Source organism: Mycobacterium sp. SMC-15 (assembly GCF_045310925.1).
Taxonomy (GTDB): domain Bacteria; phylum Actinomycetota; class Actinomycetes; order Mycobacteriales; family Mycobacteriaceae; genus Mycobacterium.
Genome location: NZ_JBJIAJ010000005.1, coordinates 284,557 through 330,198 on the forward strand (window position 1 = coordinate 284,557; position 45,642 = coordinate 330,198).

49 protein-coding genes and 1 pseudogene (1 of these 50 only partly in view) are annotated in these 45,642 nt (G+C 66.3%); 25 read left to right on the forward strand and 25 right to left on the reverse strand.

The genetic code is table 11. From position 1 onward, the window contains the following. On the forward strand, positions 1–400 hold the 3' portion of the coding sequence (locus ACJH71_RS10125; protein ID WP_406757871.1) for a cytochrome P450. The gene continues 983 nt to the left of window position 1, outside the view; the window shows 400 of its 1,383 coding nt (coding positions 984–1,383); its start codon lies off the left edge, out of view; its stop codon occupies positions 398–400. Between the two features lie 119 nt (positions 401–519). On the opposite strand, the gene ACJH71_RS10130 is transcribed toward ACJH71_RS10125, so the two are convergent. Together ACJH71_RS10130 and ACJH71_RS10135 are read right to left on the reverse strand one after the other, a co-directional pair. After that, positions 520–1,695: an acyl-CoA dehydrogenase family protein gene (locus ACJH71_RS10130; protein WP_406757872.1), complete on the reverse strand. Its 1,176-nt coding sequence runs from the start codon at positions 1,693–1,695 to the stop codon at positions 520–522. Next, on the reverse strand, positions 1,679–2,707 hold the full coding sequence (locus ACJH71_RS10135) for an acyl-CoA dehydrogenase family protein (protein WP_406757932.1): 1,029 nt from the start codon (positions 2,705–2,707) through the stop codon (positions 1,679–1,681). The genes ACJH71_RS10130 and ACJH71_RS10135 overlap by 17 nt, the downstream gene beginning before the upstream one ends. A gap of 268 nt (positions 2,708–2,975) precedes the next feature. Here ACJH71_RS10135 and ACJH71_RS10140 point away from each other — a divergent pair, with 268 nt between their 5' ends. Genes ACJH71_RS10140 through ACJH71_RS10155 form a run of 4 tightly spaced genes read left to right on the forward strand, consistent with a single transcriptional unit; the run spans position 2,976 to position 6,520 of the window. After that, on the forward strand, positions 2,976–4,073 hold the full coding sequence (locus ACJH71_RS10140; RefSeq protein WP_406757873.1) for an amidohydrolase family protein: 1,098 nt from the start codon (positions 2,976–2,978) through the stop codon (positions 4,071–4,073). A 28-nt stretch (positions 4,074–4,101) separates the two neighbouring features. Continuing rightward, positions 4,102–5,244 carry an amidohydrolase family protein gene (locus tag ACJH71_RS10145; RefSeq protein ID WP_406757874.1) on the forward strand — a complete coding sequence of 381 codons (1,143 nt, stop codon included), beginning with the start codon at positions 4,102–4,104 and terminating at the stop codon, positions 5,242–5,244. Continuing rightward, positions 5,245–5,637: a Rieske (2Fe-2S) protein gene (locus ACJH71_RS10150; RefSeq protein ID WP_406757875.1), complete on the forward strand. Its 393-nt coding sequence runs from the start codon at positions 5,245–5,247 to the stop codon at positions 5,635–5,637. 16 nt (positions 5,638–5,653) lie between these two features. After that, positions 5,654–6,520 carry an alpha/beta fold hydrolase gene (locus ACJH71_RS10155; RefSeq protein ID WP_406757876.1) on the forward strand — a complete coding sequence of 289 codons (867 nt, stop codon included), beginning with the start codon at positions 5,654–5,656 and terminating at the stop codon, positions 6,518–6,520. Between the two features lie 5 nt (positions 6,521–6,525). Here ACJH71_RS10155 and ACJH71_RS10160 read toward each other — a convergent pair whose 3' ends face one another. Continuing rightward, entirely contained in the window at positions 6,526–6,996 is a 471-nt protein-coding gene (locus ACJH71_RS10160; RefSeq protein WP_406757877.1) for a hypothetical protein, read from the reverse strand. Positions 6,997–7,025: 29 nt separating this feature from the next. Here ACJH71_RS10160 and ACJH71_RS10165 point away from each other — a divergent pair, with 29 nt between their 5' ends. From ACJH71_RS10165 to ACJH71_RS10195, 7 genes and pseudogenes are all read left to right on the forward strand, one after another. Next, the gene (locus ACJH71_RS10165; RefSeq protein ID WP_406757878.1) at positions 7,026–8,327 is read left to right on the forward strand and encodes an NADH-ubiquinone oxidoreductase-F iron-sulfur binding region domain-containing protein; all 1,302 of its coding nucleotides are present in this window, start codon (positions 7,026–7,028) and stop codon (positions 8,325–8,327) included. Then, positions 8,324–8,518, forward strand: a pseudogene (locus tag ACJH71_RS10170) (ferredoxin); the annotation flags it as partial. The gene ACJH71_RS10165 and the pseudogene ACJH71_RS10170, both read left to right, overlap by 4 nt. 11 nt (positions 8,519–8,529) lie before the next feature. Next, positions 8,530–10,185 carry a thiolase C-terminal domain-containing protein gene (locus ACJH71_RS10175; protein WP_406757879.1) on the forward strand — a complete coding sequence of 552 codons (1,656 nt, stop codon included), beginning with the start codon at positions 8,530–8,532 and terminating at the stop codon, positions 10,183–10,185. Between the two features lie 10 nt (positions 10,186–10,195). After that, entirely contained in the window at positions 10,196–11,077 is an 882-nt protein-coding gene (locus tag ACJH71_RS10180; protein WP_406757880.1) for an alpha/beta hydrolase, read from the forward strand. Beyond that, complete coding sequence (locus ACJH71_RS10185; RefSeq protein ID WP_406757881.1) at positions 11,077–11,895, forward strand: NAD(P)-dependent oxidoreductase; 819 nt, start codon at positions 11,077–11,079, stop codon at positions 11,893–11,895. The genes ACJH71_RS10180 and ACJH71_RS10185 overlap by 1 nt, the downstream gene beginning before the upstream one ends. 113 nt (positions 11,896–12,008) lie before the next feature. Next, entirely contained in the window at positions 12,009–13,211 is a 1,203-nt protein-coding gene (locus ACJH71_RS10190; RefSeq protein WP_406757882.1) for a cytochrome P450, read from the forward strand. Positions 13,212–13,219: 8 nt separating this feature from the next. Beyond that, positions 13,220–13,429: a ferredoxin gene (locus tag ACJH71_RS10195; RefSeq protein WP_406757883.1), complete on the forward strand. Its 210-nt coding sequence runs from the start codon at positions 13,220–13,222 to the stop codon at positions 13,427–13,429. Positions 13,430–13,531: 102 nt separating this feature from the next. Here the strand turns inward: ACJH71_RS10195 and ACJH71_RS10200 are convergent, their stop codons facing one another. From ACJH71_RS10200 to ACJH71_RS10215, 4 genes are all read right to left on the reverse strand, one after another. Next, a complete protein-coding gene (locus tag ACJH71_RS10200) occupies positions 13,532–13,837 on the reverse strand; it encodes a DUF1330 domain-containing protein (protein ID WP_406757884.1) in 306 nt (101 codons plus the stop codon). Further along, positions 13,837–14,052 (reverse strand): ferredoxin, encoded by a 216-nt coding sequence (locus ACJH71_RS10205; protein WP_406757885.1) that lies wholly within the window; start codon positions 14,050–14,052, stop codon positions 13,837–13,839. Before ACJH71_RS10205 ends, ACJH71_RS10200 begins: the two co-directional genes overlap by 1 nt. Then, positions 14,049–15,347, reverse strand: coding sequence for a cytochrome P450 (locus ACJH71_RS10210; protein WP_406757886.1), 1,299 nt, complete (start codon positions 15,345–15,347; stop codon positions 14,049–14,051). Before ACJH71_RS10210 ends, ACJH71_RS10205 begins: the two co-directional genes overlap by 4 nt. A 109-nt stretch (positions 15,348–15,456) precedes the next feature. Further along, positions 15,457–16,737, reverse strand: coding sequence for an amidohydrolase family protein (locus ACJH71_RS10215; RefSeq protein ID WP_406757887.1), 1,281 nt, complete (start codon positions 16,735–16,737; stop codon positions 15,457–15,459). 258 nt (positions 16,738–16,995) lie between these two features. Between ACJH71_RS10215 and ACJH71_RS10220 the strand changes: the two genes are divergently transcribed. Genes ACJH71_RS10220 through ACJH71_RS10250 form a run of 7 tightly spaced genes read left to right on the forward strand, consistent with a single transcriptional unit; the run spans position 16,996 to position 22,692 of the window. Further along, entirely contained in the window at positions 16,996–17,541 is a 546-nt protein-coding gene (locus ACJH71_RS10220) for a carboxymuconolactone decarboxylase family protein (RefSeq protein WP_406757933.1), read from the forward strand. 4 nt (positions 17,542–17,545) lie between these two features. Next, positions 17,546–18,823 carry an SRPBCC family protein gene (locus ACJH71_RS10225; RefSeq protein ID WP_406757888.1) on the forward strand — a complete coding sequence of 426 codons (1,278 nt, stop codon included), beginning with the start codon at positions 17,546–17,548 and terminating at the stop codon, positions 18,821–18,823. Next, positions 18,807–19,130, forward strand: coding sequence for a hypothetical protein (locus ACJH71_RS10230; RefSeq protein WP_406757889.1), 324 nt, complete (start codon positions 18,807–18,809; stop codon positions 19,128–19,130). The genes ACJH71_RS10225 and ACJH71_RS10230 overlap by 17 nt, the downstream gene beginning before the upstream one ends. A 2-nt stretch (positions 19,131–19,132) precedes the next feature. Continuing rightward, on the forward strand, positions 19,133–20,362 hold the full coding sequence (locus tag ACJH71_RS10235; protein WP_406757890.1) for an amidohydrolase family protein: 1,230 nt from the start codon (positions 19,133–19,135) through the stop codon (positions 20,360–20,362). Further along, positions 20,346–20,768, forward strand: a complete 423-nt coding sequence (locus tag ACJH71_RS10240) for a nuclear transport factor 2 family protein (protein WP_406757891.1) — start codon at positions 20,346–20,348, stop codon at positions 20,766–20,768. Before ACJH71_RS10235 ends, ACJH71_RS10240 begins: the two co-directional genes overlap by 17 nt. After that, the gene (locus ACJH71_RS10245) at positions 20,765–21,886 is read left to right on the forward strand and encodes an acyl-CoA dehydrogenase family protein (protein ID WP_406757892.1); all 1,122 of its coding nucleotides are present in this window, start codon (positions 20,765–20,767) and stop codon (positions 21,884–21,886) included. The genes ACJH71_RS10240 and ACJH71_RS10245 overlap by 4 nt, the downstream gene beginning before the upstream one ends. Positions 21,887–21,888: 2 nt before the next feature. Then, positions 21,889–22,692, forward strand: a complete 804-nt coding sequence (locus ACJH71_RS10250) for an acyl-CoA dehydrogenase family protein (RefSeq protein WP_406757893.1) — start codon at positions 21,889–21,891, stop codon at positions 22,690–22,692. 84 nt (positions 22,693–22,776) lie between these two features. Here the strand turns inward: ACJH71_RS10250 and ACJH71_RS10255 are convergent, their stop codons facing one another. Next, positions 22,777–23,952: an acyl-CoA dehydrogenase family protein gene (locus tag ACJH71_RS10255; protein WP_406757894.1), complete on the reverse strand. Its 1,176-nt coding sequence runs from the start codon at positions 23,950–23,952 to the stop codon at positions 22,777–22,779. A gap of 222 nt (positions 23,953–24,174) precedes the next feature. On the opposite strand from ACJH71_RS10255, the gene ACJH71_RS10260 reads away from it, so the two are divergent. From ACJH71_RS10260 to ACJH71_RS10275, 4 genes are all read left to right on the forward strand, one after another. After that, a complete protein-coding gene (locus ACJH71_RS10260; protein WP_406757895.1) occupies positions 24,175–24,828 on the forward strand; it encodes a TetR/AcrR family transcriptional regulator in 654 nt (217 codons plus the stop codon). 63 nt (positions 24,829–24,891) lie between these two features. Then, complete coding sequence (locus ACJH71_RS10265) at positions 24,892–25,146, forward strand: hypothetical protein (RefSeq protein ID WP_406757896.1); 255 nt, start codon at positions 24,892–24,894, stop codon at positions 25,144–25,146. Between the two features lie 199 nt (positions 25,147–25,345). Continuing rightward, the gene (locus ACJH71_RS10270) at positions 25,346–26,803 is read left to right on the forward strand and encodes an aldehyde dehydrogenase family protein (RefSeq protein WP_406757897.1); all 1,458 of its coding nucleotides are present in this window, start codon (positions 25,346–25,348) and stop codon (positions 26,801–26,803) included. 20 nt (positions 26,804–26,823) lie between these two features. Next, positions 26,824–27,900, forward strand: a complete 1,077-nt coding sequence (locus ACJH71_RS10275; RefSeq protein WP_406757898.1) for a dihydrodipicolinate reductase — start codon at positions 26,824–26,826, stop codon at positions 27,898–27,900. On the opposite strand, the gene ACJH71_RS10280 is transcribed toward ACJH71_RS10275, so the two are convergent. The 11 genes from ACJH71_RS10280 to ACJH71_RS10330 form a co-directional block, all read right to left on the reverse strand. After that, entirely contained in the window at positions 27,888–28,187 is a 300-nt protein-coding gene (locus ACJH71_RS10280; RefSeq protein WP_406757899.1) for a cytochrome C oxidase subunit IV family protein, read from the reverse strand. The two genes, ACJH71_RS10275 and ACJH71_RS10280, sit on opposite strands and share 13 nt — an antisense overlap. A 6-nt stretch (positions 28,188–28,193) precedes the next feature. Further along, entirely contained in the window at positions 28,194–28,796 is a 603-nt protein-coding gene (locus ACJH71_RS10285) for a cytochrome c oxidase subunit 3 family protein (RefSeq protein WP_406757900.1), read from the reverse strand. 23 nt (positions 28,797–28,819) lie between these two features. After that, complete coding sequence (locus ACJH71_RS10290; RefSeq protein WP_406757934.1) at positions 28,820–29,569, reverse strand: hypothetical protein; 750 nt, start codon at positions 29,567–29,569, stop codon at positions 28,820–28,822. A 2-nt stretch (positions 29,570–29,571) separates the two neighbouring features. Further along, the gene (locus ACJH71_RS10295; protein WP_406757901.1) at positions 29,572–30,315 is read right to left on the reverse strand and encodes a hypothetical protein; all 744 of its coding nucleotides are present in this window, start codon (positions 30,313–30,315) and stop codon (positions 29,572–29,574) included. Positions 30,316–30,425: 110 nt separating this feature from the next. Continuing rightward, complete coding sequence (locus ACJH71_RS10300; RefSeq protein ID WP_406757902.1) at positions 30,426–31,013, reverse strand: TetR/AcrR family transcriptional regulator; 588 nt, start codon at positions 31,011–31,013, stop codon at positions 30,426–30,428. Between the two features lie 21 nt (positions 31,014–31,034). After that, positions 31,035–31,904, reverse strand: coding sequence for a methylmalonyl Co-A mutase-associated GTPase MeaB (gene meaB / locus ACJH71_RS10305; protein WP_406757903.1), 870 nt, complete (start codon positions 31,902–31,904; stop codon positions 31,035–31,037). An 8-nt stretch (positions 31,905–31,912) separates the two neighbouring features. Beyond that, positions 31,913–32,680, reverse strand: coding sequence for an enoyl-CoA hydratase/isomerase family protein (locus ACJH71_RS10310; RefSeq protein WP_406757904.1), 768 nt, complete (start codon positions 32,678–32,680; stop codon positions 31,913–31,915). A gap of 3 nt (positions 32,681–32,683) precedes the next feature. Continuing rightward, positions 32,684–32,851 (reverse strand): hypothetical protein, encoded by a 168-nt coding sequence (locus ACJH71_RS10315; RefSeq protein ID WP_406757905.1) that lies wholly within the window; start codon positions 32,849–32,851, stop codon positions 32,684–32,686. After that, the gene (locus tag ACJH71_RS10320) at positions 32,848–33,939 is read right to left on the reverse strand and encodes an acyl-CoA dehydrogenase family protein (protein WP_406757906.1); all 1,092 of its coding nucleotides are present in this window, start codon (positions 33,937–33,939) and stop codon (positions 32,848–32,850) included. The genes ACJH71_RS10315 and ACJH71_RS10320 overlap by 4 nt, the downstream gene beginning before the upstream one ends. Beyond that, positions 33,926–34,831 carry an acyl-CoA dehydrogenase family protein gene (locus ACJH71_RS10325; RefSeq protein WP_406757907.1) on the reverse strand — a complete coding sequence of 302 codons (906 nt, stop codon included), beginning with the start codon at positions 34,829–34,831 and terminating at the stop codon, positions 33,926–33,928. Before ACJH71_RS10325 ends, ACJH71_RS10320 begins: the two co-directional genes overlap by 14 nt. After that, positions 34,816–36,222 carry a class I adenylate-forming enzyme family protein gene (locus ACJH71_RS10330; RefSeq protein ID WP_406757908.1) on the reverse strand — a complete coding sequence of 469 codons (1,407 nt, stop codon included), beginning with the start codon at positions 36,220–36,222 and terminating at the stop codon, positions 34,816–34,818. The genes ACJH71_RS10325 and ACJH71_RS10330 overlap by 16 nt, the downstream gene beginning before the upstream one ends. A 71-nt stretch (positions 36,223–36,293) precedes the next feature. On the opposite strand from ACJH71_RS10330, the gene ACJH71_RS10335 reads away from it, so the two are divergent. Beyond that, positions 36,294–37,310 (forward strand): 2Fe-2S iron-sulfur cluster-binding protein, encoded by a 1,017-nt coding sequence (locus ACJH71_RS10335; protein WP_406757909.1) that lies wholly within the window; start codon positions 36,294–36,296, stop codon positions 37,308–37,310. 16 nt (positions 37,311–37,326) lie between these two features. On the opposite strand, the gene ACJH71_RS10340 is transcribed toward ACJH71_RS10335, so the two are convergent. Genes ACJH71_RS10340 through ACJH71_RS10365 form a run of 6 tightly spaced genes read right to left on the reverse strand, consistent with a single transcriptional unit; the run spans position 37,327 to position 44,652 of the window. Next, positions 37,327–38,754: an aldehyde dehydrogenase family protein gene (locus ACJH71_RS10340; protein WP_406757910.1), complete on the reverse strand. Its 1,428-nt coding sequence runs from the start codon at positions 38,752–38,754 to the stop codon at positions 37,327–37,329. Between the two features lie 16 nt (positions 38,755–38,770). Then, a complete protein-coding gene (locus ACJH71_RS10345; protein ID WP_406757911.1) occupies positions 38,771–39,715 on the reverse strand; it encodes an SDR family NAD(P)-dependent oxidoreductase in 945 nt (314 codons plus the stop codon). Continuing rightward, entirely contained in the window at positions 39,712–40,551 is an 840-nt protein-coding gene (locus ACJH71_RS10350) for a TauD/TfdA dioxygenase family protein (protein WP_406757912.1), read from the reverse strand. The genes ACJH71_RS10345 and ACJH71_RS10350 overlap by 4 nt, the downstream gene beginning before the upstream one ends. Further along, positions 40,548–42,392 (reverse strand): flavin-containing monooxygenase, encoded by a 1,845-nt coding sequence (locus ACJH71_RS10355; RefSeq protein ID WP_406757913.1) that lies wholly within the window; start codon positions 42,390–42,392, stop codon positions 40,548–40,550. Before ACJH71_RS10355 ends, ACJH71_RS10350 begins: the two co-directional genes overlap by 4 nt. Continuing rightward, complete coding sequence (locus ACJH71_RS10360) at positions 42,389–43,771, reverse strand: SRPBCC family protein (protein WP_406757914.1); 1,383 nt, start codon at positions 43,769–43,771, stop codon at positions 42,389–42,391. Before ACJH71_RS10360 ends, ACJH71_RS10355 begins: the two co-directional genes overlap by 4 nt. Continuing rightward, complete coding sequence (locus tag ACJH71_RS10365) at positions 43,771–44,652, reverse strand: SDR family NAD(P)-dependent oxidoreductase (protein WP_406757915.1); 882 nt, start codon at positions 44,650–44,652, stop codon at positions 43,771–43,773. Before ACJH71_RS10365 ends, ACJH71_RS10360 begins: the two co-directional genes overlap by 1 nt. Before the next feature lie 332 nt (positions 44,653–44,984). Here ACJH71_RS10365 and ACJH71_RS10370 point away from each other — a divergent pair, with 332 nt between their 5' ends. Continuing rightward, positions 44,985–45,569: a TetR/AcrR family transcriptional regulator gene (locus tag ACJH71_RS10370; RefSeq protein ID WP_406757916.1), complete on the forward strand. Its 585-nt coding sequence runs from the start codon at positions 44,985–44,987 to the stop codon at positions 45,567–45,569. The last annotated feature ends 73 nt before the right edge of the window (positions 45,570–45,642 follow it).

A 45,642-nucleotide genomic window follows, 5' to 3' on the forward strand; every position in this document is an offset into this window, starting at 1 on the left:
CGAGAGGCTGTGGCTGTCGTGGGCGATGGCCAACCGCGACCCGGCGGTCTTCGAGGATCCGAACCGGATCATCATGGACCGTAAAGGCAACCGGCACTTCAGTTTCGGCCTGGGAGTGCACCGCTGCATCGGGTCCAACGTGGCGCGCACGGTTTTCAAGTCGATGGTGACCGCGGTGCTCGACCGGATGCCCGACTACCAGTGCGACACCGAAGGTGCGGTGCACTACGACACCATCGGCGTCATCCAGGGCATGCGGAACCTGCCGGCCACTTTCACCCCGGGCAAACGGCTCGGGCCGGGGCTGGACGAGACCCTGGAGAAGCTGCAGCGGATCTGCGATGAGCAGGAGTGCGCGCGCCCGATCACCGAGCTCAAAGAACAGGTCGTCATCGACTGACGTTCCCCGCGCGAGCAGACCCAGAATCGCACCCGAGGTAATCGCTTCGTGCGATTCTGGGTCTGCTCGCGGGGTCTAGCCGGCCCGCGACGTCTAGCAAGCCTCGCGCGGGCCGCGCGTCAGCCGCGAGGCAAGCCCAGCCCCTGCTGAGCGACGATATTGCGGTGAATCTCCGAGGTGCCCCCGGCGATGGTGCCGGAGAAGCTCCGGGCATGCCTCTCGAACCAGCTGGCGAAGTAGCTGTCGAGGTTCATCGGCGCATACGGTCCCGAATTCGCAGGGTGCACAAGGCCGTCGGCCCCGGCCGCATCCAGCGCGTGACCGGAGGCGAACATCTCGGCCTCGGAGCCGAGCAGCTTGAGCACCGACAGAGCGGCGACGTCCTCCTCACCGCGCGCCGCGCGGGCCAGCGCTGCGGACCCCAGCAGGCGCAGCGCCTGATAGTCCATGACCGCCGTGGCGAACCGGTCACGTTCGAGCGCGCCCTCGGGATGGAAGTCGGCGATGATGTTGTCCAACCGGTCGGCGAAACCGAGCCACATCATGGTGCGTTCGTGGCCCAGGGATCCATTGGCCACCCGCCAGCCACCGTGCAGCGGTCCGACCAGGTTCTCCGCCGGCACCCGCACATCGGTGAAGAAGACCTCGTTGAAGTCTTCGTCGTCGATTCCGCAGATGGTGGGGAACGGACGACGCACCACGCCCGGGGTGTTTGTCGGGATCACCAGCACGCTGATGCCCTTGTGTTTGGGCGCGTCGGGATCGGTACGGACGAACGTCAACAGCACATCGGCGTCGTGAGCGCCCGAGGTCCACACCTTCTGGCCGTTGACGATGAAATCGTCACCGTCACGGTCCGCCCTGGTCCGCAAGGACGCCAGGTCCGAGCCTGCGCTCGGCTCGCTCATGCCCAGTGAGGCGGTGATCTCAGCGCGCAGAATCGGCACCGCCCAGCGATGCTTCTGCTCAGCACTGCCAAACGAAAGCAGAGACGCCGCAATGATATTCACACCCTGTGGATTGAAGCTGTGATAGATGCGGCGCCGGCACAGCTCCTCCAGATGCACGAACTGCTGCAGCAGGGTGGCGTTGCGGCCACCGAACTCCGGCGAATTGCCGGGCAACAACCAACCGTTGTCGAACAGCAATCGCTGCCATTGGCGGGCCCATTGCGGCATGTGTGACACCGAACGTGGCCGCTCCAGTGTGTCGGCCTCGGGGGGCAGGTTGGCGTCGAGGAAGGCCGCGAACTCGGCGCGGAATTCCTCGACCTCGGGATCAAATGCGAGCTGCAAGATATTCCTCGGCGATCGCGGCCCGGTGCTGCGCGGCACCACCCAGCATCAGCTCCCCCGCTTTGGCCCGCTTGAGCGCGAACTGCAGGTCGTTCTCCCAGGTGAATCCCATCGCACCGAACAGCTGCAGCCCGTGCCGGAAGACCACCGACTGGCATTCCCCAGCGGCGGCCTTGGCCATGGCGGACGCCATCCGGCGCCGCGGGTCATCGACGGCGATCGTCAGCGCGGCGAAATAGGCCAGCGCCCGGGCGCGTTCGATCGCCACGTGCATGTCCGCGGCCTTGTGCTGGACAGCCTGGAACGACCCGATCGGGACCCCGAACTGCTGCCGACTGCGGACATGCTCCAACGCCAGATCGAGGATGCGCTGGCAGGCGCCGACCATCGTCATCGCCATACCGCTGAGCGCGACGTGGCGGGCCCGCTCGGCATCGACCCGGATCCGGGCGCTGTCGGGAACCTCGACTCCGGCGAAAGAGACGTCGCTCAGGTGCAACGTCGGGTCGAAGACGGCCGCCTTGCGGGTCGTCACCGCGCCAGCGTCCACGATGAAGACCCCCGCCGCGGTGACCACCGCCAGCCGATCGGCGCGATCGCCGTCCAGCACCTGTAGTGCGGTTCCGTTCAACACCCAGCCGCCGGCGTTGCGATGCGCGCTCACCCCGCTGAAAACTGCTGCACCAGTGGACCCGTCCGGGTTGTGCCGCTCACCGACCAGCGGAGCGAACTGGGTCATGGTCGCCAGGAAAGGCGTGGGGTCGGTGGCGCGGCCCAGCTCTTCGAGGACGATCGCCAGCTCTACCGCGGTCTCCGGTTCGTGCAGTTCGGTCCAGCCCAGGTCCACGTAGACCTTCCAGAGGGAGTCGATCAGGGGCTCAGCCGCCCCGTCCGTCTCGCCCACTGCTCCTTCTATGACCCTGCGCACCAGCGAGGGCGAACACTGCTTGCCCACCACATCGCGTACCGTGCCCTGCCACAGTCGCTGATCTTCGTCGAACTCCAAGAGCATTGCAGCCACCTCTCCCAAACGCCGATCGAGAATAACATTCTCGCAAACGGATGTAACGATCTCGGCTTGAGATTCCTTGTCACCGCTGCACAACGTGCCGTTGATCAGGCCGCGGCGTGGCCGCTGGCCCTCGGCTCTCGCCCGCCAGAATGAGAATCTAGTTCTTGCGTGCAAAGAATACAGCTATACAATGGTTTCACCGGGGGGTCGGGCGGCACGGTGACTGCACCACAGTGCCCGGCGGGCGGTAGGACGAAGGGCGGCGTTGATGATCGAACACCCGGACGGCACCCGCACGCCCGTCATCGACGCCAGTGTGCACATCTTTGCGGCGTCCAACTCCGACCTACGCAGCTTCATGCGGGAGCCGTTCAAGAGCCGTGGCTTTCCCGACTACGAGATGGACTGGTACGGCGCGCCGGGCGGAGAGTACGCGCCCGGCACCGACGGTCCGCAGCGCCAATACCCGGGGTCGGACCCCGAAGTGGTCGCCCGGCACCTGTTCACCGAACGCGGGGTTGACGTGGCGGTATTGCACCCGATGACGCGTGGAGTGATGCCGGACCGGCATCTGGGATCGGCGATCGCCGCGGCGCATAACGAGATCCTGGTGTCGCGCTGGCTGGATCACCCCGAGTACGGCGAGCGCTTCCGGGGCACCATCCGCGTCAACCCGGACGACATCGCCGGAGCGCTGCGCGAGATCGACCGGTGGTCCGGCCACCCCCGCGTTGTTCAGGTCGGCGTTCCGCTGCAATCCCGGGAGCTCTTCGGCAAGCCGCAGTTCTGGCCACTGTGGGAGGCGGCCATCGACGCCGGCCTGCCGGTCGTGGCGCATATCGAGGTGGGTTCGGGCATCTCCGCCTCACCGACGCCGTCCGGCGTTCCCCGCACCTACGAGCAGTACGTCAGCTTTATGGCGTGCAATTACCTGTACCACCTGATGAACATGATCGCCGAGGGCGTCTTCGAGCGGATGCCGGCGCTGAAGTTCGTGTGGGCCGACGGGGCCGCGGACCTGCTGACGCCGATCATCTGGCGGATGGACACCTTCGGCAGGCCACACCTGGAGCAGACGCCCTGGGCGCCGAAGATGCCGAGCGACTACCTGCCCGGCCACGTCTACTTCGTGCAGGGCGCCATGGATGGCCCCGGGGACACCGATTTCGCCGGTGAGTGGTTCGGCTTCACCGGCAAAGACGACATGGTGATGTACGGATCCAGCTACCCGCACTGGCAGCGCAACGAACTGACCGTTCCGCGTGCGCTCACCGCCGAACAGCGCGACAAGCTGTGCTGGCGCAACGCTGCTGGCCTCTACGGCATAGAAGTCCCTGCCGTACCAGCCGTCGCGGGCGCACACTAGAGAGCAGTAGGGACCAAGGGAGTTCACGATGACCGTGACAGCTACCGAGCGCAAGCCGGCCGCCGAGCGAATCGCCGTGCGGTGCGTGGATTCGGACGTTCACCCGGTGCCGCGACGCGGCGATCTGGTGCAGTATCTCCCCGAGCCCTGGCGCAGCAAGTACTTTCTGCCCCGTCGGGTCGGTGAACAGATCTACTACGACGCCCCGGACTATGCGCACGCCTACGCCATGCGAGTCGACGCGTTCCCGGCCGACGGCGAATTCCCCGGAAGCGACCCGGAGTTGGCGTTCAAGCAGCTGATCATGGAAGCGGGCGCCGACTACGCGATCCTCGAGCCCGCCGCTTACCCGGCCCGCTTTCCCGAAGCACAGCAGGCGATGTCGTCGGCACTCAACGACTGGCAGGCCAACCACTGGCTCGATGCCAAGAACAATTGGCACCAGCGCTGGCGCGGCTCGATCTGTGCCGCGATCGAGGACCCTGCCGGCGCCGTGGCCGAAATCGAGAAGTGGGCCGGCCACCCCTACATGGCGCAGATCCTGATCAAGGCCGAGCCGCGGCCCGCATGGGGCGACCCCAAGTACGACCCGATCTGGGCGGCGGCTACCAAGCACGACATCACCGTCAGCTGCCACCTGTCGCGCAGCCATCACGAAGAGCTGCCGATGCCGCCGGTGGGCATGCCCAGCTACAACCACGACTTCATGGTCACCTACTCACTGCTGGCGGCGAACCAAGTGATGAGCCTGGTGTTCGACGGTGTCTTCGACCGCCACCCGAACCTGCGCATCGTGCTCGTCGAGCATGCCTTCAGCTGGATCCTGCCGCTGATGTGGCGGATGGACGCCATCTACGAGGCGCGCAAGTCCTGGGTGGACATCAAGCGCAAGCCCAGCGAATACGTCAAGGACCACATCAAGTTCACCACCCAGCCGCTGGACTACCCCGAAGACAAGACCGAACTCACGCGGGCTCTGGAATGGATGGAGTGCGAGAAGATCCTGCTGTACTCCTCGGACTACCCACACTGGACCTTCGACGACCCGCGCTGGCTGGTCAAGCACCTGCCCAAGGCGGCCAGGGAAGCGGTGATGTTCAAAAACGGCTTACAGACCTACCACCTTCCCGACACGGTCCCGGCCCTCGAGGGACAGGTGCGGGTGTTCTAGATGAGCCAAGAAGAACAGCGGCCCCGGCTGGCTCAGGGCCGTGAACACGTTGTTGCCACAATCGATGAAATACCGCCCGGCACACACAAGCTCGTGCCGATCGGGCATCACGGCGTCGGGGTCTACAACATCAACGGGACGTTCTACGCGATCGCGAACTTCTGCCCGCACCAGGGCGGTCCACTGTGCTCGGGCCGGCTGCGTGGCCGCACCGTCGTCGACGAGGAGAGCCCCGGCGAGGCCACCATGGTCCGGGACCTCGAATACATCTACTGCCCCTGGCATCAATGGGGTTTCGAACTCGCCACCGGTACGACCGCGGTCAAACCGGAGTGGAGCATTCGCACCTACCCGGTGCGGGTAGTCGGTAACGACGTCCTCGTCCAGGCCTAACACACAGGAGTTTTCGGTGGCCTCAATCGAAGTCAACGCCGGCAACGTTGTCTACGAAATCCTCGGTACCTCCGGCGACCTGATCGTCCTGACACCCGGTGGCCGGTTCTCCAAGGAGATACCGGGGCTACGCCCCCTGGCCGAAGCACTGGTCGACGGCGGCTACCGGGTACTGCTGTGGGACCGCCCCAACTGCGGCGCCTCCGACGTGCAGTTCTACGGCCAGTCCGAATCGCACATGCGCGCCGAGACCCTGCACGGGCTGCTCACCGCCCTGGAGACCGGGCCCGTCATCCTGGCCGGCGGCTCAGGCGGGGCGCGGGACTCGATCCTGACCACCATGCTCTACCCAGAACTGGTAACCAAGCTGGCGCTGTGGAACATCGTGGGCGGCATCTACGGCACCTTCGTGCTCGGTTCCTACTACGTGGTGCCCAGCATCCTGGCTGCGCGCGGCGGCGGACCGGCGGCCTTGCTGGGGGTACGTGAGTGGCAAGAGCGGATCGAGGAGAACCCGAACAACAAGCAGCGACTGCTCGACTTGGACGGTGATGCGTTCCTCAAAGTGATGTTGCGCTGGCTCAATGCATTCGTCTCCAAGCCGGGCCAGACGATTCCCGGTGTCGATGACGAGATGTTCGATGCGATAACGGTTCCCACGCTGATCATCCGCGGCGGCGAGAACGACTGGGACCACCCCAAGCGCACCTCGCTGGAGGTCAACTGCCTGATCAAGGGATCCGAACTGATCGACCCGCCGTGGCCCGAAGACGCCTGGGAGCGGGCCGCAGAGGATCGCGCTTCCGGAAAAGTCAGTCACTTCAACATGTTCGACACCTGGGTGCAGGCTGCCCCGGCGATCCTGGAATTCCTGAGCCGCTGATGGACTCAGCAGGTGTGAATGTGGACCTCGCAGTTCAGCGACGCCTCCAGCGCGGTGTGGATGCGGCTTTCGCCAACCCGCTGAAGATCCTGCTCCGCCAAGGTCACGTGCACGACGTCCAGACCATCGGATCCCGGCGTCCGGACTATCTGGCCGGACAGTCCCAGCCCGGCCAGCACCCCGTGCACGTCGTCATCGGTTCCCCTACTCAGGTAGGTGACCACACCCGGCACCGGCATTGTGTCGAATGCATTGGCACACAGCCGCATACCGATATCGATGACATCTTTCTCGGCTCCGGTGATCAGCAGCCGTACGTGGCGCCGACCCACCGGCAAGGCCGCGATATCGGCATCGACTACGTCGACACCGGCCTGGCCCGCCAAGTCTCGCAGCGTTGCCATTCCCGCCGCCAGATGCTCGGGCATCAGCTTCCCGGCCGGGTCGACGTCGAGTCGCACCACCGCTGTTCTCACGTCCGCGAGCCTAGCCAAAAGAGGTGTCAATGACGACAACGGCAGCAACTCCGAAGGTCGGTGTAGCCACCTGGCCGGGCTGCGCACCACGGCTGCTGCGCGAGCAATCCGGCGTCGAGGACGCAGCGCAATACCTGGCGGGCGAGGGCTACCGGCCGCTGCCCGATCCCGAGGAGTTCCTGGCCGAAATTCAGCGCAGTGGATTGCTCGGCCGCGGTGGGGCGGCGTTTCCCCTTGCGGTGAAGCTGCGCTCGGTGCGCGACGCGGCCTTGCGCGGTCGCGACACCGTGGTCCTGGCCAACGGCGAAGAAGGTGAACCAGCCTCGGTCAAGGACCGCTGGCTGCTGCGCAACCGACCGCATCTGGTGCTCGACGGATTGCGGCTGGCCGCCGCGACGGTGGCGGCCCGCCGCGCTTACGTCTATGTCTCCGATCCCTCGGCGGCCCGCAATGTCGAGAACGCACTGGCCGAGGCCGGCCCGGAAATCCTTGGCGGGCTGCTGATCACGGTATACACTGTCGACGCGGGTTATGTGGCCGGCGAGGAGACCGCGGCGGTACGGGCCATCAACGGCGGCCCAGCCAAGCCGACCGACAAACCACCACGGCCGTACCAGCAGGGAATCCACCAGCGCCCGACCGTGGTCTCCAATGTCGAGACACTGGCGAACCTGCCCTATCTGCTGCGCCACGGCTCGGATACGTTCCGCACGCGCGGGACTGCCTTGTCGCCGGGCACCTTCCTGGCCACGGTCAGTGGCGGCGGGCGACCTCCCATGCTCTATGAGCTGCCGCACGGCGTCACGGTCGCCGAACTGCTGAGCGCGCACGGGATTCCCGCCGACCAGGTACGCGGTGTGCTGATGGGCGGCTACTTCGCCGGCCTGCTCAATCGGGATGCACTGGCGGCCACCCTCGACCACGAGTCGCTGCGTGCCGCCGGCAGCGGTCTGGGCTGTGGGGCGATCTCCGTGCTCACCGACGACTGCCCCGTCGCGGTGGCGGCCTCGGTGTTGGCGTATTTCGGCCGGGAGAATGCCGGGCAGTGCGGGTCATGCTTCAACGGCACCGTGGCGATGGCGGCGGTCGCCGAGGCGCTGCGGGACGGAGCCGCCACCGCCGAAGACGTGCAGCGACTGCAGCGCTGGGCCGGCGTGCTGCCCGGACGAGGTGCCTGCGGCACGCTGGACGGCGCCACCAACGTTGCGGCCAGCCTGCTGACCCGGTTCCCGGACTTGGTGGCCAGCCACCTCGACGGTGCCTGCGAGTCCTGCCGCGGCGGCGCATTTCGCGCCGAGCGTCCCTATGCGGTCGAGGAGGTGAGGGCATGAAGATCCGCCTGGACCGCACGCTGTGCGACGGGTTCGGCTTCTGCGCCAAGCACGCGCCCGGGTATTTCTCCCTGGACGACTGGGGTTATGCGTCCCTGACGGGCGATGGGACCGTGACCGAGGCCGACGAGCACGACGTCAAGCGTGCCTTGCTGGACTGCCCGGTCCACGCCATCATCGAGATCACCGAGGAGGACGACGCATGAGCGCGCCTGGGCGCCCCCTCCCCGCGGTCACCCCCGAGAACGAATTCTTTTGGACCGCCGGCGCTGACGGCGTGCTACGGCTGCAGGAATGCCGCGACTGTGCCTCGCTGATACATCCGCCACAGCCGGTATGCCGCTACTGCCGCAGCACGAACATGGGTGTGCGCGAGGTGTCCGGGCGGGCCACGCTTGCGGGGTTCACCGTCAACCACCGATTCAGCCTGCCCGGGCTGCCGGCTCCGTACGTGGTGGCCCAGGCCGCTATCAGCGAGGACCCGCGAATTCGGCTGACCACCAACATCATCGACTGCGAGCCGGAGCAACTCGAGCTCGGCCGGCAACTGGAAGTGGTGTTCGAACAGCACGAAGACGTATGGCTGCCGCTGTTCCGTCCGGTCAGCGACACCGGTGAAATCGCGCCCCTTCCCGACGACGAGATCGCCCCGCAGGACTTCGGGCGGCACGTCCGACCGATGGTCTCTGACCACAAGTTCGAAGACGCGGTCGCGATAACCGGCATCGGCATGTCCGACTTGGGCCGCCGGTTGATGAGACCCGCGCTTTCGCTGACTGTGCAGGCCTGTCAGCAGGCCATCGCCGATGCCGGGCTGAGCCTGGATGAGATCGACGGCCTGTCCACCTATCCCGGGCCCGGCATGCTGGGCCCATTCACCGAGGGCGGGGTGACGGCACTGGAGTCCGCGCTGGGTATCCGCCCGACGTGGCACAACGGCGGGATGGAGACCTTCGGCCCGGGCGGATCGGTGATCGCGGCCATGTTGGCGGTCGCCGGCGGCCTGGCACGCCACGTGCTGTGCTTCCGTACTCTGTGGGAGGCCACCCACAACGAGCTGATGAAGCAGGGCAAGATCCGGCCGCAGGGCGGGCGGACCACCAGCTGGCAGATGCCGTTCGGGGCCACCTCGGCCGCGCACACGCTGGCACAGAACGCCCAGCGGCACTTCCACCGCTACGGCACCAGCCGGGAAACCTTGGGCTGGATCGCGTTGAACCAGCGGGCCAATGCCCAGCTGAACCCGACCGCGATCTACCGCGACCCGATGAGCATGGACGACTATCTGTCCGCTCGGATGATCACCACGCCGTTCGGCCTCTACGACTGCGACGTCCCGTGCGATGGTGCGGTCGCGGTGATCGTGTCGGCCGTCGATGCGGCACGCGACCTGGCCAAGCCACCGATCCGAGTCGAGGCGGTCGGCACCCAGATCATCGAGCGCATCGACTGGGACCAGAGCACGCTGACCCACGAACCGCAGGTGCTGGGCCAGGCCGCGCATCTGTGGTCGCGGACGTCGTTGCGACCGGCGGATGTCGACGTCGCCGAACTCTACGACGGGTTCACCTTCAACTGCCTGTCTTGGATTGAGGCGCTGGGCTTTTGCGGCATCGGTGAGGCGACGAGCTTCCTGGACGGGGGCGTCAACATAGCGCGCGACGGGGTGCTGCCACTGAACACCCACGGCGGTCAGCTCTCGCACGGCCGCACACATGGGATGGGACTGATCCACGAAGCCGTCACCCAGTTGCGCGGTGAGGCCGGTGGCCGCCAGGTACCCGACGCCCGGGTCGCCGTGGCGAGTAGCGGTGGGCTGACGCCGAGCGGGGTCATATTGCTGCGGACCGACTCGTGAGGACCGGCTCATGAGCACCACGGTTCGCCCGCGGATGGTCAGCGCCGACGGGGTGCCGATGTCGGCGCTGGTCGCCGAGGTTCCCAATCCACATGCGGTGGTCATCGCGTTGCACGGCGGTGGAACCACGTCGATCTATTTCGACTGCCCCGGACAGCCCACGCTGTCGCTGTTGAGAAGCGGTGCGGCGCTGGGCTACACCGTGATCGCGCTGGATCGTCCGGGCTACGGCAGTTCGGCCCTGTATCCGGAGGCGATGACCGAGCCCGAGCAACGCGTCCGACTGGCCTACCTGGCCGTCGACCGGATCCTCGGTGACCGGGCGCGCGGCGCCGGACTGTTCCTGCTGGGTCACTCCAACGGTTGCGAGCTGGCGGTGCGGATGGCCGCGGCTGATCGCGGCGCGCAGCTGCTCGGCCTGGAACTGGCCGGAACTGGACTGCGCTACCAAGACGCCGCGCGCACCGCACTGGGCTCGGCCGGACCCGGCCAGCGGCCAACCGGCCTGCGCGAACTGCTCTGGGAGCCCGCCTCGCTGTATCCGGAGGCGGTGCTGCGCGGGATCACCAACGCATCGTCGGGCGCACCCTATGAAGCCGACATGGTCGCCAGTTGGCCGCGGCGGGACTTTCCGTCGCTGGCCGGACAGATTCGGGTGCCGGTGCGCTTCACCTTCGCCGAACACGAGAAGGTCTGGGAATCCGGCCCGGATGCGCAGCGCGAGATCCGCGACATCTTCGTCGCCGCCGACAGTTTCACGAGCAACCACCAGTCCGAGGCGGGCCACAATCTCAGCCTCGGCTTCAGCGCAGCGGAATATCACCGCTCGGTGCTGTCATTCGTCAATGATTGCGCGGCTGCTGTCGTCGCGCGGGACTCGGAGGTCAGCTGATGCGCGTCGGATTCATCGGTTTGGGCAGCCAGGGTGCGCCGATGGCGCGACGCATCGTCGAGGGCGGGTACGCCACCACATTGTGGGCGCGACGGGACGGCACGCTGGAGCCCTTCTCCGACACCGAGGCACGCATCGCCGACTCCCCCGCGAAGCTGGCCGGCCAGAGCGACCTGGTCTGCCTGTGCGTGGTCGGTGACGCCGACGTCGATGAAGTGGTCCGGGGAGACAACGGTGTGCTGGCCGGCTTGCAGCCCGGCGGGATCATCGCGATTCACAGCACGGTCCATCCCGACACCTGTCGCCGGTTGGCACAACACTGTGCCGAACAGCAGGTTTCGGTGATCGATGCTCCGGTGAGCGGTGGCGGTCCGGCCGCCGCGGCCGGCACGCTGCTGGTGATGGCCGGGGGCCAGGCCGACGTCGTGGAGCGCTGCCGGCCGGTCTTCGAGACCTATGCCGACCCGGTAGTGCACCTGGGCGATCTCGGCTCCGGCCAGGTGACCAAATTGCTCAACAATCTGCTGTTCACCGCCAACCTCGGGACGGCGGCCACCGCGTTGGCCCTGGGCAAGCAGTTGGGCGTCGCCACCGACCGGCTCGCCGAGGTGGTGTCACGGGGCAGCGCGAACAGCTTCGCGCTGAACAGCATCCGGGGTTCTGGCGGCACCCTGGACAGGCTGGCCGGCCTGGCAGGGTCCTTGCTGCAAAAGGATGTCCGGCTGGTGTCCGACCTGGCGCAGCGAGCTGGGGCGGATCCCGGCGCGGTGCTCGACGCCGCCGACGCGGCGCTGTCGCTGATGGACCACCCCCGGTGACGCCGGTGCGCGGCGCCCCCTTCCGAGTCGCTGCCGTTTGTCTTACAGTAGCGGTTATAGTCCACCGTCCCAGCGTCGGCTTCCCCTACCGTCCGGCGCCCTGAGGAGGTTCGATGACCAAGGCAGAAGTCGTCTTCGACCCGTTCTCCGAAGAGTATTACGACAACCCATTCGACATCTATCGGCGAATGCGCGAGGAAGCGCCCCTGTACTACAACGCCGAAGAGGATTTCTACGCCCTGACCCGCCACGAGGATGTGTCGGCGGCGTTCAAGGACTTCGAAACGTACTCGTCGGCTCGCGGCTGCGACCTCGCGATGGTGCGCTCCGGTGAGGCACCGCAGAAGATGATCATCTTCATGGACCCACCCGATCATCGGCACATGCGCAGCCTGCTCAACAAGGCCTTCACCCCGCGCGCGATCCAGGCCCAGCGCGACACCGTCATCGAGCAGGTCGAGCGGTTCCTGGGCAACGTCGACCCCGACGGTTTCGACGTGGTGCAGGACTTCTCCGGGCCGTTTCCGGTGGAGGTCATCACGCGGATGGCAGGGGTACCCGACGAGTACCGCCAGCAGGTACGGCACTGGATCGACACCTCGCTGCACCGCGAACCGGGACAGATCGAGATCAGCGAGGCCGGCATGCAGGCCACCATCGAGACCGCGACCTACTACTACGGCCTGATCCAGGAACGGCGCGTCGACCCGCAGGACGACATGATCAGCAGGCTGATCGCCGCCGAAATGCCCGGCGAGAACGGCCAGATGCGACGCCTCGACGATATCGAGATCACCGGCTTCGCCTCGCTGCTCGGGGCCGCCGGCGCGGAAACCGTCACCAAACTGGTCGGCAACGCCGCGGTGATCTTCGCCAGCCAGCCCGACCAGTGGCAAAAGCTGCTCGACGATCCCAGCAAGGTTCCCGCCGCGGTCGAGGAACTGCTGCGCTACGAGGGCCCGGTGCAGTACAACGTCCGCTACACCCTCAAGGAAGCCCACGTCGCCGGCGGCACCATTCCGGCCGGCAAGCCGGTGTTCCTGATCGCCGCGGCCGCCAACCGGGATCCCGAAGCCTTCACCGATCCCGACAGCTTCGACATCGACCGGGACCAGACGCAGGCGCAGCACCTCGGACTGGGGTATGGGATTCACAGCTGCCTGGGGGCGGCGCTGGCCCGGATGGAAAGCGTTATCGCCTTGGAACGACTGTTGGAATTCATGCCTCGCTACGAAGTGGATTGGTCTGGCCTGCAACGAGTTCACATGCAGAACGTCTCGGGATGGAAGAACGTCCCAGTCCGCGTGTTGCGTTAGGGGTGCCGATGTCGCGGCGACAGGTAGTGGTCGACTACGGGCTGTGCGAATCCAATGCGATCTGCATGGGCATCAACCCGGAGGTGTTTCACGTCGACGACGACGACAACCTCTTCATTCTCAAGCCCGACATCACCGCCGAGACCGAACGCGATGTCGCCGAGGCGGTCCGCCGCTGCCCACGTCAAGCGCTGGCGATCGTCGACGCCGCGGACTAGGCGGCCTCGCCGCGAGTGTGAATATGACGACGCGACACGCCGGTGTCCCGTCGTCATATTCACACTGGGCACGAGCTTTCCCGCCGCATAGCGGGCCCGGGATCAGGAGCGCGCCGGGAATCCGGACAGGATCACCGCGTTGCACTCGGCCGCGGCTTGCCGCAGCTTCACCGCCTCCTGGTAGCCCTCGGAGTGGTACCAGGCTCGAGCCGCATCGACGGATTCGAATTCCAATACGACGGTTTGGTTTCCGTGCCAGTCGCCTTCCAGCACCTCATGTTGCGTCTCGACAGCCAGGATCGTGGCGTTGGCCATCGTCGGCCCTGCCGCCTTGCCGTAGGCGACCATGCCCGCGGGGTCCTTGATGGCCTCGGTCAAGATGACATATCCCTTGGGCGCGTTCGCCATTAGCTCTCCTTCGTGGATGAATCGTCGGTGACGTCGTCGATGGCACGTTCCGGGCACTGTTTGATGGCATCGCGAACCGCGCCTTCGAACTGGGCCGGTACCTCGTCGACGGTGACCTCGGAGTATCCGTCATCGTTGATGGCGAACACCTCGGGACAGATCGTGGTGCAGATACCGTGTCCGGCACAGCGATCCGGGTCGACCCAGGCCTTCATCGCGCGGCCCGTTCGACGGCCGGGGTGAACTCCAGATTCAGTTGGATCAAGCCCCGCAGGATGTAGGTCGGGATGTAGCGGAACTGACGCCCGCCGTCAGGACCGTGCAGCTCGTCGGAGATCCTGATGTCGGTGGTGCGGTCCAGCAGCCGCTCGATGGCGATGCAGGTTTCGGCGCGGGCCAGTGGCGAGCCGGGGCAGCTGTGGATGCCGCGCCCGAAGGTGATGTGCTGACGGGCATTCGAGCGGGCCGGATCGAAGGTGTCCGGGTCGGCGAACCGGCGCGGATCCCGGTTCGCCGCGGCGGCCAGCACCATCAGCGTTGTGCCGGCTGGGACGTGAACCCCGCCGATTTCGGAGTCCACCCGGGAGAGGCGGAAGTCGCCCTTGACCGGACTCTCGAAGCGCAACACCTCCTCGATGAAGTTCGGGATGAGGCTGCGGTCGTCACGGAGACGCTGCTGGATGTCCTGCCGCTCACCGATGATCTTCAGCGCCGAGCCGAGCAGTCGTACCGTGGTTTCCTGGCCAGCCGAGTAGACGTTGGCGGCCACCTTGGCCACGTCCATCGGGTCCGGAATGGAACCGTCCGGGAACGTCGCCTCCGCCATGCCGGTCAGCACGTCCTCACGCGGCGCACTGCGTCGGTCGGCGATATAGCCGGCGAAGGTGGCGTAGAGGAACTCCAACGGGCTGTGGGCCAGCGCCTTGGCATCGGTGCTGCCGATCCCACCCCCGGCGTTGCGCTGAATGTTCTTGACGAAGTCATCACGATCTTCATCCGGGACACCGAGCAGGTCCGCGATGACCAGCAGGGTGAACGGAGCCGCGAACCCGCCGATGAATTCACCGGCGCCGGGCGCCAGGAAATCGTCGAGTACCGCATCGGCGAGCTCCCACATGGCGTCCTCGTTCTCCTTGAGGCGCTTGGGGGTGAGCAGTCGCATCAGCAACGCACGGTGGTTGGTATGCGTCGGGGGGTCCAGGGTCGGCAGTTGGTCACTGAACGGCAGTTCGTCGCGGTGCTTGTCGATCAGGCCCGCGACGGTCTCGCCCCCCAGGTCACCGTCGAGCGGGACCGGGAAGCCGGGGAACGGGCCGGTCACCGCGATACACGAGGAGAACACCTCGGCATTGCCGGCCACCGCGCACGCTTCGTCCCAGCCGGTCACCATCGTCACGCCGTGGTGCGGTTCGCGGGTGACCGGCGACCGCTCCCGCAGTGCGCGCAGATAGGGGTACGGGTCGCCGACCACCGCTTGGTCGGTGAAGAAATCGATCGCGTCTGGATCCATCGAGCCGTTCCGCTCCCTCTCACAATCGAGAATCCCATTCTCGTAACCGGTGAACAGAATTTCATACGCCGACGGTGCCGTCAATGTTGACCGAGCCGGCGAGCCCGGCTCAGCTATTCGACCGCGCGGCTTCCATCAACGCATTCGCCTGTCGATCGCCGTCCTTGTGGTGGCTGAGTGCACGGATCTCGACGTCGTGCCCCTCGGCAGCCTTTCGCAGAGCGCCGACGGTGGCCTGCTCGCGGGGAATGTGCGAGAACGGGTCGAAGGAGTACCAGCGCATGGCGTTCTGGTGGGTCATCTTGTTGATGTCGTCATCGGACACGTTGTTGGCGGTCAACACATCCCACAACTCTTCGGGCGCTCCGGGCCACATCGAGTCGCTGTGCGGGTAGTCGGCCTCCCAGGCGATGTTGTCGATGCCGATCAAATGGCGCAGTGCAACACCCACCGGATCGGAGATGAAACAGGTCAGGAAGTGCTCCCGGAACACCTCGGAAGGCACCTTCCCGCCGAAGTCCTGACCGGTCCAGGTCGAATGCATCTCGTAGGTGCGGTCCACGCGCTCCAGGAAGTACGGGATCCACCCGGTGCCACCTTCGGACAGGGCGATCTTGAGGTCCGGATACTGCTTGATCGGCTTGGACCACAACAGATCCGCGGCGGCTTGGACGATATTCATCGGCTGCAGGGTGATCATTACGTCCATCGGCGCATCGGGTGCGGTGATGGCCAGCTTGCCGGATGACCCGATGTGCACATTCAGTACCGTGTCGGTGTCACACAGCGCCTCCCACAGCGGATTCCAGTACTCGTCGTGGAAGCTCGGGTAGCCCATCGCGGCCGGGTTCTCGGTGAACGTCAAGGCGTGCACGCCCTTCTTGGACACCCGCCGCACTTCCTCGGCACACTTTTGGGCATCCCAGATCACCGGGATCGCCATCGGGATGAGGCGCCCGGGATACGCGCCGCACCATTCGTCTATGTGCCAGTCGTTGTAGGCCTGCACCAGCGCCACCGAAAAATCCGCATCGTCGGTGGCGAAGAGTCGGCCGGCGAAACCGGGGAACGAGGGAAAGCAGATCGAGCCCAGAATGCCACCGGCATTCATGTCCTTGACCCGTTCGTCGACGTTGTAGCAACCGGGCCGGATCTCGTCCAGACCCTGCGGCTCGAGCCCGTACTCCTCCTTGGGCCGGCCCGCGACCGCGTTGAGCGCGACGTTGGGGATCACCACGTCACGGAACTGCCACGAATCGGAGCCATCCGGGTTGTGCACCAGCCGTGGCGCGTCATCGAGGTACTTGCGCGGCAGGTGGTTGGCAAACATGTCCGGTGGTTCAACGGTGTGGTCGTCGACGCTGACCAGAATCATGTCGTCCTTGTTCACGGCCATCCTCCGTTCCGGGTGCGGCGGGTAGGCCGCCCCAACGACGTCTCCTTGGAAAACTATCTTCCCGTTTTCGGAGAATCAACCTTCGCACGGACTCCCCACGTCGCGGCGTTCGCGGCGCGACCAGCCGCGCCGAGCACCGTTCCACCCACTCGCCCCACCTGCACAAACGGCGAAGTGTTGACCAATCGAGCCAAACATGGAAATCTGTTGGTCAAATATGAGAATGTGATTCTCATCCACGAGGAGGAACCGATGCGCCTGACCCCGCTACCGGAGTCCCAGTGGGACGATGAGGCGGTCCAGCGCGCCCTGGCCCAGATGCTGACCGCGGATCGGCGCAACTCCCGCGACGCCGGCTCGGCGATGACCATGCTGGTTCACCACCCGAAACTGGCCCGGGCGTTCCTCAAGTTCAATGTCGAACTCCTGTACCGCTCATCGCTGCCCGGCAACCTCCGTGAGCTTGCGATCCTGCGAACTGCCCACCGCCGCGGCTGCGAATACGAGTGGGTGCACCACATCACGATCGGCAAGGAGGCCGGCCTCACCGACTCCGACATCGAAGACCTGCAGCACGGTGCGGGACGTGACGATCTGTACCAAGCCGTGGTGAACGCGGCCGACGAACTCGAAGAGGACTCCCGGCTCTCCCCCGCCACCGAGGCGGTTCTCGCCAAACACCTGGACGAGCAACAACTGATGGAACTCGTCTTCACGGTCGGCTGCTATTCCATGTTGGCCATGGCCTTCAACACCTTTGGCGTTGAACTTGACGAAAAATCCGAATCAGAGAGGTAGTACCGTGGCGCACTTCCCCAAGCCCGCTGCTGGCAGCTGGACGCAGAGCTATCCCGAACTGGGCACCGAGCCAGTCGATTACAGCGATTCGATCGACCCGGCATTCTTCGATGCCGAGCGCGAGGCGGTCTTCAAGCGCATGTGGATCAACGTCGGGCGCGTCGAACGGCTCCCCAAGACCGGCAGCTACTTCACCCGGGAGCTGCCCTCGGTGTGCAAGGGCACCTCGATCATCGTCGTCAAGGGCAAAGACGGCGTCGTGCGGGCCTTCCACAACATCTGCCGCCACCGCGGAAACAAGCTGGTGTGGAATGACTTCCCCAACGAGGAGACCTCCGGTACCTGCCGGCAATTCACCTGCAAGTACCACGCCTGGCGCTACGGCCTGGATGGCGACCTTACCTTCGTCCAGCAGGAGGACGAGTTCTTCAACGTCGACAAGACCGACTACGGCCTGGCAGGCGTGCGCTGCGAAGTATGGGAAGGCTTTATCTTCGTCAACTTCGACGACAACGCCGGGCCGCTCGCCGACTACCTCGGGCCGCTGGCCAAGGGGATCGAGGGCTATCCGTTCGGCGAGATGACCGAGACCTACTCCTACCGCGCCGAAGTCGGCAGCAACTGGAAGCTCTTCATCGACGCGTTCATCGAGTTCTACCACGCGCCGATCCTGCACCAGGGGCAGTACACCAAGGAGGAAGCCGCCAAGATCCAGAAGTTCGGCTACGAGGCGCTGCACTACGAGCTGGCCGGCCCGCACAGCCTGCAGTCGACCTGGGGCGGCCAGGCGCCGCCCCCCGACATGTCTATGGTCAAGCCGTTGGACCAGGTGCTGCGCAGCGGACTGTTCGGCCCGTGGGACAAGCCGGAGCTCATCGCCAACCTCAAGGACCTGCCGCCGGGCGTGAACGTCAAGCGAGTGCCACAGTGGGGCATCGACTCGTGGCTCTTCTACCCGAACTTCATGCTGCTGATCTGGGAGCCAGGCTGGTATCTGACCTACCAGTACTGGCCGACCGCCGTCGACAAGCACACCTTCGAGGCGAACCTGTACTTCGTGCCGCCGAAGAACGCGCGCGAACGCCTGGCCCAGGAGCTGGCCGCCGTCACCTTCAAGGAGTACGCGCTACAGGACGCCAACACCCTGGAAGCCACCCAGACCATGATCGGCACCAAGGCCGTCAAGGACTTCCTGCTGTGCGACCAAGAGATCCTAATCCGCCACCTGCACAAGGTGAACCGCGACTTCGTGAAGGAGTACCAAAGTGCCGCTACCGTCTGAATTCGCCGCCCTGGAACCCCATTTGGGCTGGGATCTGGCTCATGAGCCCGACCGCTATGCCAAGCGGCTGGGATCATCCATGGCCGAGATGCAGGAGTTCTACGACGTCGCGTTCCCGATGCTGGACGACGTCGTGACTTACTGCGACAAGTTCCCGCTGGACGACTTGCCAGATGACGCAAAGACTCTCATGCACATCATGCAATCCCTCGTCATGGTTTCGTTCCCCATCGAGGCATGGAAACAGCCGCGAGTCCCGGACAGCGGCGCGGCGTGGGTGGAACTGCTGAGTGAGCCGGTGATCTAGGGGTGCTGGCGCTCAGGGCGGCAGGGCTTCTCGAGGCCGATTCCGGTGAGATCGTCCGGCCCGGTGTGGTGCACATCGACGGGGACCGGATCGTCGGGGTCGGGGATCGCCCGCCGGGCGGTGCCGAGGCCGATGAGGTCATCGACCTCGGCGACTCGATCCTGCTGCCCGGGTTGATGGACATGGAAGTCAACCTGCTGATGGGCGGCCGTGGCGAGAACCCCGGCCTGTCGCAGGTACAGGATGATCCGCCGACCCGGGTGCTACGTGCGGTAGGCAATGCCCGGCGTACGCTGCGCGCCGGGTTCACCACGGTGCGCAACCTCGGCTTGTTCGTCAAGACCGGCGGATATCTGCTCGACGTGGCGCTGGCCAAGGCGATCGACGGCGGGTGGATCGAGGGGCCGCGCGTGGTGCCGGCCGGGCACGCGATCACCCCCACCGGCGGACACCTGGATCCGACCATGTTCGCGGCGTTCATGCCCGGCGTGCTGGAGCTGACCGTCGAGGAAGGCATCGCCAACGGTGTCGACGAGATCCGCAAGGCGGTTCGCTACCAGATCAAGCACGGCGCGCAGCTGATCAAGGTGTGCTGTTCCGGCGGTGTCATGTCACTGACCGGAGAGGCAGGAGCACAACACTATTCGGACGAAGAACTGCGCGTGATCGTCGACGAGGCACACCGGCGGGGGCTGCGGGTGGCCGCCCATACCCACGGCGCAGAGGCCGTCAAACACGCGGTGGCGTGCGGGATCGACTGCATCGAGCACGGCTTCCTGATGGACGACGAGGCCATCGCGATGCTCGTGGCGAACGACCGCTTCTTGGTCACCACACGGCGGTTGGCCGAGGCCATGGACGTATCCAAGGCCCCCGCCGAACTGCAGGCCAAGGCCGCCGAGATGTTCCCCAAGGCCCGTACCTCGATCAAGGCGGCGTATGAGGCCGGGGTGAAGATCGCCGTCGGCACCGACGCACCGGCGATCCCGCACGGCCGCAATGCCGATGAGCTGGTCACCCTGGTGGATTGGGGCATGCCCCCGGCCGCCGTGCTGCGGGCGGCGACGGTGACTGCCGCCGAGCTCATCAACGCAGCCGACCGGGGCCGCCTGGCCGAGGGTTTGCTGGCCGATGTCATTGCAGTTCCCGGTGATCCGCTGGCCGACATCACCGTCACCCAGAACGTGAACTTCGTCATGAAAGGCGGCAAGGTTTATGTCAACAAGAACTGACGACCTGGTCGAGATCCAACAGACACTGGCCCGCTACGCCGTGACCATCACCCAGGGCGATATCGACGGGCTGGTGGCCGTGTTCACCCCGGACGGTACCTACAGTGCGTTCGGCGAAACCTATTCGCTGGACCGGTTTCCGGTGCTGGTCGATGCAGCGCCCAAGGGCCTGTTCATGACCGGCACCCCGGCGATCGAGTTGGACGGCGACACCGCGACCGGTACCCAGCCGCTGTGCTTCATCGACCACGCCAGCCATGACATGCGGATCGGGTACTACAACGACACCTACGTGCGCACTGTCGACGGCTGGCGGCTGCGGACCCGCAAGATGACATTCATCCGGCGCAGCGGTGCGCACGACGCCGGGCGCCCGCACGCCGTCGGCAGGCCCGAAGCCGGATGAGTGCACTGCACGATCCCGCTGAGTTCCGCGCCCAACTACGCGCCTGGCTCGAATCCAACGATCTGACACCGTCTGCCGAACATTGCCTGAAGGCACACCTGCATCAGTTCGCCCGGGTGCAGCAGTCTCTCTACGAAGCCGGATGGAGTCGCTACGGCTGGCCCGAGCACGCCGGCGGCCTCGGCGGCCCGGCCATGCTGCGTGCCATCGTGGGCGAAGAGGTGGTCGGGCGGCGCCTGGTGGAACCGGGCCCCTACTCCATGCTCGAGGTGCTGGCACCGACGATGATCGACTACGCCACCCCCGAGCTGGCCGCTGAGATGGTCCCCAAGCTGCTCAGCGGCAAGGAACAGTGGTGCCAAGGCTTTTCCGAACCAGGTTCCGGAAGCGATCTGGCATCGCTGAGCACCCGCGCCACCTCGCGCGGTGACCAGTGGGTGATCAATGGCCAGAAGGTCTGGACCAGCTTCGCCCAGTATTCGCAGCGCTGCATCCTGCTCACTCGCACCGGGAACGCCGATACGCCGAATCACCAGGCGATCACCGCGTTCTTCGTCGACATGGACACCCCCGGTATCGAGGTGCGCCCGCTGCGCACCATGCACGGCGTCGACGAGTTCTGCGAGGTGTACTTCGATGATGTCGTCGTCGACGGCTCGCGCATGCTCGGCAAGCCCGGCGACGGCTGGCAGCTGGCCATGGATCTGCTGCCCTATGAGCGCTCCACCTGTTTCTGGCAGCGCATCGCCTACCTGTACTCGCGCTTCGATGCGCTGATTGCCGAGGTGAAGCGGCAGGGCGCCGCGGTCGACAATGACCTGGGGGCGGTGTATCTGGCGTTGCATACCCTGCGTTGCCGCTCCCGTGCCACCCAGCACCGGCTGGCCGACGGCCATCGGCTGGGCCCGGACACCTCCATCGACAAGGTGCTGCTGGCCACCGCCGAACAATTGCTCTACGACACCGCACGCGACCTGCTGGCGGGCGTCGTCGAACTGGACGAGGGCGAGTGGCGCGCGGAGTACCTGTACTCCCGAGCGGCCACCATCTACGGCGGCACCGCCGAGGTTCAGCGCAACATCATCGCCCGTCGACTGCTCGATCTGCCGAAGGAGTGACGATGACCACCGGAATGGACGCCGCCTCGCTCGTCCTGCTGGAAGACGCACTGCGCAAGACCATGACCTCTTCGTCCGGCGCTGCGCTGGACCGATCCCTGGCCGAACTCGGTTGGGCGGAAATGCTTTCCGAAGAACCGGATTTGGCGATCCCACTGGTGTTCCGGTTGCTCGGAGAGACCGGGGCGCACGCCTCGGTGATCAACGACGTGATCCTGGAGACCATCGGCGGCCTGCCCGGCGGTACTCCCCCGATGCCCTATGCCGGTGGCCGCTGGGTGATCTGGGAGCGCAGCGAACGCGACGGCAATCCCGTCCTCGGCGGGCTGCCACTGCTGGAAGTACCCGGCGGGGAACTCATGCGCCTGGGTGAGGCGCGCCGCGCGTTGGGATGGTGGCTGGTCGGTTCGGCGCGGGCAATGCTGGCCCTGGCCCGCCGGCATGCCCTGGACCGGATGCAGTTCGGCAAACCGATCGCCTCCTTCCAGGCCATTCGGCATCGGCTCGCCGAAACCCTTGTCGCCATCGAGGGCGCCGAGGCCACCCTGACCGTGCCTGTCATCGACAGCCCGGATCTGACCGCCATGCTGGCTAAGGCCGCCGCGGGCAAGGCCGCACTGACCGCAGCCAAGCACTGCCAGCAGGTGCTCGCCGGCGTCGGTTTCACCGAGGAACACGATCTGCACCGCCATATCGAGCGGGTACTGGTGCTCGACGGGTTGCTCGGCAATGCCCGTGAATTGACCCGCCAGGTCGGCGGCGGCCTGCGGGCCCGCGGCTCGGCGCCCCGCATGGTCGAACTCTGACATTCGGCGAGTGGGAATCATGCGACGTGACACGCCGTTGCGGCGTCGCTGAATTCCCACTCGCGAGGTAGCGAGGCAGTTGGGCTATCCCCGCGGTAGGCCGAGCACCCGTTGCGCGATGATGTTGCGCTGGATCTCCGAGGTGCCGCCCGCAATAGTTCCCGAGAAGCTGCGCAGGTATCGGTCGAACCAGCTGCCGGAGGCGTGATCCTCGTTGAGCGGCATATAAGTACCGGAGCTGGCGGGGTGGGTCAGGCCGGCGGCACCCGCGTTGTCGAGCGCGTGTTCCGCGGCGTTCTGCACGGCTTCTGAACCCAGCAGCTTGAGCACCGACAGGGCGGGCACGTCCTGCTCACCGCGCGCGGCCTGCGCCAGCGCTACCGAGCCGAGCAACCGCAGCGCCTCGTTGTCCATCAGCAGCGTGGCGAAGCGGTCGCGGTCCAGCGCACCGGCGGGACGGAAGTCATGGATCAGATCGCGCAGCCGGTCGGCGAAGCTCATCCACAGCAGCGTGCGTTCGTGCCCGAGTGAGCCGTTGGCCACTCCCCAACCGCCGTTGAGCGGCCCCACCAAGTTCTCGGCGGGCACCTGGACGTCGGTGAAGAACACCTCGTTGAAGTCGATGTCGTTGTGCGCGCAGGCCGACGCAAAGGGCCGTCGCACAACGCCTTCGGTGTCGGTGGGGATCAGCAGCACACTGATGCCCTTATGTTTAGGCGCATCCGGATCGGTGCGCACAAACGTCAGCAGCACATCGGCATCGTGGGCGCCGGAGGTCCAGACCTTCTGTCCATTGACCACGAAATGGTCGCCATCGAGCACCGCCCGGGTCTGCAGGCCGGCCAGGTCCGATCCGGCACCAGGCTCGCTCATCCCCAGCGACGCGGTGATCTCGGCCCGCAGAATCGGTACCGCCCACCGATGTTTCTGCTCCTCGGTGCCGAACGACAACAACGACGCGGCGATGATGCCGACCCCTTGCGGGTTGAAACTGGGGTAGATGCGCCGGCGGGACAGTTCTTCGGAGTGCACGTACTGCTGCAGAATCGTCGCGTTGCGGCCGCCGAATTCGGGCGGATTCGCGGGCAGCAGCCAGCCGTTGTCGAACAACAGTCGCTGCCAGCGGCGGGCCCAGTCCGGCACGTCCGAGCACGAATGCGACCGTTCCAACGCCTCGGCGTCGGTGGGCAGATGCTCGTCCAGGAACGCCGAGAACTCGGCCCGGAAGTTCTCGACTTCAGGATCAAAGGTCAGCTGCATGGGCGAACTCCTCGGCTCGGGCGCCCCCGGGATACCCGTTTCGAACGCGGCTGGCGATCTTGCTCGTCCGCTTCCCTAGACGCGGAGATGAGAATATCATTCTCGAATGGAGAAGTTACGATCTCTGAATCGTCGCCCCCACGCCGGTGTGCCGTACCACCGGCGCCTTTACGTCCAGTACAGTTGCGCCATGTCTCGGCCACCGCAGCGTCCGGAACGCCGGTGACCAATCCGAGCGAAGAACCCGCCTGGAAGCAGCGCGCGGTCGAACGCTCAATCAAGACGGCGAAGATCCGCGCGGCGCAACGCGTCCAGCGGTTTCTGGATGCCGCGCAGTCGATCATCATCGAAAAGGGCAGCACTGACTTCACCGTCCAAGAGGTCGTGGACCGCTCGCGCCAGTCCCTGCGCAGCTTCTACCTCCAGTTCGACGGCAAGCACGAGCTGCTGCTGGCGCTCTTCGAAGACGCCCTGAGCCGCGCCGCCGATCAGATCCGCGCCGCCACGGCCAATCAGTCCGATCCAGTGGAGCGGCTCAAGGTCGCCGTTGAGTTGTTGTTCGAGTCGTCCCGCCCGGACCCGGCCGCCAAACGGCCGCTCTTCACCGACTTCGCCCCGACCCTGTTGCTGACCCACCCCGTCGAGGTCCGGGTCGCCCACACACCACTGTTGGAGTTGCTCGCAGAGCTGACCGAACAAGCCGCCGACGCCGGCCGGCTGCGCACCGGCGCCAACCCCCGGCGGGTGGCGGCCATGATCATGCAGACGGTCATGTTCAACGCCCAATCCAGCCCGGCCTCAGCCGATCCGGCGGTCAACCCGCTGACCGCCGAGGAAGTCTGGGACTTCTGCGCGCACGGCTTCGGACGCAACTGAGCCGGTCGACTGACCCCCGCAAAACACGTCGACGACTCCGCTGAGCAAAATCAGACTGCGGCCATGGCAGCGCGCAGGAAGAGCGACCTCACCGATCTGAGTGCCATGTCGGAGCTGGCCGATGACGGCGACGGTCGCGTCTCGGGCACCCTGGGGCTGGCGACGATGGTGGTGCTGGCCGGAACCGCGCCGTGGGTCTTCGTCAACGCCATGGTGGAGACCCGTCAGGGCCAGGATGCCGATCGCAGCGCCGAACAGATCGATCTGCTGATGCGGGCGATCAGGGCCGGCGTGCGCGAACAGCACGACGCCGACTGAGCCGCCACACGGCGACCCGCTTCACCCGGCTCCGCCGCGCTCGCGATCGCCTGAGCCGCCACACGGCGACCCGCTTCGCCCGGCTCCGCCGCGCTCGCGATCGCCTGAGCCGCAGACCACCGCGAACCCTAGACATCGGCTGGGGAACCACATACCCTCGTGCAAACGCAATTATCCGAATGCGAGAAGGGGATTATCCATGTCGGTGCAGACGGTGTTGGACGACATTCGTAAGGTCCCCGGCACCGGAGACGTGATTCCGATCATCGATCCGGCCACTGAAGAGCAGCTGACCGAGTTCACCGACTGCGGACCCGAAGCGGTCAACGACGCCGTCGCCCGGGCCAAGGCCACCGCCGAGTCCGGGGTGTGGTCGCAGATGGCCGACTACGACCGGGCCAAGGTGCTGTGGAAAGTCGCCGACCTCATCGACGAGAACGCCGAGATCCTGGCCGAACTCGAGTCGGTCAACGCCGGCATTCCGGCCTCCCAGGCCGCGATCATCACCAAGGTGGGCTCGGAGTGGTTCCGCTACTACGCCGGCTGGTGTACCAAGATCGACGGCATCGCACGGGATGTGAACACCGGTGGCCTGACCGGCATCGAGTCGCATCAGCACGTCTACACGCTGCGCGAGCCCTATGACGTGGTGGGCCTGATCTTCCCGTGGAACGGACCGGTCTTCAACTTCTGCGCCAAGCTGGCGCCGTCACTGGCCGCGGGCTGCAGCAGTGTCGTCAAGCCGGCCGAAGAGACCCCGCTGTCGGCGCTGGTCCTCGACCGGATCCTGAGCGAGGCCGGCGTTCCCGACGGCGTGGTCAACATGGTGCTGGGCTACGGCCACACCGCCGGTGCGGCGATCACCGCGCACCCCGACGTGGACAAGGTCGCGTTCACCGGGTCCACCGAAGTCGGTCGTGAGATCGTGCGCTCCTCTGCCGCAAGCAATCTCAACAAGATCACCCTGGAACTCGGCGGCAAGTCGCCGGTGATGATCTTCGACGACGCCGACCTCGACATGGCCATCACCATGGCCGCGTTCGGAACCTTCGTGCACTCCGGGCAGGCCTGCGTATGCGGCTCGCGCGTGTTCGTCCAGCGCGGTGTCTACGAGCGCGTGGTCGAGGGCCTGGCGAACATGGCCAACATGATGAAGCTCGGTGGCCCCAAGGAAGAGGGCGCCATGGCAGGTCCGCTGATCAGCCAGAAGCAGCTGACCCGGGTGCTCGGCTACTTGGAACAGGGCAAGGCCGACGGCAATGAGTTCGTCACCGGCGGCCACCGGCTGGACCGCAAGGGCTACTTCGTGCATCCCACCGTGGTCACAGGCGTCGACCCCGATTCCAGCCGGCTGTTCCAGGAGGAGATCTTCGGGCCGGTGGTCACGGTGCTGCCGTTCGACGACGAAGACGAGGCGATAGCCCTGGCCAACAACAGCAGCTACGGGCTGGCCGCGACCGCCTGGACGTCCAACCTGGGCCGCGCGCACCGACTGGCCAAGCGGCTCAAGGCCGGAACGGTCGGGCTGAACTGTCAGATGCAGTTCGACCACTCGATGCCGTTCGGCGGCTACAAGCAGTCCGGCTGGGGATACGAATCCGGCAAGGCGGGCATCGAAACCTATCTCCAGACGAAGATCGTCTGGGCGCAGATGTAGCAGCGGAACGCGATAACGACATGGTTCACTCCCCCGCCTCCCCTTACCGGGTCGTCCAGTGGACGACCGGCAACGTCGGCAGGAGCTCCGTTCGGGCGATCGCAGGCAACCCGAACTACGACCTCGTCGGCCTCTTCGCATGGTCGGACGACAAGGTCGGCCGCGACGCCGGCGAGCTGGCCGGCATCGACCCGCTCGGCGTCACCGCGACCAACGACGCCGCGGCGCTGCTGGCACTCAAGCCAGACTGCGTCGTCTACAACCCGATGTGGATCAACGTCGACGAGCTGGTACAGATCCTCTCGGCGGGCGTGAACGTTGTGACGTCAGCATCTTTCATCACCGGCCATAACCTCGGCGACGACCGAGCCCGGCTCGATGAGGCGTGCCGCAAGGGTGGCTCCACCCTGTTCGGGTCCGGAGTCAGCCCGGGCTTCGCCGAACTGTTGGCGATCGTGGCGGCGACGGCATGCGACCGGGTCGACAAGATCACCATCACCGAGACGGCCGACACCACCCTCTACGACTCTCCCGACACCGAGCGGCCGGTGGGTTTCGGCGCTGCGATCGACGATCCCGACCTGGAGCCGATGGCCGCCCGCGGCACGGCTGTCTTCGCCGAGGCGGTCCGGCTGGTCGCCGACGCGATGGGCGTCGAGCTCGATGAGATCACCTGCTCGTGCGAATACGCCCAGACCACCACGGATCTATCGATGGCATCCTGGACGATCCCGGCCGGGCATGTGGCCGGGGTGTTCGCCAGCTGGCAGGGGATCGTCAATGGCCAATGCGTCATCGACATCAACGTGCGGTGGCGCAAGGGTCAAACGCTGGAGCCGGATTGGCAGCTCGACGGCGATGGCTGGAAGATCACCATCGACGGCCGGCCGACGGTCAACATGCAGGTCGGTTTCACTCCACCGCCGGACCTGATCGCCACGGCGAAGTCGCTCGACGATTTCTTCGAGCTCGGCCACATCATGACGGCGATCCCGCCGATCAACGCCATCCCGGCCGTCGTCGCCGCCGAACCCGGGATCGCCACCTACAACGATCTGCCGCTGAACCTGCCCCGATTCCCCGCTCAGAACAGGTAAATCACCAGCACCGCCGTCCACAGCACGGCGAGCCAGCCATCGGTGGCGCGGCGCAACCAGATCGGTGCGGTGCGCACCTCCATGAAGTTGCGGATGATCAACCGAGCCTTGATGGCCGAGAGCGCGATCACGGTGACGGTGATGGGGATGCTGGGCTCGACCGGCCCGGCGTTGTGCCCCGGAGCCAGCCACCAGGCCAGCACGGTGATTCCCACCAGGACAAGCCAGGTTCCGGTGGTCAGACGCTCGGGCCGATGGGTAAGCAACGATTGTGGCTGTGCGGTCACGCCGATTCACCTCATCACGTAGAGCAGTGCGAATATCACGACCCAGAGCAGATCGACCATGTGCCAATAGGTCGCTCCCTGTTCGACCATGCTGACCCGGGCCCGACGCGGATTGCGCAGGTCGCGGATCACCACGCCGAGAATGATCAGGCCCAGGGCCACATGGAACAGATGCACCCCGGTCAGCACGTAGTAGAAGCTGAAGAACGTACTGGAATTGGTGTATCCGGCTTGGATTTCAGCGGTCCATTCATAGACCTTGATGACCGCGAACAGCGCACCGCACACCATTCCTCCACGGACCAGGCCGATGGCGCCGGACCGGTTGCCCGCACGGGCGGCGTGTACACCCTCGACGACAAGCCATGAGCTGGTGATCAGCACAATGGTGTTGACGACGCCGAGGGTGATGTTGAGCTGCTGCTGATCAGCCAGAAACTCCACGGGCGCCTTCGCGCGGAACACCATGTATGCCACGAAATAGCCGCCGAAGATGACCAGATCGCCCAGCACCATGAACCACATGTGTCCGTCGCCGGGCAGGTGGGGCGCCGCACGTCCCACGCCGGTCTGCGCTCGCCGCACGGTCGGTGTCTTCTGGTCAGTCATCACATGCGCCCCCAGTCAGACGGTCAGACGATCGGTGGTGAGTCGATGGGCTCGCGTGCACCCGTCACCTGCAGGAATGCGATCAACGCCCCCAGCCAGACGCAGAACACCACGACCGCGATGTAGAAGGTGATGACCCCGTTCCAGGCGAATGCACCGGAGTCGAACAGCCACAGCTGACTCGCGATCACCTCAGTGACTATCTGCCAGATGCTCACGTAGGCAAACCATTTGGGAAAGATGTTGTTCTTGTCGTAGAAGATCGCGATCGCCAGGCTGAAGTAGGCGGCGGTGAAGCAGCCCAGGGAGCCGTTGTAGGACAGCATCCCCAGGTCGTAGAAGAATCGCACCATCTCCGGGTCACGGTCCGGCCGGAACGCCCCGAGCGAATAGCACAGGATCACCATCTGGAAGCCTGGGACGGCGCCGACCGCCATCCCGCCGATGTAGGCGTAGGCCAGCACCGAACCCGATGTCATCCGCATCATGTGGTAGCCGACCAGGCCGTTGGAGATCGCGGCCCCGCCGGTGATCACCAGCAGCAACACGAAGCCGAAGTGCATGGTCGTCGCGTGCTGGGCGAACCAGTCCTGCATCTGCTGCGGGCCCACGTCGGGCCGGGGCGGCGGTGTCACCCGGCCCAGCAGGCACACCCCCAGGCCCATCAGTCCGTAGAACCCCACGAAGATCCACCACACCACCCGCACATCGGGTTTGCCCGCATCGGGCGGTGGGGTGGCGTCGACGTCGTCGCCGTAGAGCAGGGTGGCGATGTTCACCGCAGCACGCCCTCGGCAACGCCCTGCCGGTACAGGGCATCTCGCAGCGCGAAGAACATCGCGAACACGAATACCGCGAACGCCCCGTTACGCACCCAGAACGAGATGAGACCGTCCCAGGCCAGCGGCCCGGTTTTGAACACGGTCGCCGCGACCGAGGGCAGCATCGCCAACGCGGTGATCACGGACAGATGGGCCACCCAGCGGCCGAAGACCGGATCGGGACCGCGGTCGGCGTAGACGGCGCAGGCCAGCATCGCGAACTGCCCGACGATCATTCCGACCGGTGCGATGAACGACATCCAGGCCAGGTCGTTGAGTGCCTCGACCACCTCGGGGCTGCGGTCGGACCGGAACGCCGCCACCCCGAAGAAGATATTGGACAGCGCGAAAAGCGTTGCGCCGCTGACCACCGCGGCCAAGTATCCGTAGGCGAACACATGACTCTGGGTGGACATCCGTTTCATCTGGCCCACGATCAACACCAGGAACGGCACGATCATGATCCCGCACAGGTTGAACCCGACCATGCTGAGCCGGATCCACGACCGGTGCTGGTCGTAGAACTCGGCAACCTGCGCCGCGGACATGGTCGGTGACATCGGCGGGAAGAACCCCGGGAAGGTCGCGAACAGCGCGAGCAATACCGCGCCGACGACCGGCCCCGACCACAGCAGCACCAACTGCGCCCGGAATGCGGTGGCCTGGGGCGTCTCCTCTGCTTCGGCGATCATCTGCATTCCCGTGATCCCTTCGCTGCTCCCCCGGCGGCCTGTCGGGCGACCACGTGCACCGGAACGTCCCCCTAGCCGATCGACTACCCGAAGATAGCCGAACGGCTATCCGACGGTCAATGCCCCGCGGGAGCCTCGATGAATCGTTTCGTGAGCCGCAGCAATTGGGCACGCAAGGTGTCATCGTCGACGTGGCCCACCAGCGGATGCATTACCCCAACAGCGATGGCACCGGACAACATCGCCGCCGACACCACCGCGTCGTCGCCGGCGTCGCCGACCAGCACGCCGTACAACCGCGCGATGAACTGTTGAAAGGGCTGATGTTCGGCCAACAGCCGGACGATCACCGGATCGAACTGCAGGGTGCTCGCCGCGCCCCGTCGGCGTACCGCCATGTCGATAACGCCGTCGAGCAACACTTCTCGAGCCCGAGGCCGACTCTGCTCGGCTTCGGCGACCTCCAGCGCCTCTTCCAATGCCCCCAGCTCCCGTTCGGTGAGCGCGACGACAATCTCTTCCTTGGTCTTGAACTGGTGGTAGACCGCGGCCTTGGTCACCCCGATCAGGTCGGCGATCATCTGCAGCGACGTTCCGCCGACGCCGTTCTCACCGATCAACTGCAGCGCGGCATCAAGGATGCGCGTCTGCGCCGCGCTGCGGGGAATGAAACGGAACTGGGTAGCGGCCGGAGTGGAAGCCATGCGACGAGGGTAGCCAATCGGCTAGTCAGACAACAGGCGCTCCGCCGCGGAGTAGGGATCGTCGGTCCCGTCGACCACCCGTTCGGTGAGCCGGTCCAGTGCGGGATGGGAGCGCAGCCGGGTCTGAGCCAGTGACAGGATCTGTGCCCGCGCCCGGGCCAGCCGGCGCTCCCGACTGTCGGTGCGGTGGTGGGCTTCGATGGTGTCCACCAGGTGGTCGAGGCCGTCGCCGCGCGCGGCGATCAGGGTGAGAATCGGTGCGCCGGTGTGGTGCAACTCGATGCGAAGGTCACGCACGGTCTGCTCGGCACCCTCGCGGTCGGCCTTGTTGACCACCACGATGTCGCCCACTTCCAGCAATCCGGCTTTGGCGGCCTGGACCGCGTCACCGGCGCCGGGATTGAGCACCACGATTGTCGGGTCGGCGATCGCGGCGATCTCGATCTCGGATTGGCCCACCCCGACCGTCTCCAGCAGCAGCACATCGAAGCCGAGCGCGGCGAGCAGCTGGAGGGCCGCGGGCACCGCCTCGGCGAGTCCGCCCAGGTGGCCGCGGGCCGCCACCGACCGGATGAGCACTTCCGGGTCGTTGATGTGGGCCGCCATCCGGATGCGATCGCCCAGCAGGGCGCCGCCGCTGAACGGCGAGGACGGGTCGACGGCAAGCACCGCCACCCGCAGGCCGCGCTGTCGGTAGGCCCCCACCAGAGCAGCGATCGTGGTGGACTTGCCCGCCCCCGGCGGTCCGGTCACCCCGATGACTCGCGTGGCGGCCGGGCCTACGGCGGCCAGGACTTCGGCGCGCCGGCCGCTTTCGACCATGCTGAGCAAGCGGCCGGTGGCACGGACGGAGCCCCCGCGCGCCGCGGCAAGCAACTCGGCAATGGTCATCGACACCGTCAGTTCTTGTTCGTGGTGAGCCGATCGATGATGGCCGCGAAGTCGTCGGTCTTGAAGGACTGGTCTTCGGCCATGTTGGCGAAATCCAGCGTGGCCAGTACCGCACGCTCCAGGTGGATGTTGAGCAGCCGCTTAGTGCTCTCCACCGCTTGGCGGGGCAACTCGGCGATTCTCCTGGCACACGAAATCGCCTCCGCGAGCGGGTCTTCCGCCACGTGATTGGCCAGCCCCAACTCCACTGCCCGAGCCGCCGGAATACGGGCGCCGGTCAGGGCGTACTCCTTGGCCAGCAGCAGGCTCATCTGCAACGGCCAGGTCAGAGGTCCGCCGTCGGCGGCGACCAGACCCACCTGCACATGCGGATCGGCCAGGTAAGCCGACTCCGAGACGTAGACGATGTCGCTCAGCGCCACCAGACTGCAGCCCAGACCAACGGCGGGCCCGTTCACCGCGGCGATCACCGGGGTACGGCAGCGTGCCATGCCCAGCACGATATCGCGGCCGTGCGCAATCGTCTTGGCACGCAATTTCTCATCGCGCCGCAGTTCGTCGAGGTAGGCGAAATCGCCCCCGGCGGAGAACGCCCGCCCGCTGCCGGTCAGCACCGCCGCGCGCGCCCCGTCGTCCTCCTCCAGCCGCGGCCACAGTTTGGCCAGGCCGGTGTGCAGTGCGTCGTTGACGGCATTGAGCGCGTCGGGGCGATTGAGGGTGATGATCCGCAGCGGGCCGTCGGCACGCACGTCGATTTCAGCAGGCATGTCGTACATGTCTCAGACTCCTTCAATAGTCGTGACCCGCTTCACCCGGACTTCGCCCGCGTTCGCGATCACTGCGTCAATAGTCGTGACCCGCTTCACCCGGACTTCGTCCGCGTTCGCGATCACTGCGTCAATAGTCGTGACCCGCTTCACCCGGACTTCGTCCGCGTTCGCGATCACGACGTCAATCCCAGGATTCGGCCGGCAATGATGTTCTTCTGAATCTGCGAGGTTCCGCCCATCACGCTCTGGGCGCGGCTGTACAGGTAGGCGCTGAGCAGATCCGGGTCGTCCACCCCGCCGACCGCCAGCGCGGCGTGGCCGACGGACTGCTCCACCCAGGTCATCAGCAGCTTGTCCAGCGAGCCTTCCGGGCCGTGGCTGAGGCCGTCGAGCTGTTCGGAGAGCCGCCGGCGCACATGCAACCGCAGCATCTCGGTTTCCACTGCCGCCCAAGCCAATTCCTCCGGGACGTCTCCGGCTACGCGCTTCGCCATCTGGCGCACCAGCTTGCCGTAGCGGGCCGAGTACCCCAGGGTCGACGGTTCGCGCTCATGGCCGACCACCGTCATCGCCAGCGCCCAGCCCTCCCCCGGCGCACCGACCATCTGACTCGCCGGCACCCTCGCGCCGTCGAAGAGCACCTGACCGAATTCCGTGGTGACACCGTTGATCATCTGCAGTGGCCGCTGCTCGATTCCGGGCTGGTGCATCGAGATGATGAACGCCGAGATGCCGCGGTGCCGGGGCGCGTCCTTGTCGGTGCGGGCCAACAGCAGACACCAGTCGGCGACGTCGGAGTAACTGGTCCAGATCTTGTGCCCGTGTATGACGTAGTCGTCGCCTTCACGGGTCGCGGTGGTGGTCAGCGAGGCCAGGTCCGAGCCGGCCCCGGGTTCGGAGAAGCCCTGACACCAGCGCTGCGTGCCGTCGATCATGCCGGGCAAGAACCGTTGCTGCAGTTCGGAACTGGCATGGCGGCCCAGCCCGACGACCAGATACCCGAGACTCGGCCGCGGGGGCGCGCCGGCGGCGGCCAGTTCCTCGTCGACGATGACGTCATAGACCGGCGCCAGCTCCTGGCCGCCGAACTCGCGCGGCCAGGACACCCCGAAGAATCCGCCCGCATACAGTGCCTGGTGCCATTCACCCTGGCGTTCCCAGTACTCGTCGTCCCCGGCGGCGGGAAAGCTGCCGGCCCGCTCGGTCAGCCAGGCCCTGAGCTTGCTGCGGAAGTCGGCTTCGGCGGGCGAATCACGAAAGTCCATCTGCGATCTCCCTTATCGTCACGGGCCACAGGCCGGTCGAAGTCAGCGCTCGCCGCAGGTAGGCATGCGCCGCACATTCCCAGGTGTTGCCGATCCCGCCGTGCACCTGGATCGCGGTTTCGCAGACAGTCCGGGCGGCGCGCGCGGAGTAGATCTTGGCGATCCGGGCGGCGCGCACCGCGTCGGCCGCGGGTGCCTCGTCGACGGCCCAAGCCGCGTGTCGCAGCACGCTCACCGAGCCCTCGATCAGCGCCAGTCCCTCGGCGAGCAGGTGGGCGATGGCCTGATAGGAGCCGATGGGTTTGCCGTACTGCTCACGGATCTTGGCGTAGTCGCATGCCAGGCCGTGCGCGCCGCGTGCGGTGCCGACCAGATCGGCGCACGTCGCCGCCAATGCCAGTGCCTGCCAACGCAACGCATCCTCGGCGCCGAGCTCGCCGACCTGCTGCGCCGCACCGGCAAGGTCGGCGACGGGCCGGGTGAGGTCGGCTCCGGTTCGCAAGCCTCCGATCGGGGCGGTCAGCACCGCACGCTCGCGCACCATCACCGCTTGGGCGGCGCCGCGCGCGTCGATGGCGGTGTCACCGACCGCGACGGTGACCGGGCCCTCGCCCAGTGCCACCTGGCGGTGCAGGTCGTCGGCAAGCACCGGGCCGAGGAAAGGCACGTCGACGAGGCCGCGACCGAACTCCTCGGCGACGATCGCCACCTCAACTCCCGATGCGCCGTCGGAACGTAAAGCGCGCCAGCCGGTCTGGGCGACGGCGCGTTCCAGCCGCGCTATCCGACCCGCGTCGTCGAGTTCGGCCACCGAGCCCGGTCCGAGGTCGTCGGCAAGCTTGGCCGCGGCATCTCGCAGTTGGCGCTGCTCGGCATTCAGCCGGACATCCATAGGCGCTCCTTCAGTAGTCGGCGCAACAGCTTTCCGGAAGGCAACCGGGGGATCTCGGGAACGAACACCACCCGGTGCAGACGCTTGTAGGACGCCAGACGGTCACTGACCAGCGCGCACAGCTCGTCGTCGCTGACCGGGGCGCAGAGTGCGACCGCAGCGACGACGGCCTCACCGTCACGCTCGTCGGGCACCCCGAACACACCGCAGTCCGCGACCGCGGGGTGCTCGTGCAGCACCGCCTCGATCTCCGCGGGAGCGACCTGAAAGCCGCGCACCTTGATCATCTCCTTGCAGCGGTCGGTGATCCGCAACCAGCCGCCGGCGTCGAGGTATCCGACGTCGCCGGTGTGAAACCATCCGTCACGCACGGCTTCTGCGGTTGCCGATGCGGGAAGGTAGCCGGCCATCAAGGAAGCGGACCTGACCAGGATCTCGCCGGGAGCACCGGCCGAGAGCTGCTCACCGGTTTCGACATCGACTACCCGCAGCTGCACGCCGGGTACCGGCCGGCCCACGGTGTCCAGGCGCCCGGCGCCGGCGGGACTGCACGCGATCACCGGAAGTTCGCTGGTGCCGTAGGCGGGCACGAAGGGCACGCCGGTGCGCCGGGTGACGGTGTCGGCGACGGCCGCGGTCACCGGGGTGGCGCCCCACATGATGAAACGCAGTGAAGACAGGTCGAACGATTCCAGTTCCGGATGCGCGGCGATAGCCAGGGCGATCGGCGCTACCGCCATCTCCACGGTGATCCGGTCCGCGCCGATCGATTGCAGCATCGCGTCGATGTCGAAGCGCCGGTGCAAGCGCACCCACGCCCCGACGCTCAGCGCGGTCAGGATGTTGAGCAGCCCGAGAATGTGCGACGGTGGAGTGGCCACTTGGATCCGGTCGGCGGCGTTCAGCCCCAACGCATCCCGCCAGTGGTCTACCGCCGCGGCCAGCGAGGCGTGGGTGTGCCGCACGGCCTTGGGCAGCCCGGTGGTGCCGGAGCTGAACACCAGCAGCGCGTCGGAACCGGCCGGTGGTGGATCACCCTCCCAGGTGCCGGCGGGAATCTCGTCGTCCAGGTGCCGCATCGGCATCAGCTCGGCCAGCACCGGCTGGTCACCGAGGGCGCAGCGGGGTTGCACCAGCGCCAGGGCGTGCGCCACCTCGTCGCGCTTCCAGGCGGGGCTGATCAGCGCGACGACGGCCCCCACGCGCCAGATGGCACGCACCGCGATGACGAACTCCGGCCGGTTCGACGACATCAGCGCCACCCGGTCCCCGGCACGCACGCCGTCGGCCACCAGGGCGGCTGCCAGGTCACCGGCCAGCGCGTCGAGCTCGGGCAGGCACCACTGCCGATCCTCGAACGCAAGCACTGCGGTGGACGATCCTGGCGACATTTGAGAAGATCCTATCGGTTTGAGAGAATAGTATTCTCTAAAGCGAAGAACGCAAACCGGAAGGGGTGGGCATGGCGGTCACTCATGTTTTCCAGCGAGCGACCGTGACGCGCATCGTCAAGGAGACGGCCGACGCCTACACCTTCGTGCTGGCGCCACAGGAACCGCCGTTTCCCTACCGGGCCGGTCAGTACTCGACGTTCCAGGTGCGGGTCGACGGTGAGGAGCTGTACCGGTCCTACTCGATGTCGAGCGCTCCGGAGACCGACACCGAGCTGATGACCACGGTCAAGCGTGTTCCCGGCGGCAAGGTGTCGAACTGGTTGCTGGACAACGTCGCTGAAGGCGATGAGCTGGTGATGACCCGCGCGGCGGGGATCTTCTGCCTGCAGGAGTCGACGGCTCCACTGCTGGCGTTCGCCGGCGGCAGCGGGATCACGCCGATCCTGTCGCTGGCCAAGAGCGCGCTGGCGACCACCGACCGCGTCGTGCGGCTGCTCTGCGCCGACCGGGATGCGTCCGCGGCGATCTTCGGGAGCGCGTTGGACGAGCTCGCCGCCCGCTACCCCGGCCGACTGACCGTGCAGCGGCATTGCGACGCCGACGACGGCCTACTGGACGGCGCCGCGGTGGCGGCATTCATCGGCGCCGATGCCGGCGCGGACTGCTACGTATGCGGACCGGCGGGATTCATGGATGTGGTGCGCGCGGCCTGGCCGGGTCCGGGCCGCCTGCTCATCGAGGACTTCGACGTGGCGACCGCCCCGACTCCGGCCGCGGCCCCAGCGACCAGCACCGACGCCGACGCCGACGTGACCGGAACCGTGACGATCCACCTCGGGCGCCAGAAGGAAACGGTGCCGCGGGTCGCTCGCGAGACCCTGCTCGAGAGCGCCCGGCGCGCCGGACTGGCGCCCCCGTTCTCCTGCGAGGCGGGTAACTGCGGCACCTGCATCGCCCACATCACCGAGGGCAGCGCGACCATGCTCAACAACACGGTGCTCGACGACGACGAGGTCGCCGACGGCTACATCCTGACCTGCCAGGGCCTGCCCGAGGGCGGCTCGATCACCGTGCACTACGAGTAGGGCGGCGCGGCCGCGCTCAGCCGGCCGCCCCGTAGCCCAAAGTGCTCTTGGTCTCCAGGTATTCGTGGAATCCCGCGTCGCTCCACTCGCGACCGTTGCCGCTGCGCTTGTAGCCGCCGAACGGTGCGTTCAGGTCGAAGGCGTGGTTGATCGCCACCCACCCGGCCCGGATCCGGCGGGCGATTCCCCGCGCGGCGTCGATGTCGGCACCCGAGACGTAGCCGGCCAGACCGTACTCGGTGTCGTTGGCGATCTCGACGGCCTCGTCGAGATCGTCATAGCCGAGGATGCACAGCACCGGCCCGAAGATCTCTTCGCGCGCGATCGTCATCTGGTTCGTCACACGCGCGAAGACCGTCGGTCGGACGAAGTAACCGGTGTCGAGCCCGTCCGGCCGGCCGGCGCCGCCGGCCGCGACCGTCGCACCCTCGGCGATGCCCTGCTCGATCAGGCCCTGCACCTTGGCGAACTGCGCCGCCGACGCCACCGGTCCGATCGCCTTCGCATCGGCGGGGTCGCCGACCTTCACCTGGCCGGCGACCGCATGGGCGATCGCGATGGCCTCGTCCATCCGCGAGTTCGGCACCAGCATTCGTGACGGCGCGTTACAGCTCTGCCCGGAGTTGACCATCATGGTCGACACCCCGGCGGTGACGCTGTCGACGAACGCGTCGTCGTCGAGCACGATGTTGGCGCTCTTACCGCCCAGCTCCTGGGTCACCCGCTTCACGGTCGGGGCGGCGTTCTCGGCCACCGCGACGCCGGCGCGGGTGGAGCCGGTGAACGACACCATGTCGACGTCCGGGTGCCGCGACAGCGCCGAGCCGACTCCGGGCCCGTCGCCGTTGACCATGTTGTACACGCCGGCCGGAACACCCGCGGCGTCCATGATCTCGGTGAAGATGTACGCCGAGAACGGCGCGACCTCAGAGGGCTTCAGCACCATGGTGCAGCCGGTGGACAACGCCGGGTAGACCTTCACCGCGATCTGGTTCAGCGGCCAGTTCCACGGCGTGATGAGACCACATACTCCGATCGGCTCGCGCTCCACCAGGGTGTCGCCGCGCTGCTCGCTGAACGAGAAGTTCTTCAGCGCATCGATCGCCGTGACGAGATGACCGGCCCCGAGATTGATCTGCACCCCGGCGGCCAAACTGGGCGGCGCCCCCATCTCTTCGCTCACCGCGTCGGCCAGGTCGCCGCTGCGCCGTTGGTACTCGGCGAGGATCGCCTGCAGCAGATCCAGCCGCTCCGCGCGGCTGCTCTGCGACCAGCTGTCAAAGGCCCGCCGGGCCGCGGCGACCGCGAGGTCGACGTCTGCCGCCGTGCCGAGTGCGATCTTCCCACAGACCTTTTCGGTGGCCGGGTTGTCGACGTCGAGCGTCTTCGATTCGGCCGGGTCCACCCACCGGCCGTCGATGTAGAACTGGGTGTATTCGCGCATCACAACACTCCTTCGACTACTGGGGTTTCTCGGCTTGGCCTGTCTGGGCCATCCCGAAGCTGTATCGGATATGTGCGGCGTGCCCGTCGGGCACAACCGGGAAGATCACGGGTTCGGTGACGTCCCGGATCGCCTCGATCCGGGACTCGACGTCCCCGATCGTCCAGGACGGTTGATACACACCGGGGCTCTCGACCAGCGCGGCCCGGGCTACCCGACCGGCCAGGGCGATCAGCACTTCACCGGTGACCGAACAGGATTCGTGCGCGAGCCAGCCGACCACCGGCGCCACCAGCTCGGGTTCCATCGGCGGGTACGCCGAGGTGTCGATCCCCTCGGCCATCCTGGTCACCGCCGCCGGGACCACCACGTTGCACCGGACGCCGTGCGCTGCGCCCTCCAGCGCCGCGACGTTGCTCAGCCCGATCACGCCCGCCTTCGCGGCCGCATAGTTGGCCACGTCGGCGTTGCCGTAGATGCCGCCGATCGACGAGGTCAACACCATGCGACCGTAGCCTGCGTCACACATCGCGCCGAAGGCCGCCCGCACCACATGGAAAGCGCCACGCAGATGAACGTCCAGGACCGCATCGAAGTCGTCCGAACTCATCTCACGCAACGGGGCCCGGCGGACGTTTCCGGCATTGTGGATCAGGATGTCGACCCGTCCGTAGCGCTCCAGTGCGGCGCCGACAATCGCCTCGCCGCCCTCGGGTGTGGCGACCGACGCGGTGCAGGCCACCGCGGCGCCGCCCGCGTCGCGGATCTCGGCGGCGACCCGCTCGGCCGGGTCCACGCGCACCCCGTCACCGGTGAGGTCGGCGCCGGTGTCATTGACGACGACGGTGGCTCCCCGCTGCGCCAGCAGGTGTGCGTAGGCGCGGCCCAGTCCCCGCCCGGCGCCGGTCACGACGGCGACGCGGCCGTCGAAGTTCAGATCCGCAGCCTGGTTTCGGCTCAAGCGAAGGGTTCCTCACCGGCGAGCTTGGTCCGGCGCAGCATCCGGCCGGAATCAGGGTCATAGGGCAACGCCCGGTGCATGGTTCCGGTGTTGTCCCACATGACCAGATCCCCGACCGACCACTGGTGCCGATAGACGAACTGCGGACGAGTGGCCCAATCACGCAGCCGCACCAGCGTTGCGGCGCTGTCCCGATGGTCCATCCCGACGATGTGGCTGGCAGTGCAGCCCAGGATCAACGACCTGCGACCGGAGCGGTGCGTCCAGACCACCGGCAGCTCGCACTCCCCGATCGCCATCATCTGACGCAGCGTCGCGAATTCGGGTTCAGGGTCGTAGTACAACAGCGAGTTCCACGCCGAGTGCATGGCGCGCAACGACGCGAGCTGGTCCTTGTCGTCGTCGGAGAGATCGTCGTAGGCCGCGTAGGTGTTACAGAATTCGGTGTCCCCGCCGCCGCCGGCCGGCAATACCTTGCTGGACAACAGCGAGGCCAAGATCGGCACCTCGTTCATGGTGCCGTCGAGATGCCAGTAGAACGACCCCTTGAGGTAGTCGGCCTGCTTGTTCACCGTTGTGTCGAGCGTGACGTCGTAGACCGCCTCGCCATCACGCTCGGGCGCAACTGCGCCGAGCGTTTCGGTGAAAGCCACCTGCTCGGCATCGGTCAGCCCGATCGTCGGGAACACCAGTACGCCGCGCTGCTCCAGCAGTTCGCGGATGGCGCCCGCGTGAACACCGGACAGCAGCGCGTCCTTGTCGGCACGGACCTCGGTTCCGATGCGCTCGGTCAGATCCCGTGTCGGCAGTGCTGTAGTCGTCGTCTTCGATGTCACTGCAGGTCCAGGCCTTTCAGGTCGCCCGCCTCGCGCCACTCCTTCAGCAGATCGTCGAAGGCGTAGAAGCCCGGCGAGTACACCTCGCCCAGGAACGAGCGGCTCGCGTCGCCGAATCCACGGCCCTCGTTGTTGTAATAGCCCGGCGTGCATGATAAATCGAACGCCGAGTTGTCGAAAGCCAACTCCCGGATGGTGTTGACCCAGGCGTCCTGACCCTCCTGGCTGGGCTCGACGACCGTCGCCCCCTGCCTGAGAGTCTCGGCGATGATGTAGGCGATGTGCTCGGCCTGCTGCTCGAACATCGCGGTGGTGTTGGCCGACACGCCGCCCTGGATGAAGCCGGTGTGAAACTGGTTGGGGAACCCACGGCTGGTCATCCCGTGCAGGGTCTGGTGCCCGTCGCGCCAGTGGTCGAACAGCGATACCCCGGCGCGTCCCTCGATCACGTCGATCGCGTACCGACGGCTGATCTCCGTAGAGATCTCGAAACCACTGGCGAAGATGACGCAGTCGACCTCGTACTCGACGCCTCCCGCGACAATGCCTTTCTCCGTGAGTTTTTCGACCCCCTTGGATTCGGCCACGTCGACCAGGGTGACATTGGGCCGATTGAACGCGGGCAGGTAGGTGTCACTGGAGGTCGGGCGCTTGCACATGAACCGGTAGTACGGCTTGAGCGCCTCAGCGGTGTGCGGATCCTCGACGATGTCGTCGATCCGGCGGCGCAGCCGCTCCATGATCTTGTAGTCCTCTTCCTCCCGCATCGCCATGATCTCCTCGACGCCGAGAGCCGTCGGGTCGGGGCTGGCGCCGATGCGAGCGGTCAGGTTGCGACCCAACTCGGTCCAGAAGTCGCACACCATGTCGGGGGCGTCGAACACCACGCCCTCGAACGGCGACCAGCGGTGGAAGTTGCGCTTGCGTTCGGCCTGCCAACCCGGCTGTAGCGAAGCGGCCCACCGGGGGTCGGTGGGTTCGTTGCCCCGGAAGTCCACCGACGACGGCGTGCGCTGAAAAACATAGAGCTGCTTGGCATCCCGACCCAGATGCGGGACCAACTGCACACCGGTCGCGCCGGTGCCAACCAGAGCCACCCGCTTGTCGGCCAGCTTGTCCAGGCCACCGTTCGCGTCGCCGCCGGTGTAGTCGTAGTCCCAGCGGGCCGAGTGGAAGACGTGGCCGCCCGCGTCCATGAACTCTTTGATGCCCGCGATACCGGGCAACTTGGGCCGGTTGTAAGAGCCCTGCGCCATGACCACGAAACGCGCCCGCAGGTCGTCGCCCCGGTTCGTCGTCAGCCGCCAGCGCTTGATCTGTTCCTCCCAGCGGACGGTGCGCACCTGGGTCGAGAAGATCGCCCCGTCATAGAGGCCGAAGTGCTTACCGAGGTTCTGGCAATGCGCGAAAATCTCTGCGCCGTCGGCGAACTTCTTGGAGGGGATGAAGTCCAGCTCTTCGAGCATCGGGACGTAGCAGTACGCGTCGTTGTCGCACTGGATTCCGGGGAAGCGGTTCCAGTACCAGACACCGCCGAAGTCGCCCCCCATCTCGATCACCCGCACGTCCGGCACGCCGGCCTTCTTCAGGTATGCGCCGGCGAGCAGTCCGGCGATGCCACCCCCGAGGACCACGACCTCGATGTCGGCGTCGATGGGTTCCCGCGGAGTCACCGCGGTGTGCGGATCGACCTCGGCGAACTCCACGAAATCATCCTTGACTTCAAGGTACTGACTGGAGCCGTCGGCGCGAATGCGTTTGGCCCGCTCATCGGCGTACTTGTGCCGGAGCGCTTCGATGTCGAAGTCATCGGGAGTCTGGGTCGGCGGACAGTCCGTCATCGATCGTTTCCTGTCGGGATTTCTTGAGGCGCACCGGCGCCCATGTACTTCGACAACTGGTGGTGCAGGTTCACGATGGCGCGCTCCCGGTAGGGGTTGGGCTTGGCGCCGGGATAACCGAGGGACTTCATTCCCTGCTGCACCGCTGCCATGTTCGAGAAGTCCTGTGGAAGAACCGAGCGCCAGCCCGGGTCGCCCACCGGGGTGTACTCCCATTGCGTCTGCGGTTCTTCACCTTTGGGAAAGAGTTCGAACACCGAGACTTCGAAGATGCACTTGTCGGGGTTGTAACTGGGATGCGGCCGAGCGCTGTAGCACAGGGCACTGGTGAGTCCCTGGCCGATCTGGAAGTTCGGGAAGATCTGCCACGCGGTGCCGGCCTGCCCGAGCACGTCGGCGGGAATCGTCGGCCAGATGACCCCGCGGGCCGCGTCGTCGCGGCGCGCCGAGGCCAGCCAGTGCTGCAGGACCTTGTCGGCCGGGGTGCCCTCGGGCAGCTCGTCGACCAGTCGCTTGGCGGCGTTCACCAGGGTGGCGGTGGTGGTGGCGTTGGTCTCCTCCATGGTGTAGACCTGCATCTCCGCGGTCGACACCCGCGGATCGGCGCCGGTCCCCAGCCGGATCTTGGATTTGGTCGCCTCCAGATCGTCGGGAGCGTCGTAGCCGAGGTTGCTGTGCTTGCCCTGCACCCGTGCCCAGCCCTTGAACTCACCGAACCTGTTGAACTCCGGGTGGGTTGTGTAGACGTGGTAGGTCTCGTTGAAGGCCTCCATCGCGACCTTCCAATTGCAGTCGAACTCCAGCCATTTGCGCCACTTGTAGCGCATGTTCTCCAGGCCGAACGGTTCAAGAATCTTCGCGGCCGGGAACAGGTAGTCGGCCAGCGATTCGCTGTCGGGGTCCATGTTGATCCAGAGCCAGCCGCCCCAGGTGTCGACTCGCACCGAACCCAGATGGGTGTTCGCGGGCGTCAACGTTCCTTGCCAGTCATCCTGTTCGCGTATGTGGGTGCAGGTTCCATCGAGTCCGTAGGTCCAGCCGTGGAATCCACAGACGAACGACTTGCGGGTTCGCGCGCAGGCGTTCTTCGCCCCGGCCGGAGTGTCGATCAGCCGGCGGCCACGGTGCATGCAGACGTTGTGGTGGGCCCGAAACTCGTCCGGCCCGCTGCGGACGACGATGATCGAGTCCTCGAGGATGTCATAGGTGAGGTAGCTGCCCACCTCCGGCAGATCTTCGATCCGCCCGACCTGTTGCCACACCTTGCGCCACAACTTGTCTCGCTCGGCGCGGGCGTAGCTCGGACATGTGTAGGCCTCGACACCGATCGTGACCGGGCTGGCGAGTTCGTCGTTTGAACCCTGGACCGGATCGGTCATCACATCCTCCTTATCGCAGCGCGGAAGGTGTCGTCCTTGAGGAACAGTGAGGTGTTGTCGGCGTCGAGGTGTGTCCATCTGAGGTTGAGCCCGCCGTCGACCAGCAAGGTCTGCCCGGTGATGTAACTGGCCAGGTCCGACAGCAGAAACAGGATCGGCCCGGCCTGTTCCTCGGGCCGGCCGCGGCGCCCCATGGCGATCGCCTGCAGATCGCGATCGGGATCATCGTCGGTGTAGGTGGCCGAGGCAGCGGTGTTGGTGACTCCCGGAGCCACCGCGTTGACTCGAATCCCGGCCGCCGCCAACTCAACTGCCATAGTGCGGGTCATCGCAACGATCGCGGCCTTTGCCGTGCCGTAGGCGATGTGGAACGGCGCGGTGTTCATCCCGCTGATGGAGGAGATCGACACGATCGAGCCCGGAAGCTGCTGCGCCACCAGGGCGGCGGCAACCGCGCGGCTCATGAAGAAGGAGGTCTCCAGGTTGTGCGTGAAGATCTTTCGCCAATCGGCGCGCGCCACCCTGGTCGACGGCATCCAGGTCGCCGGATCCGCGCCACCGGCGACATTGACCAGTCCGTAGAGCCGCCCGTCGGCTTCTTGGGCCGCATCGAGCACCGTGGCAACACCCTCGTCGGTGGACGCGTCAGCCGCCACCGGTATCACCGACAGGCCTCGGTCGGCCAACGGCGCGATGTGTTCACGGAGGTTCTCCTGCGAGCGGCTCACCGCGATCACGGTGGCCCCTGCCCGCGCGGCCATCGCGGTGATCGTCGTGCCGATTCCGCCGCCGCCGGCTCCCGACACCACCACGATCCGGCCGTGCAGGTCCAGGGGATTGGAATCGCTCAACAGGCTGGGAGGAGTGCAGTGATCCGCCATGACCCGCTTTCACCTGGCACCGACCGTAATTCGCACGCCCGGCGGTCACCGAGATCGCGAATTTGTCCGGACAACATATGTCATTCTTCGTTCTGAAGAACACTATTCCGCAGCGGCAAGCGCAGAGTCAAGGGCAGAACCCGGCGGCCTGCCGGCCTTATTGTCTGGACCAATGCGACGTAGCCCAGCCATCCCCGCTCGGCGCCGCCGGTCGACACACACCGGCGGGGCGTTCACTTAAGCCGAAGCGCCTTGCGTCATGATGGAGCCCACGTCGAACGTCGCCGAATTTGACTACATGCGTTGTCAGAACGAGCTTGAGGAGATGCGGAGTGTCTTCCAGCCAACGTCGGGGCCGCTGGTCCGGAGTCCCACTGGCAGAGCGTCAAGCCCTGCGCCGAGACGAATTCCTCGCGGTCGGCGTGCAACTACTCGGCGATGCGGGCGGGCCCACGCTGACCATCCGGTCAGCCTGTCGCGCAGCCGGGCTGACCGAACGCTACTTCTATGAGAGCTTCGCCGACCGCGACGAGTTTGTGCGCGAGGTGTACGACGACGTGTGCACCCGGGCCTTGGCGGCACTGCTGTCGACCCACAATCCCCGGGAGGGCGTGGAACGTTTCGTCACCATGATGGTCGACGACCCGGCGCGCGGCCGGGTGCTGCTGCTGGCCCCGGAGAGCGAACCGATCCTGTATCGCGCCGGCGCCAAATGGATGCCGGACTTCATCGTGATGCTGCAGCGCACTCTTACCAAGATCGGCGACTCGGCGCTTCGGCAGATGGTGGCGACCGGGTTGATCGGCGCCCTGACCACCCTTTTCGCCGCCTACCTCAACGGGCAGCTCAAGGCCGGCCGCGAGCAATTCATCGACTTCTGCGTCGACATGCTGCTCACTGCGCAAATCGCGCGCTAGGTGTACTGCCCAGGCAGGTTGGTTGAGAAAGTGTGACGACACGCTGTAAGAGTCGTTGATGGGTGAAGGTCTC

Bases quoted from the DNA above. Each gene is read 5' to 3' on its own strand.
- meaB (WP_406757903.1), bottom strand. From the start codon at position 31,904: ATGACCATTGCCGAGTTGCTTGCCGCGGCGCGCGGGGGCTCCGTCCGT.
- ACJH71_RS10205 (WP_406757885.1), bottom strand. From the start codon at position 14,052: ATGAAGGCCTGGGTCGACCCGGATCGCTGTGCCGGACACGGTATCTGC.
- ACJH71_RS10365 (WP_406757915.1), bottom strand. From the start codon at position 44,652: ATGGCGGATCACTGCACTCCTCCCAGCCTGTTGAGCGATTCCAATCCC.
- ACJH71_RS10270 (WP_406757897.1), top strand. From the start codon at position 25,346: ATGTCGGTGCAGACGGTGTTGGACGACATTCGTAAGGTCCCCGGCACC.
- ACJH71_RS10355 (WP_406757913.1), bottom strand. From the start codon at position 42,392: ATGACGGACTGTCCGCCGACCCAGACTCCCGATGACTTCGACATCGAA.
- ACJH71_RS10275 (WP_406757898.1), top strand. From the start codon at position 26,824: ATGGTTCACTCCCCCGCCTCCCCTTACCGGGTCGTCCAGTGGACGACC.
- ACJH71_RS10175 (WP_406757879.1), top strand. From the start codon at position 8,530: ATGAGCGCGCCTGGGCGCCCCCTCCCCGCGGTCACCCCCGAGAACGAA.
- ACJH71_RS10325 (WP_406757907.1), bottom strand. From the start codon at position 34,831: ATGGATGTCCGGCTGAATGCCGAGCAGCGCCAACTGCGAGATGCCGCG.
- ACJH71_RS10340 (WP_406757910.1), bottom strand. From the start codon at position 38,754: ATGCGCGAATACACCCAGTTCTACATCGACGGCCGGTGGGTGGACCCG.
- ACJH71_RS10135 (WP_406757932.1), bottom strand. From the start codon at position 2,707: ATGCTCTTGGAGTTCGACGAAGATCAGCGACTGTGGCAGGGCACGGTA.
- ACJH71_RS10245 (WP_406757892.1), top strand. From the start codon at position 20,765: ATGAGTGCACTGCACGATCCCGCTGAGTTCCGCGCCCAACTACGCGCC.
- ACJH71_RS10145 (WP_406757874.1), top strand. From the start codon at position 4,102: ATGACCGTGACAGCTACCGAGCGCAAGCCGGCCGCCGAGCGAATCGCC.
- ACJH71_RS10240 (WP_406757891.1), top strand. From the start codon at position 20,346: ATGTCAACAAGAACTGACGACCTGGTCGAGATCCAACAGACACTGGCC.
- ACJH71_RS10330 (WP_406757908.1), bottom strand. From the start codon at position 36,222: ATGTCGCCAGGATCGTCCACCGCAGTGCTTGCGTTCGAGGATCGGCAG.
- ACJH71_RS10295 (WP_406757901.1), bottom strand. From the start codon at position 30,315: ATGCAGATGATCGCCGAAGCAGAGGAGACGCCCCAGGCCACCGCATTC.
- ACJH71_RS10255 (WP_406757894.1), bottom strand. From the start codon at position 23,952: ATGCAGCTGACCTTTGATCCTGAAGTCGAGAACTTCCGGGCCGAGTTC.
- ACJH71_RS10335 (WP_406757909.1), top strand. From the start codon at position 36,294: ATGGCGGTCACTCATGTTTTCCAGCGAGCGACCGTGACGCGCATCGTC.
- ACJH71_RS10200 (WP_406757884.1), bottom strand. From the start codon at position 13,837: ATGGCGAACGCGCCCAAGGGATATGTCATCTTGACCGAGGCCATCAAG.
- ACJH71_RS10180 (WP_406757880.1), top strand. From the start codon at position 10,196: ATGAGCACCACGGTTCGCCCGCGGATGGTCAGCGCCGACGGGGTGCCG.
- ACJH71_RS10210 (WP_406757886.1), bottom strand. From the start codon at position 15,347: ATGGATCCAGACGCGATCGATTTCTTCACCGACCAAGCGGTGGTCGGC.
- ACJH71_RS10165 (WP_406757878.1), top strand. From the start codon at position 7,026: ATGACGACAACGGCAGCAACTCCGAAGGTCGGTGTAGCCACCTGGCCG.
- ACJH71_RS10220 (WP_406757933.1), top strand. From the start codon at position 16,996: ATGCGCCTGACCCCGCTACCGGAGTCCCAGTGGGACGATGAGGCGGTC.
- ACJH71_RS10190 (WP_406757882.1), top strand. From the start codon at position 12,009: ATGACCAAGGCAGAAGTCGTCTTCGACCCGTTCTCCGAAGAGTATTAC.
- ACJH71_RS10320 (WP_406757906.1), bottom strand. From the start codon at position 33,939: ATGGACTTTCGTGATTCGCCCGCCGAAGCCGACTTCCGCAGCAAGCTC.
- ACJH71_RS10265 (WP_406757896.1), top strand. From the start codon at position 24,892: ATGGCAGCGCGCAGGAAGAGCGACCTCACCGATCTGAGTGCCATGTCG.
- ACJH71_RS10250 (WP_406757893.1), top strand. From the start codon at position 21,889: ATGACCACCGGAATGGACGCCGCCTCGCTCGTCCTGCTGGAAGACGCA.
- ACJH71_RS10195 (WP_406757883.1), top strand. From the start codon at position 13,220: ATGTCGCGGCGACAGGTAGTGGTCGACTACGGGCTGTGCGAATCCAAT.
- ACJH71_RS10140 (WP_406757873.1), top strand. From the start codon at position 2,976: ATGATCGAACACCCGGACGGCACCCGCACGCCCGTCATCGACGCCAGT.
- ACJH71_RS10300 (WP_406757902.1), bottom strand. From the start codon at position 31,013: ATGGCTTCCACTCCGGCCGCTACCCAGTTCCGTTTCATTCCCCGCAGC.
- ACJH71_RS10150 (WP_406757875.1), top strand. From the start codon at position 5,245: ATGAGCCAAGAAGAACAGCGGCCCCGGCTGGCTCAGGGCCGTGAACAC.
- ACJH71_RS10285 (WP_406757900.1), bottom strand. From the start codon at position 28,796: ATGACTGACCAGAAGACACCGACCGTGCGGCGAGCGCAGACCGGCGTG.
- ACJH71_RS10310 (WP_406757904.1), bottom strand. From the start codon at position 32,680: ATGTACGACATGCCTGCTGAAATCGACGTGCGTGCCGACGGCCCGCTG.
- ACJH71_RS10360 (WP_406757914.1), bottom strand. From the start codon at position 43,771: ATGACCGATCCGGTCCAGGGTTCAAACGACGAACTCGCCAGCCCGGTC.
- ACJH71_RS10185 (WP_406757881.1), top strand. From the start codon at position 11,077: ATGCGCGTCGGATTCATCGGTTTGGGCAGCCAGGGTGCGCCGATGGCG.